Source organism: Nocardia sp. NPDC003183, from assembly GCF_053590715.1.
This window is the reverse complement of sequence record NZ_JBSFTG010000011.1, coordinates 173014-215340: the sequence shown is the minus strand read 5'-3', so window position 1 is coordinate 215340 and position 42327 is coordinate 173014. Positions and strand designations below refer to the sequence as shown.

At 66.7% G+C, this 42327-nt stretch carries 36 protein-coding genes (1 of these 36 only partly in view); 16 read left to right on the top strand and 20 right to left on the bottom strand.

From position 1 onward, the window contains the following. Positions 1 to 176 precede the first annotated feature (176 nt). A complete protein-coding gene (locus ACWDXS_RS26460) occupies positions 177 to 1499 on the bottom strand; it encodes an FHA domain-containing protein (RefSeq protein WP_449969616.1) in 1323 nt (440 codons plus the stop codon). Positions 1500 to 1642: 143 nt separating this feature from the next. On the opposite strand from ACWDXS_RS26460, the gene ACWDXS_RS26455 reads away from it, so the two are divergent. From ACWDXS_RS26455 to ACWDXS_RS26420, 8 genes are all read left to right on the top strand, one after another. After that, positions 1643 to 2842 (top strand): DUF7373 family lipoprotein, encoded by a 1200-nt coding sequence (locus ACWDXS_RS26455; protein ID WP_449969613.1) that lies wholly within the window; start codon positions 1643 to 1645, stop codon positions 2840 to 2842. 72 nt (positions 2843 to 2914) lie between these two features. After that, positions 2915 to 4108, top strand: a complete 1194-nt coding sequence (locus ACWDXS_RS26450; protein WP_378993591.1) for a DUF7373 family lipoprotein — start codon at positions 2915 to 2917, stop codon at positions 4106 to 4108. Beyond that, positions 4105 to 5337: a DUF7373 family lipoprotein gene (locus tag ACWDXS_RS26445; RefSeq protein ID WP_449969610.1), complete on the top strand. Its 1233-nt coding sequence runs from the start codon at positions 4105 to 4107 to the stop codon at positions 5335 to 5337. Before ACWDXS_RS26450 ends, ACWDXS_RS26445 begins: the two co-directional genes overlap by 4 nt. Positions 5338 to 5430: 93 nt before the next feature. After that, positions 5431 to 6969, top strand: coding sequence for a serine/threonine protein kinase (locus tag ACWDXS_RS26440; RefSeq protein WP_378993593.1), 1539 nt, complete (start codon positions 5431 to 5433; stop codon positions 6967 to 6969). Between the two features lie 33 nt (positions 6970 to 7002). Continuing rightward, positions 7003 to 8268, top strand: coding sequence for a DUF7373 family lipoprotein (locus ACWDXS_RS26435; protein WP_449969607.1), 1266 nt, complete (start codon positions 7003 to 7005; stop codon positions 8266 to 8268). Between the two features lie 26 nt (positions 8269 to 8294). Then, complete coding sequence (locus ACWDXS_RS26430) at positions 8295 to 9524, top strand: DUF7373 family lipoprotein (RefSeq protein WP_449969604.1); 1230 nt, start codon at positions 8295 to 8297, stop codon at positions 9522 to 9524. Between the two features lie 351 nt (positions 9525 to 9875). Further along, the gene (locus ACWDXS_RS26425; protein WP_378661991.1) at positions 9876 to 10199 is read left to right on the top strand and encodes a WXG100 family type VII secretion target; all 324 of its coding nucleotides are present in this window, start codon (positions 9876 to 9878) and stop codon (positions 10197 to 10199) included. 33 nt (positions 10200 to 10232) lie between these two features. After that, entirely contained in the window at positions 10233 to 10535 is a 303-nt protein-coding gene (locus tag ACWDXS_RS26420) for a WXG100 family type VII secretion target (RefSeq protein ID WP_378661988.1), read from the top strand. 67 nt (positions 10536 to 10602) lie between these two features. Here the strand turns inward: ACWDXS_RS26420 and ACWDXS_RS26415 are convergent, their stop codons facing one another. From ACWDXS_RS26415 to eccCa, 4 genes are all read right to left on the bottom strand, one after another. Then, entirely contained in the window at positions 10603 to 11442 is an 840-nt protein-coding gene (locus ACWDXS_RS26415; protein ID WP_449969599.1) for a hypothetical protein, read from the bottom strand. A 96-nt stretch (positions 11443 to 11538) separates the two neighbouring features. Further along, a complete protein-coding gene (locus tag ACWDXS_RS26410) occupies positions 11539 to 12099 on the bottom strand; it encodes a hypothetical protein (protein ID WP_449969596.1) in 561 nt (186 codons plus the stop codon). After that, complete coding sequence (locus tag ACWDXS_RS26405; protein WP_449969593.1) at positions 12096 to 13526, bottom strand: type VII secretion-associated protein; 1431 nt, start codon at positions 13524 to 13526, stop codon at positions 12096 to 12098. Before ACWDXS_RS26405 ends, ACWDXS_RS26410 begins: the two co-directional genes overlap by 4 nt. Beyond that, positions 13523 to 17560 carry a type VII secretion protein EccCa gene (gene eccCa / locus ACWDXS_RS26400; RefSeq protein ID WP_378993599.1) on the bottom strand — a complete coding sequence of 1346 codons (4038 nt, stop codon included), beginning with the start codon at positions 17558 to 17560 and terminating at the stop codon, positions 13523 to 13525. Before eccCa ends, ACWDXS_RS26405 begins: the two co-directional genes overlap by 4 nt. Before the next feature lie 186 nt (positions 17561 to 17746). Here eccCa and eccD point away from each other — a divergent pair, with 186 nt between their 5' ends. The 3 genes from eccD to ACWDXS_RS26385 all read left to right on the top strand — a co-directional run bounded on the left by eccD (position 17747) and on the right by ACWDXS_RS26385 (position 21458). After that, on the top strand, positions 17747 to 19213 hold the full coding sequence (gene eccD / locus ACWDXS_RS26395; RefSeq protein WP_378993600.1) for a type VII secretion integral membrane protein EccD: 1467 nt from the start codon (positions 17747 to 17749) through the stop codon (positions 19211 to 19213). Then, positions 19210 to 20628 carry a type VII secretion-associated serine protease mycosin gene (gene mycP, locus ACWDXS_RS26390; protein ID WP_449969588.1) on the top strand — a complete coding sequence of 473 codons (1419 nt, stop codon included), beginning with the start codon at positions 19210 to 19212 and terminating at the stop codon, positions 20626 to 20628. Before eccD ends, mycP begins: the two co-directional genes overlap by 4 nt. A 62-nt stretch (positions 20629 to 20690) precedes the next feature. Beyond that, complete coding sequence (locus ACWDXS_RS26385; protein WP_378993602.1) at positions 20691 to 21458, top strand: potassium channel family protein; 768 nt, start codon at positions 20691 to 20693, stop codon at positions 21456 to 21458. Here ACWDXS_RS26385 and eccB read toward each other — a convergent pair. Then, positions 21455 to 22933, bottom strand: a complete 1479-nt coding sequence (eccB, locus tag ACWDXS_RS26380) for a type VII secretion protein EccB (protein ID WP_378993603.1) — start codon at positions 22931 to 22933, stop codon at positions 21455 to 21457. The two genes, ACWDXS_RS26385 and eccB, sit on opposite strands and share 4 nt — an antisense overlap. A 113-nt stretch (positions 22934 to 23046) precedes the next feature. Here eccB and eccE point away from each other — a divergent pair, with 113 nt between their 5' ends. Beyond that, positions 23047 to 24690: a type VII secretion protein EccE gene (eccE, locus tag ACWDXS_RS26375; protein ID WP_378993604.1), complete on the top strand. Its 1644-nt coding sequence runs from the start codon at positions 23047 to 23049 to the stop codon at positions 24688 to 24690. Positions 24691 to 24738: 48 nt separating this feature from the next. Here eccE and ACWDXS_RS26370 read toward each other — a convergent pair whose 3' ends face one another. Then, on the bottom strand, positions 24739 to 25299 hold the full coding sequence (locus ACWDXS_RS26370; RefSeq protein ID WP_449969583.1) for an NADPH-dependent FMN reductase: 561 nt from the start codon (positions 25297 to 25299) through the stop codon (positions 24739 to 24741). 55 nt (positions 25300 to 25354) lie between these two features. On the opposite strand from ACWDXS_RS26370, the gene ACWDXS_RS26365 reads away from it, so the two are divergent. After that, positions 25355 to 26386, top strand: a complete 1032-nt coding sequence (locus ACWDXS_RS26365; protein ID WP_449969625.1) for a GAF domain-containing protein — start codon at positions 25355 to 25357, stop codon at positions 26384 to 26386. On the opposite strand, the gene ACWDXS_RS26360 is transcribed toward ACWDXS_RS26365, so the two are convergent. After that, positions 26387 to 27193, bottom strand: a complete 807-nt coding sequence (locus ACWDXS_RS26360; RefSeq protein ID WP_378993607.1) for an S-methyl-5'-thioadenosine phosphorylase — start codon at positions 27191 to 27193, stop codon at positions 26387 to 26389. It lies immediately after the preceding gene. 133 nt (positions 27194 to 27326) lie between these two features. On the opposite strand from ACWDXS_RS26360, the gene ACWDXS_RS26355 reads away from it, so the two are divergent. Next, positions 27327 to 27662, top strand: a complete 336-nt coding sequence (locus tag ACWDXS_RS26355) for a metal-sensitive transcriptional regulator (RefSeq protein WP_378993608.1) — start codon at positions 27327 to 27329, stop codon at positions 27660 to 27662. 524 nt (positions 27663 to 28186) lie between these two features. Here the strand turns inward: ACWDXS_RS26355 and ACWDXS_RS26350 are convergent. Next, on the bottom strand, positions 28187 to 29152 hold the full coding sequence (locus ACWDXS_RS26350) for a helix-turn-helix domain-containing protein (RefSeq protein WP_449969580.1): 966 nt from the start codon (positions 29150 to 29152) through the stop codon (positions 28187 to 28189). A gap of 280 nt (positions 29153 to 29432) precedes the next feature. On the opposite strand from ACWDXS_RS26350, the gene ACWDXS_RS26345 reads away from it, so the two are divergent. Next, entirely contained in the window at positions 29433 to 30809 is a 1377-nt protein-coding gene (locus ACWDXS_RS26345; protein WP_378993610.1) for an ATP-binding protein, read from the top strand. 38 nt (positions 30810 to 30847) lie between these two features. On the opposite strand, the gene ACWDXS_RS26340 is transcribed toward ACWDXS_RS26345, so the two are convergent. The 11 genes from ACWDXS_RS26340 to infA all read right to left on the bottom strand — a co-directional run bounded on the left by ACWDXS_RS26340 (position 30848) and on the right by infA (position 39115). Then, a complete protein-coding gene (locus ACWDXS_RS26340) occupies positions 30848 to 31795 on the bottom strand; it encodes a nitrilase-related carbon-nitrogen hydrolase (protein ID WP_378993611.1) in 948 nt (315 codons plus the stop codon). 167 nt (positions 31796 to 31962) lie between these two features. Beyond that, positions 31963 to 32913, bottom strand: coding sequence for an AraC-like ligand-binding domain-containing protein (locus ACWDXS_RS26335; RefSeq protein ID WP_449969575.1), 951 nt, complete (start codon positions 32911 to 32913; stop codon positions 31963 to 31965). A 246-nt stretch (positions 32914 to 33159) separates the two neighbouring features. Continuing rightward, positions 33160 to 34137: an AraC-like ligand-binding domain-containing protein gene (locus tag ACWDXS_RS26330; RefSeq protein WP_449969572.1), complete on the bottom strand. Its 978-nt coding sequence runs from the start codon at positions 34135 to 34137 to the stop codon at positions 33160 to 33162. 304 nt (positions 34138 to 34441) lie between these two features. Then, entirely contained in the window at positions 34442 to 35254 is an 813-nt protein-coding gene (truA, locus tag ACWDXS_RS26325; RefSeq protein WP_379315348.1) for a tRNA pseudouridine(38-40) synthase TruA, read from the bottom strand. Positions 35255 to 35345: 91 nt separating this feature from the next. Next, positions 35346 to 35858, bottom strand: a complete 513-nt coding sequence (gene rplQ / locus ACWDXS_RS26320) for a 50S ribosomal protein L17 (protein ID WP_378661942.1) — start codon at positions 35856 to 35858, stop codon at positions 35346 to 35348. Positions 35859 to 35879: 21 nt separating this feature from the next. After that, entirely contained in the window at positions 35880 to 36938 is a 1059-nt protein-coding gene (locus ACWDXS_RS26315; RefSeq protein ID WP_056818293.1) for a DNA-directed RNA polymerase subunit alpha, read from the bottom strand. Between the two features lie 91 nt (positions 36939 to 37029). After that, positions 37030 to 37635 carry a 30S ribosomal protein S4 gene (gene rpsD, locus ACWDXS_RS26310; RefSeq protein ID WP_301904992.1) on the bottom strand — a complete coding sequence of 202 codons (606 nt, stop codon included), beginning with the start codon at positions 37633 to 37635 and terminating at the stop codon, positions 37030 to 37032. Between the two features lie 24 nt (positions 37636 to 37659). Further along, complete coding sequence (gene rpsK, locus ACWDXS_RS26305) at positions 37660 to 38073, bottom strand: 30S ribosomal protein S11 (RefSeq protein WP_019045110.1); 414 nt, start codon at positions 38071 to 38073, stop codon at positions 37660 to 37662. Between the two features lie 9 nt (positions 38074 to 38082). Then, complete coding sequence (gene rpsM / locus ACWDXS_RS26300; RefSeq protein ID WP_067448181.1) at positions 38083 to 38454, bottom strand: 30S ribosomal protein S13; 372 nt, start codon at positions 38452 to 38454, stop codon at positions 38083 to 38085. A gap of 180 nt (positions 38455 to 38634) precedes the next feature. Further along, complete coding sequence (rpmJ, locus tag ACWDXS_RS26295; RefSeq protein ID WP_056818299.1) at positions 38635 to 38748, bottom strand: 50S ribosomal protein L36; 114 nt, start codon at positions 38746 to 38748, stop codon at positions 38635 to 38637. 145 nt (positions 38749 to 38893) lie between these two features. Then, positions 38894 to 39115 carry a translation initiation factor IF-1 gene (infA, locus tag ACWDXS_RS26290; protein WP_003418601.1) on the bottom strand — a complete coding sequence of 74 codons (222 nt, stop codon included), beginning with the start codon at positions 39113 to 39115 and terminating at the stop codon, positions 38894 to 38896. 337 nt (positions 39116 to 39452) lie between these two features. Here infA and ACWDXS_RS26285 point away from each other — a divergent pair, with 337 nt between their 5' ends. Further along, on the top strand, positions 39453 to 42327 hold the 5' portion of the coding sequence (locus ACWDXS_RS26285; protein WP_449969565.1) for a nucleotide-binding protein. The gene runs 329 nt beyond the window's last position; only the first 2875 of its 3204 coding nucleotides appear in the window; the start codon lies at positions 39453 to 39455; its stop codon lies beyond the right edge, outside the window.

Genomic DNA, 42327 nt, shown 5'->3' with positions numbered 1-42327 from the left:
TTGCGACGGCCTATTACACCAAGGTCGGCTTCGTCGATCAGGCACCGTTGCTTGCTCCTTCGTCGCGTACGCAACGGCGCCTGATCGACGGGACGGCCGCGAACCCGCCGCTGCGCGGCGGATCCCTCCTCGAGGTCGGGATGTGCGGGGCCGGGAATGCGATCGGTGAAGGGCTGTCAGCCGAACGGGGGTGGTGCGGCCGGTTCGTAGCGCAGCACCCGGTTGCCGATCATCACCTCGGTGCCGGGGACGAGCACCATCGGCTGATTCGGGGTGAGGCGGACCCAGTCGCGGTAGCCGGGGTGCCGGCTGCGGGTGCCGTTGGTGGAACCGCGATCGATGAGTTGCACGTCCCAATTCACCAGGTGCACTTCGGCATGCGCGCGCGACATGCCGCCGGAGGTGTCGTCGATGCGCAGCGGGATGAGTCCGCGCTGGGCGGCGTCGGAGTTCTCCGGGTCCCGCCCGATCACCGCGTCGGCGGCCATCAGATAGGTCATGCCGTCGTCGAGCACGAGCATGCCGAGCGGCGGGCGGACCACCTCGGCGAGCGCTTGGGTCTGATCGACCGGCATGCCGCACACCGTGCAGAACGCCGAGCGCGGATCACTGGGATGCGCACGCGCGCACTTGAATCCCATCACCTTCACCGCCAGCACCGTCGACTTGGCGGTGGCTTCGAGCCTGCGCTGCAGGTCGGGGTCGGGTTCGGGCGCGGGATTGGTTCCGGAGAGCCGGGTTTCGGCGTTGTGCGGGTCGGCGACGGGAGTGTCGACCGTGCCGTGCGCGGTGCCGGTGACAGCGTCCAGCATCGAGGTCGCCGGCTGCATCCCCGTCGCGGGCTGCTCGGACGGTCGTGAATCCGGTTGCGCCGCACGCGGTTCCCGATCGATACGCGCAGTAGGCGGTGGCGGCCTGCGAGTCCGGCCCACCGATTCCGCGGTGCGCACCCGGCTGCGCACATCGTTGGACCACATCACGGCCCCGCCTGCCTGCGCGATTCCCTCGACCAGCCAACCGATTCCGCGCTCCGGCGGCAGATCCGGGATGCGGCCCTTGGCGTCGTCGACGAACAGCGCGACCGCCTTCGCGGGCTCGGAGGCGACCCGGTCGACGGTGAACGCCGCGTCACTACCGCGGTAGTACTCCGGGCCGTGGTCGTCGGCGAGCACCGCAGTCACCGAACCGTGCAGGAAGATCGCCACGCCACCGTTGTCGGCGGCCGAGAGCACCCCGAAATCGATCGGCACGCCCGGCGAGATCTGCTCGGCGTACTTCATGAGCCACCGCGTCGCCTCGCGCGCCACCACCGAACCCGGCCCCGACGGCGCCTGCTCGTGCGCGTCACGCACCAACTCCGCCAGCGATTCCAGCGCGATCGCCGCGGTATCGCCGGGCGTGAGCTTGCCCTGCCCGCGATGCGCGACCACGATCACCGCGCCCGCGACCCGTGCGACCGCGTGACTTCCGAGCACCACTTCGACCTGCCGATCCCTCACAGGTATCGGCCTCCACCGGAACTGCACAGCAGGGGGGTCGCCATGTCATCCAGACTATGGCAAGCACCCCGATCAGGTCCCCCTGGGCGGGGTAGGTCCGGTAACTTCATAGGTGTCGCGGGAGGAACATCGAGGGGAACCTGATGATCGATTCGACCAGAATTCGCATCGCGCTCGCCTGGGGTGGGGCTCTGATCGTCCTGTCCGGCTGTGCCGTCAGCGGCACAGCCGTCGCCGGTGAGCCCGATGTGCGCGGCCTGGAGACCGGGACCTTCGCCACCGACCGGCACGGCTACACCGACACCGCGGGCGACAGGGGCGCGATCGTCGAGGGTGCGCGGATGTCGGCGGCCGTGGTGCCCGCGGTGCGGATCGATCCGTCGCTCTCGCACGGACGCGGCGGCGTGATCGTCCCCGATATCGAACGCGCGCTGGATTTCGTCGCCAACGTCTCCAAACCTGTTCTGGAGAACCGCAAGTTCGTCACCGGCTATGTCGCGCTCGGCGCCGACAAGGCAGATCCCGACGGCCAGACCCGTCCCGGTCCCGACGCGACCGCGCTGACCACAGCGCTGTTCCGGTTCCCCACCGCGGCGGCCGCCACTCTCGCCGCGCGGGAACTCGAGGACGTCGACCTGGCCGTCTCCCCCGACAACCGCAAACTCGCCTCCACCGAATACCCTGACGCCTACCTCCATTGGCGCCCCGGCGTGCCCACCATCGGCGCCTTCCTCGCCCACGAAGAGTTCGTGATCTCGCTGTTCATCCAGCGGCCACGGGCCGACGCGACCGACCTCACTTCCTGGGTCGACAAGAATCTCGCCGCCGAACTCGCCCAGCTCGCGAAGTTCGACCCCACGCCCACCGAGAAGATCTCCGACCTCCCGGTAGACCCCGCCGGACTCCTGGCCCGCGCGGTCGTCGACGACCGCGCCGCCATGCGCCCCGGCCAGTACTCGTTCGCCTCCTATGCTCCTGAGCATCTCGTCAACAAGGCAGCCAACCTCACCACCCGCCAGAACCTGGTCGACGCAACAGGAGTGGAAGCCCACGCGGTGGTCGAGGGCGGCTCCGTCACGCGGGTACGCGACCAGTCCGCCGCGCAATCGCTCATGCAGGGCCTGATCGATTCGGCGGGCCACTACGACCCGATCACCGCCCCCGCCGATGTCCCCACCGCGACCTGCCTGAAACTCAACGACAACGGCAACAAAGAAGACGACTACGTCTACCGCTGCTATGTCGCCTACAAGCGCTATCTGGCCATGGTCAGCGCCGACGGTGAGCCCGAGGTCCGCCAGAAAATCACCGCCCAGTACGCCCTGCTGGCCAACAGCTTGTGAGTTCGCTCGGCCCCACTCCTCGATTGCGGTGACGTAGGATCTCGCCGACGATCGTTTCGGGGAGGAAATGAGTTGCGAGCCACCAAAGTCGTCTGTGTCCTGGCGACCGCACTGTTGACCACTGTCGTCACGGCCTGCGGTGGTCCCGACGAGATCGCCGCCACCGACGCCCCGGTGGACCTCGCCACTCTCGACGTCGGCAACTATCCGACCCAGCCCCGCCAGGTCGGGACGGTCGCGAACCTGGACCAGGGCCGCTTCATCGAGGCCGAACGTCTCGGCGACTTCGTACCGACGCCCGCCGATATCGATCCACGGTTCATCCACACCAATCCGTCGATCGCGTCGGTGTTCCTCGACGCCGAAGCCGCGCTCGGCAAGATCATGGCCGTCGACCGGTTCGCCGAGGTCGCCCCCGATTTCATCGGCGGATTCGTGAGCTCGGCGGAGACGAAGCCCAGCAACATGGGCCTGGACATGGTGAACGCGGTGATGATCTTCCCCGATGCGCAGAAGGCCACCACCGCCGCAGCCGAGCTGGAGAAACTCGATTTCGGCTACGCCCCGAACAACCAGCGCATCGAGATTCCTGGTTATCCCGCGGCGATCGCGCACTGGCAGCCCGATCAGCAGTCGATCGGGTCCTGGTTCGCCACCGGTCATCTGGTGATCTACACCTGGTTCTACGACTATCTGAAGATCTGGCTGGAGAAGGTCGACAAGCAAGCGCTGCTCGACCTCACCCGCAAGAGCCTCGACACCATCGTCCCTGCCGTCGCGAAATTCACCCCCACCCCCAGCACCGAACTGATGACCCTGCAGCGCGATCGCGACGGCATGCTCGGCCGCACCGCACCCCGCCCCCGCGAGGATTCCTGGATCAACCCACCCGGCGTCTACGCGGGCCGCACCGCCCGCCACTTCCTCTCCGACCCGGTGAGCGCCGCGAAGATGATCGACGACTACGGCATCGACCTCTACGCCAACGACGGCGCCGAGGTCTACCGCGCCCGCGACATCGCCGGCGCCCAGGGCGTCCGCGACGAGCTCGGCGGCGTCACCCGCAAATTCACCGCCTCCGCCGCACCGAAGAACCTGCCGAGCGCCCAGTGCAAGGAATACATCGGCAGGAAACAACGGATCGCGATCCGCTTCTATTGCGCGGTGTCCTACGACCGCTACGCCGCCTACGTCTGGTCGAACCAGCTCCTCGACGCCCAGCAGCGGATCTCGGCCCAGTACGCATTGTTGGTGAACGCGAAATGACAATCCGATACGCCGTGCTGGCCGCCGCACTGGCCACCGTCCTGACCGCGTGCGGCTCCACCCTGTCCGGGCAGGCGCTGCCTGCCGAGATGGATGTTCGCAGCCTCGACGTCGGCTCGTACCCGACCGAGCCGGTCAACGCCCACGACGACGACCCGGTCCCACCGTTCTACGAGATGTACGAGGTGGCGGCGATGCGGATCGCCGACTATGTGATCAACTCCCGCGACGTCGACGCCCAGATGACCTACGGCAAACGCGCGACCACCGTCTCCGCCGGCGTGATGCCCTCCGCGCTCGGCGACGAGCCGGCGATGTCGGCGATCGCCAAGAAGTACAAGATGCTCTACGGCTTCGAATCCAATGGCGCCGCCAAGGATTCGCGGGTCGAAACCTACGGTGACTGGCCGACGAAGAAGGCCGACAACAGACTCACCGCCACCACCATGGTCCTGCAGTTCCCCGACGCGGACCGCGCGACCGCCGCCGCGAAAGAGTTCTACGACACCGACTTCGCCATGAAGGAAGGCCGCAACCAACCCGTTGCCATCCCCGGACACCCTGCGGCCCTGTCGCATTGGCGTCCCGACTCCCCCTTCCTGCGCACCGTGCTCCCCCACGGCCCGTACGTGATCGCCTTCCTGCTCTCGGTGCCGACCCCCGACCAGCAAGCGCTCACCACCCTCGCCGCGAACGCCCTCACCGAGCAGATCGCGGCACTCGCCGAAACCACGCCGCTCACCGACGAAGAGGTCATGACGCTGCCGTGGGACCCCGACCACCTGCTGATGCGCACCCTCAACCCTGACCAGCTGGCCAACCCCGAGGGCTCCGGCTACTACGTGGTCACCGGCAAACACGGCATCCTGCACTACGCGGGCGACCAGCTCCCCACCGATCGCCACTACATCGACGAGCAGCTCACCAAGATGAGCGCCCAGCAGGTGGCCCTGTCCTGGGGCTCGATCGCCGTGCGCACTCCCGACGAGCAGACCGCCCGCCGCGCGGTCACCGAGAAGATGTTCCTCTGGCAGGTAGAAACCGAAGCCGCCAACCCACCCAACCTCCCCGACACCGCCTGCGTGGAGAACAAACGCACCGGCGCGGCGAAACGCTTCAGCTGCATCCTCGCCTACAACGAATACGTCGGAATAGTCAGCGGCAACCAGCTTTTGGATGCCCATCAACGTGCGGCCGCGCAATATGCACTATTCGCCAACAGCCGATAATCCCACACCGGCCGACCCCTACGGAGTCCTATATGCTCCAGCCGGGAAAGCGGCAGTGTGCGGCATTGAGTCAGGAGATCGTAAAAGATGGTGATGAGCCACGGCACCATCGTCGGCGGGTACCGCGTGCAGCGGGTACTCGGTGCCGGCGGCATGGGCACGGTTTACCTGGCCAAACATCCCAGCCTGCCGCGGATGGACGCCCTGAAGGTGCTCAGCGCCGAACTCAGCCGCGACCCCGAGTTCCGTGCGCGCTTCGAGCGCGAGGCCAATCTCGCCGCCGGCCTCGACCACAACAACATCGTCTCGGTCTACAACCGCGGTGAAGAGCACGGCCAGCTGTGGATCGCCATGCAGTACGTGGACGGCACCGACGCCGCTGCCGAACTGGCCCGCGACCCGCATTCCATGACCCCGCTGCGCGCCCTTCGCATCACCAGCGAGGTGGGCAAGGGCCTGGACTACGCCCACCGCCGCGGCCTGCTGCACCGCGACGTCAAGCCCGCCAACTTTCTGCTGTCGAGCAGCGACGGCGAAGAGGAACGCGTCCTGCTCACCGACTTCGGTGTCGCGAAGTCCACCGACGACGCCACCGAACTCACCCAGACCGGCAGCTTCCTCGCCACCATCGCCTACGCCCCGCCGGAACAACTCAGCGGCGCCGTCCTCGACCATCGCGCCGACATATACAGCCTCGCCTGCGCCTTCTACAAACTCCTGACCGGCCAAAACCCTTATCCCGCAGCCCAACCCGCCATGGTCATGATGGGCCACCTCCACGAGCCCCCACCCCAGGCAACCCGAGTCCGCCCCGGCCTCCCCCACGCCATCGACCACGTCTTCGCCCGCGCGATGGCCAAAAACCCCGCCGAACGTTTCGCCACCTGCCGCGAATTCACCGATGCCGCATCGAACGCGCTGACACCGGGATTCAACCCCACCGGCCACAACACTTCACCGACTTACCCGATCCAGGTGATGCCGCCCCGCGAGCACACCGATCCGCGGGCCGCGGTATCGCTGCACGGACTCACAGCATCCACACCGACCGCTCCCAGCAAGACCAAGCGCGCGGTAGTGATCGGCGCAGCAATCGCGCTCGTCGTCGGAATCGGCACCGGAGTCGGCATTTGGGCCGCGGGCGGATCCGACCCAACGCCCGGCACCACCACCAGCACATCGGCCTCTGCCCTGCCGCCGATCGAGCAGGAACGCAAGGACAATCCGCAGTTCGCAGGTAAGACTGTCACGCTCCTCAATGTCACGCAGCAACCGAACAAATTCGGAATCTATTTTACCGGCAGCCCGCAGACACAGTTTTTGGAAAAACTCGGTTTCGTCTACAACTTCAAATACACGAATACCGAAGGGATTCCGTCACCCAAAGAGGTCTCGGACAGCTCGAGTGCGCTCGAAGCACCGGACGACAGCTACGTCATCGTGCTCCGTAGCGACGAGAAGGCCGGTGGCGGTGGGCTTCTCGGTCTCCCGTACGGAATAACCAGCTCACGGGCAATTGTCGTCCCTATCGATGATCCCAGCACGGTATCCGCCATGCGGAATTGGTCGCCCGAATCCGAGGCACTGATGATCAGCAAGCTGGTCCCCGTCCTCAAATCAAAGATCAGATAGAGAAATTCGAAAAACTACCAACGGGGGGACGCTTTGCGTTCTGAATTGACATCACCAAATGCATCAAGAAAACGAGCATACAGAGCGGCATTAAGCGCGACAGTTTCTATCGCATGCCTGTTGGCGACAGGCTGCGGGGGCGAAGCAAGCCCGGCCGGCCCGGTGGCCGCTCCAGAGGTACAGGTCGACCTGAGTAAGCTCGAAATGGGAAACTACCCGAGCAAACCGATCCCCTTGGGAATGGCTGAAACCGACGACGAGGCAGCACTGGTCGAAGCGCGACGCATTGCCGAGGCCATGCCCCTGCCTACAGAGATCGACCCAGCGCTGAATTTCACAAACCGATTCAACCAGAGTCGTACGTTCACAGATGTATCGCACTACCCATTGTCACGGGATCTGCTCATGAGCCGCGAAGATTTCAACACCTTCGCACCCGGGTTCATATCCGGCTATTACAGCGAGGGGCGATCTGACTTCAATGGAAATCTCTCCTGGACACTGAACAACTATGCCCTTCTGTTTACTGATGCCGAGTCAGCCAAAAACGCCGTGCCATCCTTGGGCGCCAAGCACCAGGAAATTCTCGGGGCAAACTACCAAGGCACCCGGCTATCGCGATTTCCTGAAGCCCATGCCGTGTGGACCCCGCTATACGATGCAATCTACGTGTGGCATTCAGTAGGTCAATTCTTGGTACTGACCGTCGCCAGAGACAATCTCAGTGATCAGATCGGAACCGACGACCTACCCGGGATGCAGTCCAAGGCAGAGAAGGTCATCGCGGCTATCCAGCCCAGTTTGTCGAAATTCACACCGACTCCGCGCGATAAATGGAGCACGCTGGACCGCGATGTCGACGGAATTCTTGCCATGACAGTCCCTGCTACCAACGACTCTGTAACTGACGGTGCCACGATCCCTACTGCATATCAGAAGCATGGCGCATTGCAGGTCTCGCTGAATATCACTGAAGACCAGCGACTGTTCGATGAAACAGGCGTTGACGTGGCCGCTTTCAACGGCGGGGAATTGTATCGGACCAAGAACGCAGAGTCCGCACAGCTGCTGGAGAAGCGACGGGGCGAACGTGGCCGCATGTTCATTGTGGCACCGAGCCCACCAGGACTGCCGTCTGCCAAATGTCACGAAAATCGGGAAAAATTCCGCGGTGTCAACCCGCGGTTCTACTGCACCATCACCTTCGGCAGATATGCGGCCCAGATATCCGCAAACCAACTAACCGATGCACATCAGCGAATTTCGGCCCAGTACTCGCTATTGGCGAACTCCAAATAATAGCCAGACGGAAGCGAGGACAGACCATGCGCAAACATATTGCTAAAGTTGCGGTCGCAGCTGTTATTTCGTCGATTTTGGGATCAGGCTGCGGATCGAACGTCGACGGAACGGCGATCGCAGGCGAAATCGATGTCCGAACCTTGGATGTAGGAAAGTACCAAACGCTCCCGGTCAGCGCTTATTATCAGTATAAGCACGGCTACAAGTACGGCCAGGAACTAGCAGCTATGCGCCTGGCCGACCATCTCGTACTCGGCACCGATGTTGATCCGAGCCTGAAGTACGGGGCCTGGGGTTCGTTTACATCCGAAACCTTGTTGAGCGAGTTCAGCGATACGGTGAAGCCATCACTGAAAGAGCATCGGCTGCTTTACGGATTCAGTACCGGAAGCACCGATAAAGAACACTTCGGCACGTTTGCCCTATCGCCCGGCGATGACGTCCTGGCAGATACTCAACGTTCACTGAAACCGACATATTTCGGAATGCGTGTAATGCAATTTCCGGACGACGATGCAGCAAGACGCGCGGCCGAATCGATCGAGGTCCTCGACTTCCAGGTAGCCGCCGACCAGAATCAGAAGCTGACAATCGACAAGTACCCGGCCGCCCACGCGCATTGGCGCCCCGGAATACCGAGCATGGCCGCGAATATCGCGCGAGGCAGTTACGTCGTGAGCCTGCAGGTGGGTCTGCCGTCAGCTGATCTGCCGCAATTGAAGGATCTGGCCGGCCGAGTCCTGGATGCCCAATTGCCACGGCTCGACAAGTTGCCGGCGCTCACGCCGATGGAAATACTGATGCTCGAACACGATCCTGCCCATGTGTTGGAACGTGCGTTGAACCGCGAACAGCTGGGCGGGCCGGAAGATACGCGGTCGGCATCGTACGGCCTCCAGGGTTTCCTGCAGGTACAACGTGCGGAGCAGGAACACCGGGGTCTGTACGAGGAGACCGGCGTCGATCACATCGGGATCGGATGGGACGCAACCGTTTTCCGGGCACGAGACTCTTCTGCCGCGGAGAAGTTCCAGGCCGGGATGTTCGAGGGCCCGCGATTCGGCCCGGCGAACTCGCCCACCGCGGTGCCCGCTACCAACTGCATCGAGAACAAGGTCACCTCCAGTGACATCAAGCGGTTCTCCTGCTCGGTGCGTTACCGGCAGTATGTCGGGCTCGTCAGCAGCCACCAGATCAATGACGCGCATCAGCGTGCGGCCGCGCAGTATGCCGTCTTCGCCAACGCCCAGTAGCTGACGTTGCACACATGCTCCTGTCCGACAACGGCGGCGGGAGTGGGGTGTGCAGACAGCGCCGCGATCGGTATGGTGATACGCGAAGTGCCGCTGGCCTTGTGACTCGGGCTGTGGCAGGGGAAGGAGGGGGAAAGCTTCGCGGACATGTAGGCCTCGTGTCGCCAGGGCGACGGCGGAGCCATGAATCCGCAGGTACAGCAGGGTGGACATCGGCGTCATCCCGGGGGCCGAAAAAAATCTCGGAAGATGTGGGAACCGATCCACCCTGGCTCGCGTCCAATCATATGAACGGGTCGACCGGAGCAGTTGCTCCCGACTCCCAGCACAGCAAATCGGAAGGAAGACACCATGGCGGGTCAGCTCAGTGCCAGTGCAACCGAAATTGACAATTTCGTGAAGACCTCCGAGTCCAAGCACCAGGATCTGCTTACCGCGATCCAGGCGCTGAAGACGCTGGAGGACCAGACCACCGCAACGTGGAGTGGTGGCGCCCGCGCAGCGTTCGACTCCTTCATGGAGCGTTACTACTTCCAGGCCGACAAGCTCAACGACAAGCTCCTCGAGACCTGCGAGAACCTGCGTAACGCCGGTAAGTCCTACGACGAGCAGGACCACGACTTCGCCTCGCAGGTGAAGGCCCAGGTCAGCTCGCTCGACCTCCCCGCTCTCTGATCCGACCCCACCACACTTAGTAAGGAGCCATCGATGGCAGGCAACGACGTCACGCGGATTTCCGCTAACTTCGGCGAGGTCGAGGCCGGTGCGCAGCGCATCGTCCAGGATGCCCGCGGCATCATGACCATGCTGGAGGACTTCCACAAGCAGGTCACCGACTTCGTCACCAACAACTGGGCTGGTGACGCGAACGATGCGTTCACTCAGCTGCAGGCGCAGTGGAACACCCACGTGCAGCAGCTCAACACCACCCTCGAAGGTGCCGGCACGCTGGTCCAGACCGGCAACTCGGACCTCAAGGGCACCGACACCGCTCTCGCGGGTCTGTTCTGATCCCAGCACCATACAAGTCAGGCCCCGGCTCACAGCCGGGGCCTGACTTGTTTCAGGACCAGTTGTCCTAGAATCCAGCGCGCTCGAGGTATTTCAAGGCAGCGTCTTTGTCCTTGAATCCTGACATCACCGTGTACAGCTTCGTCGCCGTGTTGAAGGTTTCCACGGTGGCCCCGCCACCCGGGATCGTGTCATCGATGCGGAACTTCTTCTCGCCCTTGTCCATCAGCCATTCCGGGTGCTGGCTGCTCCACTGACGGAGCAGTTTGTCCGGGTTGGTGTCGATCCAGGCGATCGGGTAGCGGTCGATATCGACGGCTGTTCTGAGGAGGCCAACCGTCAAGCTGTTCTTGGCGGGCACCGTGAAGACCACTCGGACCGCGTACGGGTCGTTGCCGATCGGGGCCTTCTCGGTGATGTTGTTGACGGCGACGACTTCGCGCAGGGGCGCGGGCAACGCTTCGAGGACGATCTTGGCATCGGCCGAAACAGGTTGCGGGGCCGCCTTGGTCGTCGTCGGTGCGGGCTTGGAGGTGCTCTTCGCAGCGGTGGGCGCCGCGGGCGCTTCCTGGACCGACGATGGGGGCGCTGCGACCGTTCCCGCTTCGTCGTCGCCTCCGCCGGCGAAAGCGACAGCGCCGACCACCAGCACACCGATGACGACAACAGCGCCGCCGACCAGCACAAGAGGCGATTTCCACCACGGGTTCTGCTGCGGCGGTTGGGGCCATCCCTGCTGCGGTGGTTGACCCCAACCCTGTTGCGGGTGGGGTTGACCGCCCGGCTGCGGATGCGAGCCGTACTGCGGCGGCTGCATCGGCGGATACGGCTGCTGACCGGCATACTGCTGCGGCGCACCCTGACCGGGTGCCCAACCCGGACCTTGCTGCGGCGGTGGATAAGTCATGGTTTCCCCTCCCGATTCACAGGCCGCGCGCGATACACCGGCGACCCGCTGCGAGCGTACTTGCGCACGCCGTCGAACCCGAATCGAGGCAATCCGCTACTGCCCGCTGATCCGCACACCGCTGAGGATCATGTCCAGCTCTGAGCGGTAGCGGGGGACGTTGGTGATGGGGGTTTGGGTGGTTATTTGGATGGGGTAGAACTTGTCGCCCACCGGGTAGGCGAACTCCAGGTAGTCGTGGTGGGAGTTGGCGGTGGTTCCGGCGGTGAGGTGGGCGGGGGTGCCGCAGATCCGCACCTCTTCGGAACGTGTTCGGTGCCAGTCGGATTCGTGGGGGCGCAGGATCTGAAGAGTGTTGCTCGCGGCGTCGGCGGTCTTCGCGGGGCTGAAGGTGGTGACGGTGACCGTGGCCATGCCGAAGGGTGGGTCGGCGCCTTCGATGGTCTCGAAACGGTGGAGGACGAGACCACCACCTTCGACCGGCTGGGTCGACCAGCCCGGGAGTTGGGGGGCATGGATGGTGAAGCCGGCGGTGTTGGCCGTGGTAGCCGAAGGAACGTCCGTCGGGCACGAGGGCGTGCTGGAGGTCGACAGGTCGGCCGGGGTACATGCCAGCGTGCAGGACGCCAGGAGCGCAGCGAAGAGGATGCGGCTCATGGCCCGACGTGGACGCCTCCGACGACCTGCTCGCAGGCGGACATCACACCGGCCCAACCATTTTCGGCGTACTGGCAGCCGATGCTGACCTGGATTCCCCGTTCGACGAGGACCTGCCAGCGAACCGTTGACCCGTCAGCGGGACGCTCTTCGTAGGAGAGTCCGGGGCGGCCGGCGAAGACTACGTCTCGGCGCACCGGGGTGACGGTGCCTGCGGGCTTTTTGGCGATTTGGGCGCTGAGGTCGGCGGCGACCTCGTCGTAGCCTGCACCGGGGGTGACCGGCTTCTGGGTGATGGTGATGCGGTGGCGGGCCGCCTCGTCGGGGACGAGGTCGGCGCGGGCGTCGGTGGCCGTGGTGCGGTGCCAGCCCGCAGGGATCTCGATGACGACTCGGCCGACCGTCTCGGTGGTGGGTTTCGGCTTCGGCTTCGCCGATGTGGGCTGGGGTGCTGCGCTCGTCACCACGGGGGCCGAGGTGGTCGCGACGGCGGCCGTGGCCTGTTGGTCGCCGGATCCGAACAGGAAGAAGCCACCGATCGCTGCCGCGGCGACGACAGCGGCGAGAGCCGCGGCGCCGATGTAGAGCGGGCGGCGATCGACCGGGTTGGTCGCCGCGGCACGTTCACGCAGGGGCTGCATCCACTCGGCCGCGGGCGGGATGTTCGGCGTGTAGGCGGGAGCCTTCTGAGTAGGTCGCGCCAGGTCTGTTCCGGTGAGCGGACTGACGGGAACACCTGCGCCGCACGCACTTTCGACTGCGGCGGTGACCGAGGCCAGTACCGTCGGATCGGTGGCGCCGAACACCTGGACGACGTCGGCGGGGCGATCGGCGAGCAGGCGGCCGAGAAGTGCCGTGAGCCGGCCGAAGCCTTCTTCGTCGGCGAGTTCCGAGGCCGCCAGGTTCGGTTCGACCTCGACCGCCTCGACGTGGGTGCCGTACGTGTCGTAGGTGACCGACGAAGCCGAGGTCGACAGCATGCCGAACTCGATGATCGCGGTGCGGCGGCTACGACTGGCGGTGACATCGACGGCCGAGGCCCGCAGTGCACAGGCCTCGAATGCCACCTCGTGGGTGAATTGCTGTGCGGCGGTGCCGAACAGATCGAGTTCGGGTTGCCCCCACGAGGTGGGATGCACGATGACGATCTGCTCACACAGCGGCGTCACCCGCAGAGTGTCCATGATCGCCGCGAGCAGCGCGGACAGGGCTTGGCCCACCGTCGGCATCCGAGGTGGCAGCGCGAGTACACCGCCGGCCAGGTACTGCACCACCGACACCGCCTGGGTGGGCGGGGTCAGCGGCTCACCGACGACGAGATCGGAACCGTTGCTGCCCAAGACAACCGACGGCGCGACATCCCAGTGGGTGGTGGCGCCACGCGCCCACACTTTGGCTTCGCTGACAACGAGCTCGACGACGGTCATTCCGGTTGCGGCATCCAGGCGGTCTGGACCAGGCCCTCGGTGTTACGCGTGACGAAGGTGCCACGCCCGGCGGGCTTGGGGCCGGGACGCGTGGTACCGACCATGACGCCTTCGTCTTTGCTGCAGCTCATCACCAGTGCGGCCGAACCGAGGTCCTTCATCCGGGCCAGCGTCGCCTCGTACATGGCGCGGCTGGCTCCACCGGAGCGGCGAGCGATGATCAGGTGGAAGCCGAGGTCGCGAGCGTGCGGCAGATGCTCGACGAGCGCCGAGACCGGGTTGCCCGACGAGGTGGCCACCAGGTCGTAGTCGTCGACGAGCACATACAGCTCGGGACCGGTCCACCACGAACGCTCGCGCAACTGCTGTGGCGTCACCTCGGGACCGGGGGTCCGCTTGGCGACATACGCCGCGAGGTCGGCCATGTTCTGGGTGAATTGCGGTGCGGTGGAACCGTATCCGGCCTGGTAACCCTCGGGGATGATGCCCAGCATCGAGCGGCGGTAGTCGCCGACGATGAACCGTGCCTCATTCGGGGTGTTCGACGCGGCGATGCCCTCGATGATCGAGCGCAACAGCGTGGTCTTACCGGACTCGGAGTCGCCGATGATGATGAAGTGCGGGCTTTCCGCGAAATCGATGTAGACCGGAGCGAGCTCGGCCTCGTTGATACCGATCGGGATTCGCAGGCACTTGGTCGCCGGATCGACCCGCGAGGGCCAGTTGCCCGCCAGGTACAGCAGCTGTTCGCGGGGCAGCTGATCGGGCAGCATGCGGACCTGCGGCGCGGGACGGCCCGGCGTCATCCGGGCGATCGTCTCGACCGCGGACGACACCGCTTGGCCCAGATTGGACGGATCGGCGGAGCCGTCGATCCGCGGCAGCGCGGTGAGCATGTGCAGGCACTCGGCGGTCATACCGCGGCCGGGGCGACCCTGCGGAACCAGCGACGCGAACTTGCGGCCGAGGTCGGAATCCATCGGATCGCCGAGGCGCAGCTCGATGCGGGTGCCGATCTGGTCCTTGAGCGCGGGGCGGGCTTCCGCCCAGCGGGCGAGCGCGATCACCACATGCACGCCATACGAAAGACCCTGCACCGCAAGGTTCATGATGACCTGCTCGAGCGCGTCGAAGTCCTGGCGGATCGAACCGTAGCCATCGATCACCAGGAATACGTCACCGAACGGATCCTCGTGCGCGCCCTGGGCAGCCGGGCTCGACGCCGGATCCATCGAACGCAGGCGACGGAACTCGACCATCGACTCGATGCCGAGCTGACGGAACTTCGCCTCACGGGTGCGAACGATCGTGGTCATCTCGGCGACGGTGCGCCGGACCTGATCCTCGTCGAGGCGGCTTGCCACCGAACCGACGTGCGGCAGACCCTGCAGGCTGGTCAACGTGCCACCACCGAAGTCGAGGCAGTAGAACTGCACCTGCTCGGCGGTGTGGGTCAACGCCATCGCCATGATCATCGAACGCAGGGCGGTCGACTTACCCGACTGCGGACCGCCGACGATCGCGACATTGCCTCGCGAACCGGACAGGTCGACCACGAACGGGTCGCGGCGCTGATCGTAGGGGCGGTCGACGATGCCCATGGGGGCACGCAGGGTGGCGATCGCGGCGAATTCGCCGGTGAGGATCGAGCGCGGCACGAGCTGATCCATGGTCGGCGCTTCCTCGAGCGGCGGCAACCAGATCTCGTGGGCAGGTCGGCCGTGGCCCGAGATGCGCGAGACCAGCATGTTCAGGTTCGACATCTGCTCGTTGTCGTCGCCGACCGGCTCCGGCTCGAACTCGGCCTCCACCGGCAGCGGAACCCGATCGGCGGCGCGGAAGCCCACGTGGGTCGCCGCGAAAGGCCGGGCGTTGACGTCGATCTCGCCGCCGACGATGCCGGCGCTGGTGACCTCGCGCGCCGATCCACCACCGACATACGGACCCGACACGTACGAGGCCTGGAAGCGCTGGATCTCACCCGAGTCGGACTTCAGGTAACCGCCACCGGGGGTACTCGGCAGGTTGTAGGCGTCGGGGACGCCGAGGACCTGGCGGGACTCGTTGGCGGAGAAGGTCTTCAGGCCGATGCGGTAGGACAGGTGCGATTCCAGGCCCTTGAGCTTGCCCTCTTCCAGACGCTGCGAGGCGAGCAGGAGGTGGACCTGCAGCGAGCGGCCCAGGCGGCCGATCATCACGAACAGTTCGGCGAAGTCGGGGTGCTGGGTGAGCAGTTCGGAGAACTCGTCGAGCACGACGAACAGCGCGGGCAGCGGGTCGAGGTCGGCACCGGCGGCGCGGGCCTTCTCGTATTCGGAGACGTTGGCGAAGTTACCGGCCTGGCGCAGGACTTCCTGGCGGCGGTTCATCTCGCCCGCCAGCGCGTCCTTCATACGGTCGACGAGGTCGGCTTCGTCCTCGAGGTTGGTGATCACCGCGGCGACGTGCGGAACGCCGTCCAGGCCGAGGAACGTCGCACCACCCTTGAAGTCGACGAGGACCAGGTTGAGCTGGTCGGGCGAGTGGGTGGCGAGCAGGCTGAGCACCAGGGTGCGCAGGAATTCCGACTTACCGGAACCGGTCGCGCCGATGCACAGGCCGTGCGGGCCCATGCCGTTCTCGGCGGCTTCCTTGATGTCGAGCTCCACCGGTGCACCGTCGGCGCCGATGCCGAACGGCACGCGCAGACGCTCGCGGCCGTAGCGGGGACGCCAGGCGCTGGCCGGGTTGAAGTTGCCGATATCGCCCAGGTTCATCAGCTGCGACCAGGTGGAGATCGTCTCGGTCTCGTCGGTCTCGACATCGCTGCTGCGCTGGGTGGCCGCACGGTAGGGCGCGAGCCTGCGGGCCAGCTGCTGGGCCTGCTCGGCGCTGACCCGGTCGATGGTGGCGAAGCGTTCCTGGTTGCCGGTGGCGCCGCGGCCGAGGCACTCGCCGTCTTCGACGACCATCTTGATGCCGCGCGAAACGGCAAGGCGCGGTGCGTAATTGCACAGGTCGATGATGGTGACGCCCTCGTACCCGGACTCACGCAGCTGGTCGTCCTCGGCCTCGAGCAGGCCACCGTCGACGACGATCACCACGTGCACCATGTTCGGGTTGTTCGGCTGGTTACGCGAGTAGCGGACCCGGTTGCCGAGCAGCGGATGCAGGCCGCTCATCGCCTCGCGGATGGAGCCGTAGAACATGCGCTGGGTGCCGATGCCGTCCTGGGAATCGGGGTGCTGGGTGTGCGGGAGCCACTTGGTCCACTCCCACTCGCGGGCGGTGTCCGGGCCACAGACCACGGCCACGAGCACCTGGTCGGGCGCCTGGAACATGCACAGCTGCAACAACATCGCGCGCGTCATGTCGCGCGCTTGGGCGCGGTCGCCGTCGAGGGCGACGGTGCCGAAGCCCTTCACCGCGATGGCGGTGGGCAGATCGGGAACCGTGGAATGCGCGCGCACGAAACGGCGCAGCGACACCGCGGCGATGGGCTCCAGCTCTTCGACGGGGCCGGTTTCGGGGGCTACCAGCCTGGTCGCCAGGCGCTGGCCGCCGAGACCGATGCGCGCGTGGCAGAAATCCTTGTCGCCGGAGCGGCGCTCCCACATCCGGCTGGTGCCCGCGAGCATCCAGATCAGGCCGGGCTCGGGGTGGCTCCACTCGACGGCGGCGCGCTGCTGCTTGGCGGTCTCGTCGACGTCTTTACGGACCTGATCGAGGTAGCGCAGATAGTCCTTGCGGTCCTCGTTGGCCTCAGCGGCCTTGGCGCCCTTGCCACCACCCTGTCCGAACATGGTGACCATCGACATGATCATCATCATCGGGAACATCATCGACATCGGGTTGGACAGCATGCCGCTGCCCTGGGTGAACATCAGCGCCATCATGCCGACCATGCCGACGACCATGACGACGGGCATCAGCTTCGCGAGCAGGTTGCCCGGGGTGATCCGCGGGATCTCCGGCGGCGGCTGCAGCGTGACCTCGCCGCCGGGTGTACGCGGCATCTCGCGCCGGGCACGGCGCTGGAACCTGACGGTGCTCATGGTCGAAGACTCCCCCTGCTTGACTACTCGCTCATCTGTCGTCGCGACGGGCTCAGTGTAGAGGTCGCGGCCGACATGTCGTATGGTTCGTCAGGCATTCTGCTGTCCGAACGGTGGGTTCCGCAAACTGTCGACCGTGTGAGCGGTCGAGCGGAAACACGAGGTAGAGACGGAACTGGGGGAGTTTTGACGCACGCGCGACTCGATCATGTGGAAGAGGACTCCGCGCGCGGCATCGTGCGCGCGCCGGACCTTGCCCGAGTAACCATCCTGGCCAAGCACACGCAGGTAGACATGGCTATTCCGGTGGATGTGCCGGTCGCCCTCGTCATCCCCAGCGTGGTCGACATGGTCGCGCAGCACAGCCGCTCGAATGATTTCGACAACGACGGCGAACGCTACGAACCCGCCGAATGGGTGCTCGCCCGCATCGGCCACCCCCCGTTCTCGAACTCGCTGAGCCTCGGCGAACAAGGCGTACGCGACGGCGAACTGCTGATGCTGGAGAGCGCCTCGCACGCGGCGCCGACGCCCCTGTTCGACGACATCATGTACAACGTCGCGGTCGCCGACGCCGAGCACTACCGCAGCTGGACGCCGAAGACCGCCCGCGTCACCGGTTCGGTGCTCGCCGCGCTCACCATGCTGGTCGGCTGCTTCGGCCTGCTGGCCGCGCCGGATGCGTTGCCGTTCTGGGTTTCCGGATCGCTCGCATTGTTCGTCGCGATCCTCTGCGTGGTGGCGGGCACGGTGCTGAGCCGCATGTACCGCGACGCCTCGGCCGCGCTCGTGCTCGCCGGCTGCGCGCTGCCGACCGCGTTCACCGGCGGCATGCTGCTGGTGCCCGATCACTACGGGGCGGCGCATCTGCTGCTCGGATTCGCGCTGCTCGGTTCCATCGCGGTACTCGCCTGGCGCGTCACCGGCATCGGCCTCGCGCTGTTCATCGGCGCGGCGACCGTCTCGGTGTTCGGCGTGCCCGCGGCCCTGGTGGGGCTGCTCGCCGATCAGCCGGTCAAGGCGATCGGCGCGGTCGTCGCCGCGCTCGGTCTGGCCGGACTCTCACTCGCGCCGCGTGTTTCGATGCTGCTGGCCAAATTGCCGTTGCCGCCGGTCCCCTCCCCCGGCACCCCGATCGATCCGACCGAGGACGATCCGGACGACCACCGCGCCCTGCCGACCCTCGACGCCCTGCGGGCGCGGTCGGAACGGGCCCGTAACTACCTCGCCGGCCTGGTCAGCGCGACCACGCTGGTCACCGTCGCCGGCGCGCTGCTGGCGACCGACGCGGGCTCCGAAGATCCCTACTGGCCCGGCATCTCGCTCGCGCTGGTGTGCGCGGTGGTACTGATGTTCCGCAGCCGCACCTACGCGGGCGCCGAGCAGGCCATCGTGCTGATCGCGGGTGGCTCGTCGATCGTGCTGATCATGCTGGTCGGCGTCGCGCTCGAAATGCGCCAGCCGCTGGTCGTTTTCGGTGCCGCGCTGGTGATTCTGATCTCGGCGCTGGTGATGGGCCTGATCGTGCCGAACCAGTCCGCGACGCCGCCGATGCGCCGGGCCGTCGAACTGCTCGAGTACGCGTTCGTCGCCGCGGTGCTGCCGCTGGTGTTCTGGGTCGCCGATCTCTACTCGCTGGTTCGCGGGCTGTGAGGCTCGGCTTTCGACTGACGGCCGTTGCTCTGGTCGTCGGTCTGAACGCCGGATTCGGTCTCTACGGCACAGCGCACGCGGACCGGCCGCCGGCCATCGATCCCGGACTGCTGCCCGCGGGAGATCCCGCCGCGCCGCCGGACAAGACCGAGCGCGGCAGCGGTACCAACGGACTGTGCTTCCGCACCCAGGCGAGTACCGCGACGGCGGTGATTCCTCCCAGCCAGCGTTCCCTCGATCTGGAGCGGGCGTGGGAATTCTCGCGTGGCGCAGGACAACTCGTCGCGGTGATCGACACCGGCGTGGAACCCCATCCCCGCCTGCCCGATCTGTGGGCGGGCGGTGACTACGTGGCCGCGGGCGGCAACGGGGCCGAGGACTGCGACGTGCACGGCACCGTTGTCGCCGGGATCATCGGCGCGACCAAGATCGACAACCAGGGTTTCTCCGGTGTCGCGCCCGAGGCCCGCATCCTCAGCATTCGCCAGACCAGCTCCCTCTATCAGTCCGAGGGCGCGGGCCGGAACAAGGGGCCCGACGATTTCCCCGAGGGCTACGGCAAGGTCTCCTCACTCGCGAGCGCGATCCGGCGGGCGGCCGACTTCGGCGCCCGCGTGATCAACATCTCGCTCGTCGCCTGCAACAGCGGTTCCCCGGCCAATGAAGCGGCGTTCGGCGCGCTCGGCGCGGCCGTGCGGTACGCGGCGCTGGAGAAGGACGTGGTGATCGTCAGCTCGGCGGGTAACTCCGACAACGCCTGCAAGTCGGGCAATCCCGGGCCGGACCCGCTCAAGCCCGCACAGGATCTGTGGAGCACGATCCGCACCTATGTGAATCCCGCCTGGTACGACGAGTATGTGCTCTCGGTCGGCTCCATCGGCGCCAACGGCGCACCGTCGTCGTTCACCGTGCCCGGTCCATGGGTCGGCATTGCCGCACCGGGAGAAGGCATTACGTCCCTCGATGCCAGGACCGCCGGCATCTCCGACGGCAAGTACGACAACCAGGGCAAGTACATGGCCTACAGCGGAACAAGTTTCGCTTCGCCGTACGTCGCAGGCGTCGCCGCGCTGGTGCGCGACAGGTTCCCGGACCTGACCGCCAAGCAGGTCATCCAGCGGTTGCAGGCCACGGCCCACGCACCGGCAGAGGGCTGGAATCCGTACATCGGTTACGGCGCAGTGGATCCCGTCGCGGCGCTGACCAACGAAGTGCCGAGGGAACTTCCGCCGAAGCAGGCCAGCCCGGCGCGCAGCCTGCAGCTCGCGGTGCCCGCACCGCCGCCGCCCGCGGACAACACCGCGCGCAACGTGGCGCTGATCGGTTCCGGCGCCATCGGCCTGATCCTGGTCCTCGGCGTCTTGGCGTCGTTCCCGATCCGGCGCAAATTCGGGATGTCGGCCGACGATCTCTGACCTGCTCGACCAAAGAGCAGGGTACGGTCGGCGGGCCAGAGCCCGTCAACCCAGGTAGCCGCATGAATTCGTCAACAACCGACCGTCCACTCACCCGCAGGCAGCGGTGGGAGCGCGCGACCAATCTGCCGTTGATGGCGCTCGCGGTGGTGTTCGTCGTCATGTACGCGTGGCGGGTGCTCGACACCGATGTGTCACCGCGCCTCGATACCGGTCTCGTGCTGGCCGATATCGCGATCTGGGCGGTGTTCTTCGTCGATTTCGTGGTCAGATTGCGGCTCTCGGGCGACCGGTTGCGCTTCCTCCGCAAGCATCCTCTCGACCTGCTGGTCGTGCTCGTACCGCCGTTCCGCCCGCTGCGGCTGCTCCGTGCTTCGCTGCTGCTGCTCGACGCTCTCAACCGCGCGACGCACCCGCGCACCCGCCTGGTGACCTTCGTGGCCACCAGTTCCCTGCTGATCCTGTTGCTGTCGAGTCTGGCCTTCTTCGACGCCGAATACGGCGCACCCGACTCCAAGATCGAGACCTTCGGCGACGCACTGTGGTGGTCGGCGGTCTCGGTGACCACGGTCGGCTACGGCGACGTCTACCCGGTGACCACCGAGGGCCGACTGGTCTCGCTGGTGCTGATGACGCTGGGCATCGGCCTGATCTCCTTCGCCATCGGCACCATGACCAGCTGGGTCGTCGAACAACTCAAGACCGTCGACGACGCCGCCGACCGCGCCGAGAGCATGCTCCGCGAACTGGTCGACGAGGTCAGAGCCCTACGGACCGAGGTCGCCGAACTTCGCTCCGATTCCGCGAAGTCGGCGACCCCGTCCGGCTAGTTCACCGTGGCGACAGGCTTTTTGGCGGGCGACGGATCCGGCGCGACACCGTCGTGCGCGACCATCGCCTCTTCCCGACCCATCGTCGGCCCACCCGCGAGCAGTCCGATGATCGGCCACGGCGCCGGTTCGGCCTTGACTTCCTCCAGGCCGAGCGCCTTGACCGCGTCAGCGTTCTTGACGCCGAAGCGGACGCCGGTATCGGCGATGTAGAACAGGCTGTCCTTGCGGCGGCTGTTCGGTTCGATGCCGGTGGACTGCACGTAGGCGCCGGACGCCGGCGGAATGAAGACGGTGTCCGCGTTCGGGCCCGCGCCGTCGGCCTGCGCGAGGTCGACCATCTTCGCCTTGTCCGGGATCGGCAGATCGATGCCGGTCAGCAAGGTCAGCTCGGCGCGTGCGGTCGCGTCGGTGTTGTCGGTGGCGCCCGCGATCGGCTTCCACGACATGCAGCTGACCGGCTGGTCCTTGGCGGTGATCAGCGTCGGCCGGTCGCGCGGGTAGTCCTGCACCTTCAACGTCTGGACGATGGTCGCGTAGGTGCGGTCGGTCGACTGAATTGTCGTGCCGTTCATCATGGTCGGATAGAAGTTGCGGATGATCTGGGCGGTCAGCGCCGAAATCTCCTGCAGTCCGTTCTGGAGCACCACGTAGTTCTGGTTGGGCTCGTTGAACACCTGGACCACGTCGCCGATCTTGTGGCCGCTCACGTTGTAAGTCGGTGTGCCACCGGGGTTGTCGATGACCGGCGTGATCAGGGGCAGCACTTCGGGAATCGCGTTGAGCAGGCCCTCGCTGATCGGACGCGGAGTCACGCCGGTGATCCCGAGCGCGTGGGTGACGGCCGGATCGTCCATCTTCACGCGGGCACGCTTGCCGTCATAGACCAGGTAGACGGCGTCCTTGCCCTTCACGAGCATGGCCTTGCCCGCATCCACCTTCGATGCCTTGGCGCCGAGATTCGGGTCGCCGGCCAGCACCGACGTGGTCAGATCCGCTGTGCCGTCGGACTTGAGCTGATCGCACACCGTCCAGGTGCGGCCCTTGCCGCCCTTGTCGTAGAGGATCGACGACGGGGCGCCCGGAATACCGATCAGCTGACCGCGCGGCTTCTTCCCGAGCTCGGACTCCTTGACGATCGCCGCCTTGGACGCCTCACCGGCGGCCAACCGGGCCGAGGCCAGGTTCAGCGCGGGATGCACCACATTGTCGACGACCACGTAGACGCCGCCGGATTCCTTGGCGATCAGGATCTTGCTGTCGCCGATCTTGTCCTGCGGGCGCAGCAGCGCGAGCACGCCACAACCTGCGAGGACCACGATGCCGAGCACCAGTCCGACCACGTAGGCACGGGTCTGCGCGCGCATCGGGTCGTGCAGCATGCGCACATCCCGGCGCACCAGGGCGTGCTCCATTCGCCGCACCAGGAAGCGGTATCCGCTGACCTGCCAGCGCGTTGTGGGTTTTGAAGGCATGGTTCCTCCCCCGAACAGTGCTCTCGTCCGGGCAACACAGTACAGTTCCCGGCAGCAGTTGTTCGCATTCGGCCATCGGCCGATCGACAAATGGGTACCTGGGGGAGGAACGAATGGCTGAGTTCACCGGGGCGGGACCGCGCCCGCTGTTCGGTCGGATTTCGCTGCCGCACCTACTCATTGCGCAGGTCCTCGGCCTGATCGCGGGGGTTGTCGCGCTGATCTGCCGCATCGATGCGCTGATGTCGCTCGCCATCGCCGTCGTGGTGGCGCTGGTGCCGCTGATCCCGATCGGCAAGCGCACGATCCTCGATTGGATCTCGACCATCCGCCGGTATTCCGCCAAGCGCGACTACACACTCGGCGACACCGTCGACTTCCGTGACACCGACGGGCGCTCGCTCGGCCTGTACTGGGACGGCAGCCGCGTGGTCACCGTCGTCGAGGTACTGCCGCCGCGCGGCGGGCTGACCCGTATCGCGCGCACCGCCGTGCACGCCTCACACCTGTTGCCGCTGCCCGAACTGGCCGCGTGCCTCAACCAGCACGACATCCTGCTCAGCGGGATCGACATCATCAGCCACGGCCACCGCAGCCGGTCCGGCACCCCCGCGGGCGCGATCTACGAATCGCTGCTCGGCCCGCTGCCCGCGACCGCGCACCGCACAGTGTGGCTCGCGATCAGCTTCGACGCGGTGGCCTGCCCGGATGCGACGGCTCGTCGTGGCGGGGGCACCGACGGCGCTTCCCGCTCGGTCACCATCGCCACCCAGCGGATCATGCGCACGCTCGAAGACGCCGACTGCAACGCGCGCATCCTCACCGCCCCCGAGATCCGCAAGGCCGTACAGCAGATCACCGCGGGTCTCGATCCGCGCACGCTGAGTCAGCGGTGGAAGTACGCCGAGATCGGCAACGCGGTGAACATCGGCAGTGCGGTGGATCCCAAGCAGCTGGGTTCGGATCTGCTCGCCCAGCTGTGGGTCGCGCCGTCGCGGGGTACGACGGTCGCTGTGCGGTTGCGTCCCGGTAGCGACGCCGAATCCGTGAGTGTCGGCGCCGCATGGCGATTGACCGCGCGCGAGCTGCCCGAGAAGACCAAGTCCAAGGGCATGGTGTCGATGAGCGGACGCCATCGCGACGCACTGCTGGCGCACCTGCCGATCGCGGTGCCCGGTGTCGACGACACGATCCCGACCATCGAGTACCCGATCGACGTCATCGGCGCGCTGCACCTTCCGTCGTCGGGTTGCGGGCAGCTGCTGGGCTCCGACGACGAGGGCAACGGCGTCGCCACCAGGATCGTCGGCGCCGGTATCTCCACCGTGTACGTCGCCGGTGAGCTGTATCTGGCCCAGCAGTTGGTGTTCCGCGCGCTCGCTGTCGGCGAGCGGGTGCTGGTGCGCACCGACCGGGCGCAGGCCTGGGAGCAGTTGGTGACCACCGTCGGCAATCCGGAGCGGCTGACCATCGCCGTCGAAACACACCAGTCCGACGCGGGTTTCACCGCGACGGTGGTGGACGGTGTGCTCGCGCCGGCCCCGCACGCCGGTGTCACCACGATCTACCTCACCGGTGATCCGAACGGCTGGCCCGCTTCTCGCCCCGACCTGGAGATCTTCCAGCCGGGAGCGATCGGCAACCGCGTGGTGCTGCGTACGGGAACGACCAGGGTGAACCTCACGCTGGTGTCGATTCCGCGCGAGTCGACCTACATCGGCCAGCCGCGTGGTCAGCGTGCGATGGCGTCGGCCTGATCGATTCGCCGTAGCTCGCGTCACCACGCGGGCGATGTCACCGCCGGCTCAGCCCGGATAGGGTTCCACCGTGCGGGCTGCCCGCAAAGTCGTTCCCCACCAGGCCAATTGGTTCAACATGCGATCGCAAGCGTCGATCGCGGCGTGGTCGTCGGTCATGCCTGCCTTGTCGAAGCGGCGTTTGGCCTGGGCGAAACTCACCGATTCGCGCACCGAGACCATGTGCAGTTCCGCGACCACCTGACGCAACTGCTCGACCGCGCGCAACCCACCCGACAACCCGCCGTAGGACACGAACCCGATCGGCTTGGCCCGCCACTCGTGCTTGGCGCTGTCGAGCGCGGTCTTCAGCGAAGCCGGATACCCGTGGTTGTACTCGGAGGTGACGGCGACGAACGCGTCCGCACCGGCCAACCTGGCCCGGAACGCCTCGACCTCCGGCGTCTCGGTGAGGTCCACCGGCAACGCCAGATCCCGCAGATCGAGCACCCCCACCTCGAATTCCGGCCGCTCCCCCAGCGCGGTGACCAGCCAGCCCGCCACCACGGGCGCGAATCGTTCGGGCCGGGTGCTGGCGACGATGATCTCCAACCGCAGCGGTGCATTCATGCCGCCGAGCTTATCGACCCCGAAATGCCCCGGTACCGGAGCCGCTGACCGGCTCGTGCACGATAGGGCGGTCGGTTTCGTTCATGGGGCGCAGGGGGTCGCACGTGTGATTATCGGACGTTGGCAGTTGGTGGAGACGTTGGGGACGTCGCGGGATTGGTCGATGTTGACCGCGGGTACCGCGCCGCGCGAGTGGGCGTCGTATCAGCGGGCTGTTCCGGCCCGGTTGCAGCCGTTGATCGCGGCCGCGCACGAGACCGGGGCGCCGGTGGAGGAAGTGTTGCCCAAGTCGCGCAATCCCTGGTCGGAGTTGCGGTTTCGGGCCGTGCCGGTGTTGTGGCCGGATTCGTCCGTGCATGCGGTGAAGGTGTGGGTGGGGCCGGAGGTCCCGGCGGACGAGCTTCGGGTCGCGCCGTTCCAGGTCGACGCCTATGCCCGCGTGGTACGTATGCATCCTGCCGGGCTCGGATCTCACTTCGGTTCCGCCCCGGTCGAATACAGCGGTGCCGAATCGTTCGAGCGGGTCGAGCGTTTCGATCGCGCGCTGGAATTCGTTGCCGCGCTGCACCATTCGCAACCTCGGAGTCGCTGGTCGGGCGTTGCCACCGTGCATTCGACGATCGGCCCGCGTTCGCTGCTGGTGGCCGCGCGCAACGGCGACGCCGAGCAGCGGTTCGCGTGGCGCGGCGTGTCCGTCGATGTCACCGACAGTGTCGCCCCGCAACACAAGTCGTTCGAGGCCGCGACGCTGGAATTGCTGCGCGAGTCCCAGCCGGGCCTGTACCTGGTCATCGTCGACACCGCCCAGGTGCGCGCCGTGCGCTGGGTCACCGAGCCGGTGCCGGGGCTGACATGGCGCGGAGTCGACGAGCGAACCGTCCCGCATCCCGAGGACCGGCCCAGAATCGCCGCCCTGCGGGCCGAGGTGCTGGCAGGGGCCACGCGCGCCGGGTTGAGCGGGTTGCGGCTGGCCGCCGAGGCGGGTGGCTGGCTCACCGTCGACGTCGAGGTGTCACCGCTGCCCGGCGGCGGCGCGGCGCCTGCTTTCCTACTCGCTCAGGTGCAGGTCACCGCGCAGCCGGGGTGATCAGGGCAGTTCGAAGGGCAGCGACACCCCGGCGTGCACGCGGCAGCGTTCGCAGGTGCCGGTGTCGTCGACCGCGGTGACCGCACGTCGCATGAGCTCTTTGAAAGGTCCGAGGTTCTTCTTGAATTCGGCGAACACATCGACGGCGTGCACACCGTCGCCCTCTTCCAGACCGGCATCCAAGTCGGTGACGAGAGCGACTGCCGCGTAGCACATTTCGAGTTCGCGAGCGAGAACGGCCTCGGGATGACCGGTCATGTTGACCAGGTCCCAGCCCTGCCCGGCGAACCAGCGGCTCTCGGCGCGGGTCGAGAAGCGCGGGCCCTGAACGACGACCATCGTGCCGGAATCCTCGACCCGGAGGTCACCGGCGGACTTCACCGCGGCGGCGCGCAGATCATCGCAGTAGGGATCGGCGAAGGAGACGTGGACACCGCCGCCGTCGAAGTAGGTCTGCGGGCGACCCGAGGTCCGATCGACGAGCTGATCCGGCACCGCCACGGTGCCGGGACCCCAATCGGCGCGCAGGCTGCCGACCGCGCACGGCGCGAACACCCGGCGCACCCCGAGCGAACGCAGCGCCCACATGTTCGCCTGGTAGGGCAGGGTGTGCGGCGCGAACTCGTGCTGCTTGCCGTGCCGGGGCAGGAAGGCGACGGCGCGGCCCTCGACCTCCCCGATCGCGACCGGCGCACTCGGCGCGCCATACGGTGTGTCGACCTCGACGTGCACCGCGTCGTGGTCGAAGAAGTCATAGAAACCGCTGCCGCCGATGACGGCGAGTGCGGGCCGGGGAAGCGAACTCATAGCGCCGATTCTTCCGCCCGGGCCGACCGCGCGCAGCACCGGGGACCTGTCATCTGACATTTCGACCGCGAAACTGTACCCTAGGGGGGTATTAGTTCGCCACGCGAGCTACCAGGCAGGCGAGGAGACCACGGTGACAACACCCACCCCCGACACCGCGACCGGCGACGAGCACGCGGGCCACGCAGGCCACGGCTACATCACCGCCAAGGACGACTACCTCAAGCGACTGCGCCGCATCGAAGGTCAGTCGCGCGGCCTCCAGCGGATGGTCGAAGAGGAAAAGTACTGCATCGACATCCTCACCCAGGTCTCCGCCATGACCAAGGCACTACAGGCCGTCGCGATGGGGCTGCTCGAGGATCACATCTCACACTGCGTCGTCGACGCGGCGATCGCCGGTGGACCCGAGGCCGAAGCCAAGATCAAAGAGGCCACCGACGCCATCGCCCGGTTGGTCAGGTCCTGACCGGCTCACGAAATCGCCAGTGCGCCCGAGAGCCGTACTGTTCGCCGCGACCACGATGTCGTCGCCGACCTGGTGATACACGGTGAATCCGGAGAACGCGGCGACGTGGACCTGCTCCCGCCACAGGTCCACGCGCCGGTCCGGGCACACATGGTCGGCTCCCCCCAGGACGCCGACCCGGCCCAGTTCGGTGTGGTAAACCGCCGACGGCGCCACACCGTCGGCGAAGACTTCACGTTCCAGTGGCGTCACTGGAACTCAGACCCCCGGTCGACCGACTTCAGCCATCGCCACCACGACGAGCTGTGCTCCACCGGCCCCGGCATCCTCGATGAAGCCGATCGCCTGCGCCTGCGGGCAGATGCAGCCACGCGGGCTCGGCCTGCACCGCTGCCGCCCTGATCCGAATCGACATCGTGATCGCTCCTCGTACCGCACTGGTCCAACGAAATCCAGTGTGCTGCGAGAACGATCGTGCCGGCAGTCCTCCCGCGCCAAGCCTCTGACAATCAGTGCCACGTTGATCAGCCGATGTGTGACTGCCGATATTCGCCGGGCGTCATCCCGGTCTCCTGCTGGAACACCCGATAGAAGTGCCGTTCGGAGGCGAATCCCGAGGCGTAAGCGACCGCTGCGGGCGGATGGCTTCTCGTGCGGGCCAGCAGCTTGCGCGCATGCATGATCCGCAATCTGCGCAGGGTGGTGCTGAGGCTGTCTCCAGTGCCGTCGAAGATTCGGAACAGCGTGCGGCGCGAGATGTGACAGGCCGCGGCCACCTCGTCGACGGTCAATTCCGGGTCGGTGCACCGCTTTCGGAGGTAAACCATGACGTGTTCGCGACTGAGCGCGTCGGCAGGGGCCTCGACAGGTTCGCTCCCCGCGGCGAGCAGCACCGCCGAGCCGAGGAGGTCGAGCGCACTCCTGGCCAGGATGTCGGCCTGTGCGGGCGATTGCGCGCGGACCCGGGCGAGCTCACGAAAGTAGGTGGCCACCACACCCGCCGGGCTGTCCGGAGCAATCGCGGTGGCGGTCGGTATGCGGACCTCGGCGAGACCCGGCTGCAGGCGGAGCAGTCGCGTGGGCACTCGCACGAGCACCTGCTCGTAGGACACGCTGTCGTGCCAGAGCGAGGGCCGCGCGGTGTCGAGGAACGTCATCTCGCCCGGCTTCAGTAGCACCGAGCGGCCGTCTTGGGTGAGCCGGGCATGACCGGCGACCTGAATGCTGACAAGCAGGTATTCCTCGTCGGCACACGCCACATGCGTCTTGGTGCGCCGGAATTCCTGATTCCCACCCGCGAGCGCGGTCAGCGAGAAGTCGGCGACACCGGGCAAGGCACTGCTGGTGAGCCTGCCGAACGTGGGCGCGTCCAATGTGGGATCGAGCGCGAGTGGGAAATACGTCTTCGTCATCAACGCCTCCCACTGCTCGAACTCCGCACTGCGCGGTGTCAGCGCCGAGAACTCCAGCGTCGTCGTTTCGTTCGCCACAGGCGACCTCCGGAAACGAGAATCAGATGCTGCCGTCGTGCGGCATCGCCCAGAAGAATACCCCCGCTCCGCGCCTCGAATGCAATTGCAAATGTACTTACATTCGGTCTTGACCAGGTAAAACCTCCCTGCGCAAGCCTCTTTCAGCACGCTCCGGTACGAGGGCCGCGGACAGCACCCGACACACGTGCGCGCGGTGTACCGGAAGACGTGACCGGGCCGTGTTTACTGGTGGTTGCCAGCAGGATGCTCGTCGACGCGCCACCGGGAGGACACGTCCATGTCTGCCGAATCCGCCGTCCTGTCCGTGCGCTCCGAGGACGGCCGCTCGTTCGTCGTCGAGAACGCCGCGGCCAGCCCCTTCCCCGCCGGATCCCTGATCGTGGTCAGTTGCGCGGGGCGCAGGCAGCTCGGGCTGGTCGAGGAGCGCACGGCGACCGTGCCCGTCGGGTTGCGGGGCAGGTTGATCGGCGAACTCACCGATGACGGGATCGACACCAGAGCCAGTCACGCGTTCGACGGCGGGGAGATCGGCCCCGCCGATCGCGACACCGTCACCGCGCTCCACCACATCACCGGCGCCGAGCTCGAGGTCGGCGTGAGTCTGTCGGCGCCCGGCGGCCCCGCTCGACTGCTCCCCACCCGTTTCAACCGGCATACGTTCTGGTGTGGACAGAGCGGTTCCGGCAAGACCTACGCTCTCGGCGTGGTCCTCGAGCAGCTGATCGCGTACACCGCGCTGCCGATCGTCATCTTCGACCCGAATTCCGATTTCGTCCGCATCGGCGAGGTGATCCCCGGCGCCACCGGCCCCACCGCGCAGGCCCTGCGCGAGCGCGATATCCGCGTCCTGCGACCGAAATCCGAACCACCCGGCCGCCTGCGGGCGAAGTTCATCGACATGCCCTTGACCTCGAAGGCCGCTGTGCTGCAGCTGGATCCGGTGGCCGACAGGGAGGAGTTCAACGAACTGATCCATCTGGCGTCGGCGATGTCCGGCGAAATCCACGATGTCCTGGACAACCTGCGCGCCGTCGAGAACACGGCTCGCCGCCGGCTCGCGATGCGCGTGGAGAATCTGGGGCTGCTCGACTGGGAGGTCTGGGCGGGAGCCGACCAAGCGGTCACCGAGATCGTCGCCGATCGCCCCGATGTGACAGTCCTGGATCTCGGCGGATTCTCCACGCCCGCACAGCAACTCGTCGTCGCCCTGTCGCTGCTCGACGATCTGTGGGCCAAACGCGAGGAACGCCGCCCGGTTCTGCTGGTGATCGACGAAGCGCACAACCTCGCCTCACCCCGACTCGAATCGCCGGTGGCCGTCGCGGTGCGCGAGCGGTTGATCCAGATCGCCGCCGAGGGGCGCAAATTCGGCCTGTGGTTGCTGCTGTCGACACAGCGGCCGTCAAAGGTGCACCCCGGCATCATCTCTCAGTGCGACAACCTCGCCTTGATGAAAATGACCTCCCCCTCCGACCTGGAGGAACTCGGCACCTACTTCGGCTACGCGCCGAGCGGCCTGCTCGCCCAGGCGCCCTGGTTCCGGCAGGGTGAGGCGTTGCTGGCGGGCGGATTCGTCCCGACGCCCGCACTGGCCAAGGTGAACGCCCGGCTGACCCGTGAAGCGGGCGCCGATGTCTCGGTGCCGCTGCGATGACCTCCGGCTTCGTCGCACTGTGGTTCGCGGCCGTCGTCTCAGGCCCCCGTGAGGCCGACGCGCACCGGCTCACGCCGCACGATCCGACCGCTCGGTCCCCGGAGCGGCAGGCGCTCACCGCGGGGCGCGGCCGCGGCGGCCGGGCGCACGGTGCGGCCGAGATCTAGATCGGCGTAGAGCAGTCCCTCGTCACCTTCGGCCAGCGGTGCGGCGAGTTCGAGTCCGCCGGGCCCGAAGATCCGCGAGACCCCGCCACCGCCACGCAGCAGGCGCCGCTCCGGCATCCGCGCGTCGACGACCTCCCAGCCTGCCACCGGCACGACCGCGACGGGCGCGATGACATGGGTCGATCCGTCCATCGCGTAGCGAACACTGGCGGCGGTATTGAGATCGGGCCCCCATTCCTTGCCCTCCCCGTAGTACACGGTGAAGCCCGACCACGCGGCGACGTGGAGCTGCTCGCGCTGATCGTGCATCTGTCCACGCAGGTCGGCACGGAGATGATCGGCGCCGCCGAGTACACCGATCCGGCCGTGCACGGTGTCACGAACCAGCGGTCCCCCACCGGGCGCGGCATTGAAGACAGTGCGCTCGAGCCCGGTGGGTTCCGCCTTGCGAGCGACGGCGATGGTGCCGTCGGCATCGATCAGCGCCTGGGACATGAAGACCTCGTGTCCGGCCCGCTCGGCGAAGCCGATCGAGACGTGCACGCCCGTGCGCCGGGCGGCGTAGGCGATGGCGCGCAGTTCGGGGCCATCGGCAGTCAGCGCGTTGGCCAGATACCTGGCCAGGAATTCCTCGCCCCAATCGACCGAATTGAGCCACATCCACCACGGGAATCCGGGCAGGAATGTCTCCGGAAAAGCAATCACTTGCGCGCCGCCACGTTCGGCCGACGCGATGTATTCGATTGTCTGTTCGACTCCGGCAGACAGATTCAACCACTTCGGCTCGGCTTGCACCGCTGCCACGCGTACCCGACTCATCGTGCCCCCTTGTCGCTCAACCAGTGAAGAGTGTTCAATTCACTCTCTCGCAGAATGGCGCCACACAAACTGTCATCCCGTGCCAGCCGACTGACGGTCTGTGCCAATCCGCCGATTGCGATGAGTTTCGCCGAAGGTCTACCGAATATCGCGCGAGAACAGCGGTATCAGATAGACAGCGCGCTCGACGCGAGCATGCGGAATTCGCCGGGAGTCATCCCCGTCTCCAGCCGGAAGGCCCGGAAGAAGTGTCGCTCGGAGGCGAAGCCGGACGCGAGCGCGACCGTCGCGGTCGCCCGGCCGGGGTCGCGGGTGAGCAGGGTGCGCGCGCATTCCACCCGCATACGCCGCAGCACGGCGCTGAGTCCGTCTTCCACATCACCGAAGAGCCGGTACAGCGTTCGACGCGACACCAGACAGGCACGGGCGATGTCGTCGATGGTCAGGCCAGGGTCGGCGCACCGGGTCCGCATGAAGGACAGCACCTGCTCGCGGGACAGTGCCTGCGCGGGCTGACCCGACGGGATCTCCCCCGAGGCCAGTCGGACCGCGGAGGCGAGCAGTTTGACCCCGTTGTCGGCCAGGACAGTCGCATGGCCGGGAGCGCTCTGCTGGATACGGGCCAGATCGCGAAAGAAGCCGGCGACCGCCCCACCCGCGCTGTCGGCGGTGACCGTCACCGCGGTCGGCAACGGGGCACCACCCGGGCCGAGCTGCTGACGCAGGACCTCGAGTGGCGTCTGCACCACGACTTGCGCCCACGGACCCTCCAGCTCCCAGTGGTATGGGCGCGAGGTGTCGTAGAAGACCATGTCGCCGGGGCGGACCGAGGCGACTCGATCGTCTTGGTGCAGCAGTCCGGAACCTTCGGTCAGGATGGAGACCAGGAGGAATTCACCGTCGGTCTTCGCGATTCCGCGCGGGGTGCGGCGGATGCGCTGGCCGCTCGCGCGGACCGTCGACAGATCGAAGCCGGGGTGACTGCTGCGCTCGATGCGGCCGTGGAAGGTGCCGTCACCGCTCGGATCCGCCATCAGCGGGACGTAACTCTCCGACAGCAGCGACTCCCATTCGGCAAACGATTCGCGTGCTCCGGCGCGCGACTGCGCGATCTCCATGCCAACCACCTCGCTTCCTATCCGAGTCGAACAGCAAACAGTTGGCGTCGCACAATCGTCGGGCTCGCCCGTGGCCGAGCCTGCCAGATCAACCGTCCAATTTCCATCAGTTGTTTCCGAATGGGATGGTTTGCCGACATCGGAAATGCGTCTAGCACTGCCGATTCCAGCGGATAACCGACCCGGGTCTTTCAATATGAAACATCCATGTGAGGCACATCACCTAACCCGGCTTGACGGCAATCGTCAGCCGATATCGGCGCCGGAACGAGCTACTACTCGGTACTCACCCGGCGTCATACCTGTCGCCGCGTGGAACGCACGGTAGAACTGCCGCTCGGTGGCGAATCCCGATGCGGTCGCCACCGCGGCGATCGAACGGAAGTCGCTCGCCACGAGCAACACCCGCGCCCGCTCCAACCGCATTCCGCGCAGGACCGCCCCGAGCCCGCCCTCGAATTCCGCGACCACCCGATAGAGCGTGCGCCGCGACACCCGGCAGCCGTCCGCGATCCGTTCGATCGTCAGTTCGGGGTCGGTGAAATGGGCGCGCAGATAGTCCAGCACCTGCTGCCCGTTCACCGCCGCGATCTGCGCCCGGCCGGGCCGCTCGCCCGCCGCGATGGTGGCCGCCGCACCGAGGAGGTCGATACCGCTGCTCGCGAGCACCGCCGCCGACGCCGGATCGGTGCTGTGCAGCTGGGCGACCTGGCGGAAGAATCTGGCCAGCATCAACCCGACGCCCCCTTCCCCGATCACCATCCCGGCAGGCAGCAGATCAGCACGGATACCCAGGTAGTCGACGACCTGCTGCCGGGGCACCCGGACCGTGAGATCCTCGATCAGGCCCTCCGAGCGCCACCGAATCGGCTGTGCGGTGTCGTAGAAGATCATCGCGCCCGGTGCCAGCTCGACGCGATTGCCCGCGTGCTCCACCTGGGCGTGGCCGGCGAGCACCACGCTACCGATGACGTGGAAATCGTCGGCCCTGGCGATATGCCTGCGCGTGCGGCGCAATTCGTGACCCTCGGCCACCACGGTGCCTACAGAGATGTCCCCGAAATCGGCCGACCTGATCCGCCCCTCGAACGCGCGTGACACAGTGGGCGCGATCGACACCTCGGTGATCGCGCCGGCGACCAGCTGTTCCCAGTGCGCGAAAGCGTCCGGCGGCGCGATCTCCGCGGTCGAGCAGATCTCGGGAAATCCTTCGAACGACGTCATCGCCCGACGTCGCTATTCCACCGCGACAGGGCGCACGCTCGCCCCGAATTCAGCTGACGCCATTCGTGTCTCCGCCATGATCGCTGCCACTCGTCGAATGCGGTGACCGAGGAAGTATCCATCGTCTGGGAAATCTAGCATCGCCCCCGATTACCACACCGATAACGTGAGCGCCGCCACCACAACTCGGCGGCCGAGACAAGAAAATTTCCTTACTTTCTTCGACTAGGGAAAGTCTCGAACAAATATCGGATCGCCACTCGACAGTTCAGGTGTCACAGAATTCGGTGAACGGATACGGCTATTAATCGCCGCAGCAACCGCCCTCTGGCACCGGCACAGTTCTGGATTCCCGGGTTTGGGCATTACGCGCGGCGAGGTCGGCGTCGGCCGGATAGTCGACGGCGATGAGGCTCAAACCGTGGGCGGGAGCTACCGTCACCGAGCTGGAACGTGCCGTCTCGGCGAGCAGGGACGTAGTCCATTCGGGGGCGCGGCGGCCCTCGCCGACCGCGAGGACGGCGCCGACGAGGCTGCGGACCATCGACCAGCAGAAGGCATCGGCGCTCACGTAGGCGGTGAGCAGGTCGCCGTCACGTTCCCAGTCGAAGCGCTGGAGTTCGCGGATGGTGGTCGCGCCCTCGCGACGTCGGCAGAAGGCGGCGAAGTTGTGCAGGCCCAACAGGTTTCGTGAAGCGGCGCGCATGGCCTCGAGTTCTACGCCGGGCTTGCACGGCACCACCCCGCGCGCCTGCAACGGCTGGGCGCCGTAGGGGGCGGTGGTGAGCCGGTAGGCGTAGTGGCGGCGCATCGCGGAGAAGCGGGCGTCGAACTCGGGCACAGCGGTACGGATTTCGGTGATCCGCACGTCCTTGGGCAGGAACTTGGCCATCCGGTACAGCAACTTGTCGGCGTCGAACTCGGACTCGGTGTCGAAGTGCGCGACCTGTCCCTCGGCGTGCACGCCCGCGTCCGTGCGGCCGGCGACCGTCAGCTGCAGCGGCTCACGCAATACCTTCGACAGCGACTCCTCCAGCACGCCCTGCACGGTGCGCAACCCCGGCTGACGTGCCCAGCCGGTGAAATCGGTGCCGTCATAACTGATCCCGAGCCGCACCCGAGTCATGCCATCCTCCTGAATTCGCACGCGGAAAAGAACCGAGCCCGCCACCCACGAAGGGTGACGGGCTCGGCAGAACTCCTGAGAATCAGGCGTCCTTCTTGTCCTCGGTGGCCTCGTCGGCGGCCGGGGCGTCAGCCACGGTCTCGTCGGCGACGGTCTCCTCGACCTCAGCGGCCGGGGCCTCTTCGGTCTTCTGCGAAGCGGCGACGCGACGGGCCCGATCGGCCTCGTTGGTCACGGTCTTCTCGCGGACGAGTTCGATGATGGCCATCGGCGCGTTGTCACCCTTGCGCGGCAGCGCCTTGGTGATACGGGTGTAGCCACCCTCGCGACCCTCGAACGAGGGGCCGATGTCCGCGAACAGGACGTGCACGACGTCCTTGTTGCGGATGTCCTTCATGACCTCACGACGGTCGGCAAGGCTGCCGCCCTTCGCCTTGGTGATGATCTTCTCGGCGTAGGGACGCACCGCCTTGGCCTTGGCCTCGGTGGTCGTGATCCGACCGTGCTCGAAAAGCGCCGTGGCCAGGTTGGCGAAGATCGCCTTCTGGTGCGACGCCGAGCCGCCGAACCGGCGGCCCTTCTTGGGCTTGGGCATTGTGGGTTTCTCCTGGGCGTATTAAAGCTGTTCGGTTTCGGCGTAGTCCTGCTCGCCGCCGTCGGTATCACTGAACGTGCCGCTGTCGCTCCACGTTCCGGTGCTCGCGTCGTAACCCACCACGGAGGACGGGTCGAACGACGCCGGGCTGTCCTTGAGCGAGAGGCCCAGCGTGTGCAGCTTGACCTTCACCTCGTCGATGGACTTCTGGCCGAAGTTGCGGATGTCGAGCAGGTCCGACTCGGTGCGGGCAACGAGCTCGCCCACCGTGTGCACACCCTCGCGCTTGAGGCAGTTGTAGGACCGGACGGTGAGGTCCAGGTCCTCGATCGGCAGACCGAACGAGGCGATGTGATCTGCCTCGGCCGGGCTGGGGCCGATCTCGATGCCCTCGGCTTCGACGTTGAGCTCACGGGCCAGGCCGAAGAGCTCGACCAGGGTCTTACCGGCCGAAGCCAGCGCGTCCCGAGCCGTGATGGAGTTCTTGGTCTCCACGTCGAGGATGAGACGGTCGAAGTCGGTGCGCTGCTCGACACGGGTGGCCTCGACCTTGTAGGTCACCTTGAGCACCGGGGAGTAGATCGAATCCACCGGGATCCGGCCGATTTCCGCGCCGGTCGCCTTGTTCTGCACGGCGGGCACGTAACCGCGGCCCCGCTCGACGACGAGCTCGATCTCGAGCTTGCCCTTGTCGTTCAGGGTGGCGATGTGCATGTCCGGGTTGTGCACGATGACGCCGGCAGGCGGAACGATGTCACCGGCGGTGACGGTGCCCGGGCCCTGCTTACGCACGTACATGGTGACCGGCTCGTCCTCTTCGGAGGACACGACCAGGCCCTTGAGGTTCAGGATGATGTCGGTGACATCTTCCTTCACGCCGGGGACGGTGGTGAACTCGTGCAGGACGCCGTCGATGCGGATGCTCGTGACCGCGGCCCCCGGGATGGAGGACAGCAGGGTACGACGCAGCGAGTTGCCGAGGGTGTAACCGAAGCCCGGCTCGAGGGGTTCGATGGTGAACTTCGAGCGGTTCTCCGCCACAACCTCTTCGGTCAGTGTCGGACGCTGGGAAATCAGCATGAGGATCTACTTCCTGTTCAGGGCATCCGCTATTTGATGCCTCGTCAGTGATTGCGGGGGTCGCCGCGTAGCGACCCCCACCGTTAAGCGATTACTTCGAGTAGTACTCGACGATGAGCTGTTCCTGCAGCGGCACATCGATCTGCGCGCGCTCGGGCAGCTGGTGCACCAGGATGCGCAGGCGGCCGGGGACGACCTGCAGCCAACCGGGAACCGGACGGTCGCCGACGGTCTCGCGAGCCACCTGGAACGGCAGCGTCGGGAGCGACTTCTCCTTGACATCGATGATGTCGTACTGGGAGACCTGGTAGCTGGGGACGTTCACCTTGACACCGTTGACGATGAAGTGACCGTGGCTGACCAGCTGACGGGCCTGACGACGGGTACGGGCCAGACCGGCGCGGTACACGACGTTGTCCAGACGCGACTCGAGCAGACGGAGCAGGTTGTCGCCGGTCTTACCCTTGAGGCGGTTGGCCTCTTCGTAGTAACGACGGAACTGCTTCTCCATGACGCCGTACGAGAAGCGAGCCTTCTGCTTCTCCTGCAGCTGCATGAGGTACTCGGATTCCTTGATCCGCGCGCGGCCGTGCTGGCCGGGCGGGTAAGGACGACGCTCGAACGCCTGGTCGCCTCCGACGAGGTCGACGCGCAGACGACGCGACTTGCGGGTGATGGGGCCTGTATAACGTGCCATTTTGAGCTTTTTCCTTTCCCGCTATTAGACGCGACGCCGCTTGGGCGGACGGCAGCCGTTGTGCGGCTGAGGAGTGACATCGGAGATCGAGCCGACCTCCAGGCCGGCGGCCTGCAGCGAACGGATCGCGGTCTCGCGGCCCGAACCCGGGCCCTTCACGAACACGTCGACCTTCTTGACGCCGTTCTCCTGCGCCTTGCGGGCAGCGTTCTCGGCAGCGAGCTGCGCGGCGAACGGGGTGCTCTTACGCGAACCCTTGAAACCGACGTGACCCGACGACGCCCACGAGATGACATTGCCCTCGGGGTCGGTGATCGAGACGATGGTGTTGTTGAACGTGCTCTTGATGTGCGCGTGGCCGTGCGGGATGTTCTTCTTATCCCGGCGACGCGACTTCTGAGTCTTCTTCGGGCCAGCGGCCCGGCTCTTCGGAGGCATACGCTATCCCTACTTCTTCTTGCCGGCGACGGTCTTCTTCGGACCCTTGCGCGTACGCGCGTTGGTCTTGGTGCGCTGACCACGAACGGGCAGGCCACGACGGTGGCGGATGCCCTGGTAGCAGCCGATCTCGATCTTGCGACGAATATCGGCCTGAACCTCACGGCGCAGGTCACCTTCGACCTTGTAGTCCGAAGCCTCGATGTACTCGCGGAGCTTCGCCAGGTCGTCGTCGTTCAGGTCCTTGGAGCGCAGGTCGGGGCTGACGCCCGTCTCGGCCAGGATCTGGGTGGCGCGGGTGCGCCCGATTCCGAAAATGTAGGTCAGCGCGATCTCCATGCGCTTTTCGCGCGGGAGATCAACGCCCATCAGACGTGCCATGTGGCAGGTTCCTTAATGGTTGCGGAGGTCTGCTCCCCGTCCGTCCCCCCGTCTTCACAAAGGTGGGGGCACCGGCCTCCGTGCCGGTGGATGGCGCGCACAAGTACGTGCGTGCTGGAACTGGGAGTGCTTCTTTCGGTCAGTCCGATCAGACGATCGGTGCCCGGTGGTGAGGCTGTATCAGCCCTGACGCTGCTTGTGGCGCAGGTTGTCGCAGATCACCATGACCCGACCATGACGGCGGATCACCTTGCACTTCTCGCAGATCTTCTTGACGCTCGGATTAACCTTCACGTCAGTCCAATCTTGTATTGGTCCACACAGGTGGTGTGAACACAGTTTTTCCCCAGCCAGAGGACCGGGGAAGTCTGGTGTGCGTCCCGTTGCCGGGACACTGTGCGACGCCGCGCGCCGGTGAGGCTCGCGACGCCGTCAGGCATCACTTGTAGCGGTAGACAATCCGGCCGCGTGAGAGGTCGTACGGCGACAGCTCGACGACCACGCGGTCTTCCGGAAGGATACGAATGTAGTGCTGCCGCATCTTTCCGCTGATGTGCGCGAGAACCTTGTGACCGTTCTCGAGCTCGATCCGGAACATCGCATTGGGCAGCGGCTCGACAACTCGACCCTCGACCTCGATGGCCCCGTCTTTCTTCGCCATATCCTCCGCGATCCCGGTTACGCTCAACCTGAGTTTGATGGCCGTCCGCGTATGTAGCGTCAACCAAGAGCCCGTCGACATGCATGCGAACAGTCGGCGCATAGGTGCACCGCCGCTCAAGCTTACCGGGCCGGGCGGCCAGAGGCAAAAGTGCCCCGAACCGTACACCCTGACCGGGCCCCGTGCCGCACAATCGGGAGGCCTGCGCGCGCGCCGCCCTGAGCACGGTGTCGAGCCACCGGGCGGCCACCACGCCGTGGGGGTTGTCGCGTAAACTCACCGGCGTCGGAGAAGTGGGTCGATCAGATCGGGGGACCCTGGTGAGCGAGGCGTGCCGGTGAGCCGCAACAACGACAGCCTCCCCATGCTGCCGCCGTGGCTGTCGGAGAGCGACGTCACACAGGTCGGTTACGAGGCTCCGGTCGAGAACCTGCCCCAGGACGACGAGATCGACGACGCACCCAAACGCCGCCGCTTCATGGGCGGGCGCGGTGACGACGCGCCGCGCAAGGAAAAGGGCAGGCGCCGCCGCAAGGATCGCGAATCCGAGGAAGAGGCAGCCACCCCACGTCCGGGCGAGGCTGTCGACCAGCGCCGCCCCGCCGAGCCGACCCACCAGTCCGGTTCCGGCTGGTCCACCCCGCAGCAGCCCGCCGACCCGCTGATCCCCGGCCCGTCCCACCAGCAGCCCCGCCGCGACGAGCAACCGCGTCCGCAGCCCACCTACGAGCAGCCCGCACCCCAGACCGGCCGCGACGCGTCGCAATACCAGCAGGCCGCGCCCGCACAGCCGAACGCCGGGTGGCCACAGCCGAACGCCGGGTGGCAGGCCGCCCCGAACCCGCTGACTCCCCCGGTCAACGCGCCGTTGTCATCGGCGGATCCGGCACCGCGACCGGACACCAACGGTCCGTCGTCGATTCCGGGGCCCTCGGCCGCGGATCCGGCGCCGTGGGCAGGCGGTCAGGCGTCGACAGCGGCTCCGTGGTCGGCAAGTCAGCCACCGGCAGATCACGCGCCGACATCCACCGGCACACCCCCTCCGCTCCCGCCGTCGCCCACCAGCGTGCCCACACACACGGGCCCGGCAATACCCGCGCCGACCAGCGAGGCCGTGGACCACGCCGCGAACGCGCTCCCGACCCGGACGCCCGCGCCACCGTCGACCGGCTTCACCCCGCTCGGCCCGAACCAGCAGCGCCCCGACCTTCCCCCGCCCCCTCCGCTGCCGGACCCGCCCGCGCGTCCGACCCAGGCCCCACCGCGCCTGACCGTCCCGCCGCAGCCGACCACCGCCGAACCCCGGCCGGTCGCCGCCGAACCGCAGCCGACCACCGCCGAATCCCGGCCGGTCGCCGCCGAACCGCAGCCGACCACCGCCGAATCTCGGCCGGTCGCCGCCGAACCTCAGCCGATCGGCGCCGATCAGGCGGTCGAGCAGGCAGACCATGCGCCATCGTGGGTCACCGCGCTTGACGAGGTCGAACAACACGCCACAGACACACCGTCGACACCCGCGCCCAGCGAGGTCGCGCAGTCCGCCGATGTGGAACCACGCCCGCCGTCGTCGTTCCAGGAAGCCGAGCAGGCCACACCGCCTCGTCGCGCAGCTGCCGAGGTGGCCGAACCATCCCCGGCGACGACCGCCGCGGAGGCCACCGAATCGCCGACAACCGGTGCGCGCCACTCGGCCGACGGGCGGTCCGCGCCCGACGAGGACGCGGTCGCGTCACGACACGGGTCGCCGTACAGCTCCGCCGAGTCCGTAGCTCCGCAACAGCCGCCGGCTACCGAGCAGCGGTCGCCGTACGCATCGGGCGAGCGCGTGCCGCCGTCGGCTTACCCCGCGACGCAGTACAACTCGGTCCCCGGTGACCCGACACCGGTCGCGCCGACGCATGCGCCGGATGGGCGGACCGAGGTGTACCGGTCCGATGATCCACGGCTACAAGGCAGTGCGCCGGGTGAGCACGGGCAGGCGAATCGGCAGGGTGGCACGAACCCCGCGGAACAAGCACGCGCCGCGCAGACCGGGTATCGCTCGGGTGAATTCGTGCAGGCGGCCGACACCGCGTCGCCGTATCCCCGCCCCGACGGCACCCCGGCCCAGCACCAGCAGCCCGACGGTCTGCCCACGTACGGTCCCGACGGCGTCGCCCAGCGGCCCGAGGGCGCGGCACCGCAGTATCGGCCCGATGCCGCACCCGCGCAGCAGCCCGACGGCGCCCCCGTGCAGCAGTATCGGCCGGACGGCTCCCCCGCTCCGCACTATCAGCAGCCGAATCAGGGGGCGCAGCAACAGTTCCCGCCGAACGGTCCGGCCCCGCAGTACCAGCCCGACGGCACGCCCGTTCCGCAGTACCAGCCCGACGGCACGTCGGCACAGCAGTACCAGCAGCCGCAAGGCCCCGGTCAGCAGTACCAGCCCGACGGCACGCCCGCGCAGCAGTACAACCAGCCCAACGGGCCCGGCCCGCAATACCAGCCCGACAGCACACCGGCACAGCAGTACCAGCAGCCGAACGCGCCGCAGCAGTACCAGCAGCCGGGCAACTACCAGCAGGGCCACCAGCAGCCCTACGGCCAACCGGGTTGGGGCGCACAGCCACAGGGCTACCAGCCCTCGCTCGACGACGTCCCGGTCAAGCGCGCCAAGAAGGCTCCCGGCAGTGGTTGGCGCAAGGCCGTGCATCACGTGTCCGGCGGTGCGATCAACCCGGGGATGTCCGCCGAGGAGCTGCGTCTACAGGAACTCGTGGCCCGTATCCGCCAGCCTGTGCGCGGCGACTACCGCATCGCGGTCCTCTCACTGAAGGGCGGCGTCGGCAAGACCACCACCACCACCGGTCTCGGCTCGATCTTCGCCTCGATCCGAGGCGACCGAGTGATCGCCGTCGACGCCAACCCCGACTTCGGCACCCTGTCGCAGCGCGTCGCCATCCAGACCCGCTCGACCGTGCGCGACCTGCTGCTCGACCCGGCGATCCAGCGCTACTCCGATGTCCGCAGGCACACCTCCCAGGGCTCGAGTCGCCTGGAAGTCCTTGCCAGCGAGCGCGATCCGGCTGCGTCGGAGGCGTTCAACGACGAGGAATACCGGGCCGTGGCCCGCATCCTGCAGCGCTTCTACAACATCATCCTCACCGACTGCGGCACCGGTCTGATGCACTCGGCGATGAGCGGCGTCCTCGACCTCGCCCATTCGCTCGTGC

Excerpts from the sequence above, each read along its gene's own strand:
- ACWDXS_RS26455 (WP_449969613.1), top strand. The coding sequence starts at position 1,643 with ATGATCGATTCGACCAGAATTCGCATCGCGCTCGCCTGGGGTGGGGCT.
- rpsM (WP_067448181.1), bottom strand. The coding sequence starts at position 38,454 with ATGGCACGTCTGATGGGCGTTGATCTCCCGCGCGAAAAGCGCATGGAG.
- ACWDXS_RS26370 (WP_449969583.1), bottom strand. The coding sequence starts at position 25,299 with ATGAATGCACCGCTGCGGTTGGAGATCATCGTCGCCAGCACCCGGCCC.
- ACWDXS_RS26330 (WP_449969572.1), bottom strand. The coding sequence starts at position 34,137 with ATGACGTCGTTCGAAGGATTTCCCGAGATCTGCTCGACCGCGGAGATC.
- rpsD (WP_301904992.1), bottom strand. The coding sequence starts at position 37,635 with ATGGCACGTTATACAGGCCCCATCACCCGCAAGTCGCGTCGTCTGCGC.
- ACWDXS_RS26345 (WP_378993610.1), top strand. The coding sequence starts at position 29,433 with ATGTCTGCCGAATCCGCCGTCCTGTCCGTGCGCTCCGAGGACGGCCGC.
- ACWDXS_RS26340 (WP_378993611.1), bottom strand. The coding sequence starts at position 31,795 with ATGAGTCGGGTACGCGTGGCAGCGGTGCAAGCCGAGCCGAAGTGGTTG.
- ACWDXS_RS26415 (WP_449969599.1), bottom strand. The coding sequence starts at position 11,442 with ATGACTTATCCACCGCCGCAGCAAGGTCCGGGTTGGGCACCCGGTCAG.
- ACWDXS_RS26425 (WP_378661991.1), top strand. The coding sequence starts at position 9,876 with ATGGCGGGTCAGCTCAGTGCCAGTGCAACCGAAATTGACAATTTCGTG.
- ACWDXS_RS26315 (WP_056818293.1), bottom strand. The coding sequence starts at position 36,938 with ATGCTGATTTCCCAGCGTCCGACACTGACCGAAGAGGTTGTGGCGGAG.
- rplQ (WP_378661942.1), bottom strand. The coding sequence starts at position 35,858 with ATGCCCAAGCCCAAGAAGGGCCGCCGGTTCGGCGGCTCGGCGTCGCAC.
- infA (WP_003418601.1), bottom strand. The coding sequence starts at position 39,115 with ATGGCGAAGAAAGACGGGGCCATCGAGGTCGAGGGTCGAGTTGTCGAG.
- ACWDXS_RS26440 (WP_378993593.1), top strand. The coding sequence starts at position 5,431 with ATGAGCCACGGCACCATCGTCGGCGGGTACCGCGTGCAGCGGGTACTC.
- rpsK (WP_019045110.1), bottom strand. The coding sequence starts at position 38,073 with ATGCCTCCGAAGAGCCGGGCCGCTGGCCCGAAGAAGACTCAGAAGTCG.
- ACWDXS_RS26445 (WP_449969610.1), top strand. The coding sequence starts at position 4,105 with ATGACAATCCGATACGCCGTGCTGGCCGCCGCACTGGCCACCGTCCTG.
- ACWDXS_RS26430 (WP_449969604.1), top strand. The coding sequence starts at position 8,295 with ATGCGCAAACATATTGCTAAAGTTGCGGTCGCAGCTGTTATTTCGTCG.
- ACWDXS_RS26410 (WP_449969596.1), bottom strand. The coding sequence starts at position 12,099 with ATGAGCCGCATCCTCTTCGCTGCGCTCCTGGCGTCCTGCACGCTGGCA.
- ACWDXS_RS26385 (WP_378993602.1), top strand. The coding sequence starts at position 20,691 with ATGAATTCGTCAACAACCGACCGTCCACTCACCCGCAGGCAGCGGTGG.
- ACWDXS_RS26360 (WP_378993607.1), bottom strand. The coding sequence starts at position 27,193 with ATGAGTTCGCTTCCCCGGCCCGCACTCGCCGTCATCGGCGGCAGCGGT.
- eccB (WP_378993603.1), bottom strand. The coding sequence starts at position 22,933 with ATGCCTTCAAAACCCACAACGCGCTGGCAGGTCAGCGGATACCGCTTC.
- eccE (WP_378993604.1), top strand. The coding sequence starts at position 23,047 with ATGGCTGAGTTCACCGGGGCGGGACCGCGCCCGCTGTTCGGTCGGATT.
- ACWDXS_RS26420 (WP_378661988.1), top strand. The coding sequence starts at position 10,233 with ATGGCAGGCAACGACGTCACGCGGATTTCCGCTAACTTCGGCGAGGTC.
- ACWDXS_RS26335 (WP_449969575.1), bottom strand. The coding sequence starts at position 32,913 with ATGGAGATCGCGCAGTCGCGCGCCGGAGCACGCGAATCGTTTGCCGAA.
- eccCa (WP_378993599.1), bottom strand. The coding sequence starts at position 17,560 with ATGAGCACCGTCAGGTTCCAGCGCCGTGCCCGGCGCGAGATGCCGCGT.
- ACWDXS_RS26405 (WP_449969593.1), bottom strand. The coding sequence starts at position 13,526 with ATGACCGTCGTCGAGCTCGTTGTCAGCGAAGCCAAAGTGTGGGCGCGT.